At 73.2% G+C, this 57,671-nt stretch carries 36 protein-coding genes and 1 pseudogene (1 of these 37 cut by a window edge); 29 read left to right on the top strand and 8 right to left on the bottom strand.

What is annotated here, in order from left to right; translation table 11 throughout:
- The 12 genes from O7625_RS25645 to O7625_RS25590 form a co-directional block, all read left to right on the top strand.
- On the top strand, positions 1-1,950 hold the 3' end of the coding sequence (locus O7625_RS25645; protein ID WP_282342237.1) for a type I polyketide synthase. It extends 3,492 nt beyond the left edge of the window; only the last 1,950 of its 5,442 coding nucleotides appear in the window; its start codon lies beyond the left edge, outside the window; the stop codon is at positions 1,948-1,950.
- 60 nt (positions 1,951-2,010) lie between these two features.
- Positions 2,011-7,443 (top strand): type I polyketide synthase, encoded by a 5,433-nt coding sequence (locus tag O7625_RS25640; protein ID WP_282342236.1) that lies wholly within the window; start codon positions 2,011-2,013, stop codon positions 7,441-7,443.
- Positions 7,444-7,496: 53 nt separating this feature from the next.
- Positions 7,497-18,023 carry a type I polyketide synthase gene (locus O7625_RS25635; protein WP_282347089.1) on the top strand — a complete coding sequence of 3,509 codons (10,527 nt, stop codon included), beginning with the start codon at positions 7,497-7,499 and terminating at the stop codon, positions 18,021-18,023.
- A 109-nt stretch (positions 18,024-18,132) separates the two neighbouring features.
- The gene (locus O7625_RS25630; protein WP_348774028.1) at positions 18,133-18,813 is read left to right on the top strand and encodes an arylamine N-acetyltransferase; all 681 of its coding nucleotides are present in this window, start codon (positions 18,133-18,135) and stop codon (positions 18,811-18,813) included.
- A 32-nt stretch (positions 18,814-18,845) separates the two neighbouring features.
- Positions 18,846-19,010 (top strand): hypothetical protein, encoded by a 165-nt coding sequence (locus tag O7625_RS25625; protein WP_157517697.1) that lies wholly within the window; start codon positions 18,846-18,848, stop codon positions 19,008-19,010.
- The gene (locus O7625_RS25620; RefSeq protein ID WP_282342232.1) at positions 19,007-20,068 is read left to right on the top strand and encodes a 3-dehydroquinate synthase family protein; all 1,062 of its coding nucleotides are present in this window, start codon (positions 19,007-19,009) and stop codon (positions 20,066-20,068) included. Before O7625_RS25625 ends, O7625_RS25620 begins: the two co-directional genes overlap by 4 nt.
- Positions 20,065-21,336, top strand: coding sequence for a 3-deoxy-7-phosphoheptulonate synthase class II (locus O7625_RS25615; RefSeq protein ID WP_282342231.1), 1,272 nt, complete (start codon positions 20,065-20,067; stop codon positions 21,334-21,336). Before O7625_RS25620 ends, O7625_RS25615 begins: the two co-directional genes overlap by 4 nt.
- Positions 21,330-22,187 carry a shikimate dehydrogenase gene (locus O7625_RS25610; RefSeq protein WP_282342230.1) on the top strand — a complete coding sequence of 286 codons (858 nt, stop codon included), beginning with the start codon at positions 21,330-21,332 and terminating at the stop codon, positions 22,185-22,187. The genes O7625_RS25615 and O7625_RS25610 overlap by 7 nt, the downstream gene beginning before the upstream one ends.
- Positions 22,188-22,277: 90 nt before the next feature.
- On the top strand, positions 22,278-23,444 hold the full coding sequence (gene rifK / locus O7625_RS25605; protein ID WP_282342229.1) for a 3-amino-5-hydroxybenzoate synthase: 1,167 nt from the start codon (positions 22,278-22,280) through the stop codon (positions 23,442-23,444).
- The gene (locus O7625_RS25600; protein WP_282342228.1) at positions 23,441-24,517 is read left to right on the top strand and encodes a Gfo/Idh/MocA family oxidoreductase; all 1,077 of its coding nucleotides are present in this window, start codon (positions 23,441-23,443) and stop codon (positions 24,515-24,517) included. The genes rifK and O7625_RS25600 overlap by 4 nt, the downstream gene beginning before the upstream one ends.
- Before the next feature lie 11 nt (positions 24,518-24,528).
- The gene (locus O7625_RS25595; RefSeq protein ID WP_282342226.1) at positions 24,529-25,227 is read left to right on the top strand and encodes an HAD-IA family hydrolase; all 699 of its coding nucleotides are present in this window, start codon (positions 24,529-24,531) and stop codon (positions 25,225-25,227) included.
- 3 nt (positions 25,228-25,230) lie between these two features.
- The gene (locus O7625_RS25590; RefSeq protein WP_282342225.1) at positions 25,231-26,292 is read left to right on the top strand and encodes an ROK family protein; all 1,062 of its coding nucleotides are present in this window, start codon (positions 25,231-25,233) and stop codon (positions 26,290-26,292) included.
- A 23-nt stretch (positions 26,293-26,315) separates the two neighbouring features.
- On the opposite strand, the gene O7625_RS25585 is transcribed toward O7625_RS25590, so the two are convergent.
- Positions 26,316-26,912: a TetR/AcrR family transcriptional regulator gene (locus O7625_RS25585; RefSeq protein ID WP_282342224.1), complete on the bottom strand. Its 597-nt coding sequence runs from the start codon at positions 26,910-26,912 to the stop codon at positions 26,316-26,318.
- Positions 26,913-27,007: 95 nt separating this feature from the next.
- Between O7625_RS25585 and O7625_RS25580 the strand changes: the two genes are divergently transcribed.
- The 6 genes and pseudogenes from O7625_RS25580 (at position 27,008) to O7625_RS25555 (ending at position 35,949) form a co-directional block, all read left to right on the top strand.
- A complete protein-coding gene (locus tag O7625_RS25580; RefSeq protein WP_067307260.1) occupies positions 27,008-28,480 on the top strand; it encodes an MDR family MFS transporter in 1,473 nt (490 codons plus the stop codon).
- Between the two features lie 482 nt (positions 28,481-28,962).
- Positions 28,963-29,595 carry a nuclear transport factor 2 family protein gene (locus O7625_RS25575; RefSeq protein ID WP_282342221.1) on the top strand — a complete coding sequence of 211 codons (633 nt, stop codon included), beginning with the start codon at positions 28,963-28,965 and terminating at the stop codon, positions 29,593-29,595.
- Between the two features lie 277 nt (positions 29,596-29,872).
- A complete protein-coding gene (locus tag O7625_RS25570) occupies positions 29,873-30,748 on the top strand; it encodes an NAD(P)H-binding protein (protein WP_197700024.1) in 876 nt (291 codons plus the stop codon).
- Between the two features lie 95 nt (positions 30,749-30,843).
- The gene (locus O7625_RS25565) at positions 30,844-32,049 is read left to right on the top strand and encodes a cytochrome P450 (RefSeq protein WP_282342218.1); all 1,206 of its coding nucleotides are present in this window, start codon (positions 30,844-30,846) and stop codon (positions 32,047-32,049) included.
- Positions 32,050-32,097: 48 nt separating this feature from the next.
- A pseudogene (locus O7625_RS25560) lies at positions 32,098-34,029 on the top strand (multicopper oxidase domain-containing protein); the annotation flags it as partial.
- 576 nt (positions 34,030-34,605) lie between these two features.
- Positions 34,606-35,949 (top strand): cytochrome P450, encoded by a 1,344-nt coding sequence (locus O7625_RS25555; protein WP_282342217.1) that lies wholly within the window; start codon positions 34,606-34,608, stop codon positions 35,947-35,949.
- Between the two features lie 276 nt (positions 35,950-36,225).
- Here the strand turns inward: O7625_RS25555 and O7625_RS25550 are convergent, their stop codons facing one another.
- Both O7625_RS25550 and O7625_RS25545 read right to left on the bottom strand, forming a co-directional pair.
- Entirely contained in the window at positions 36,226-36,555 is a 330-nt protein-coding gene (locus O7625_RS25550) for a non-heme iron oxygenase ferredoxin subunit (RefSeq protein WP_282342215.1), read from the bottom strand.
- Positions 36,556-36,827: 272 nt separating this feature from the next.
- Positions 36,828-38,093 (bottom strand): cytochrome P450, encoded by a 1,266-nt coding sequence (locus O7625_RS25545; protein ID WP_067307243.1) that lies wholly within the window; start codon positions 38,091-38,093, stop codon positions 36,828-36,830.
- A gap of 436 nt (positions 38,094-38,529) precedes the next feature.
- Here O7625_RS25545 and O7625_RS25540 point away from each other — a divergent pair, with 436 nt between their 5' ends.
- The gene (locus O7625_RS25540; RefSeq protein WP_348774027.1) at positions 38,530-39,780 is read left to right on the top strand and encodes a cytochrome P450; all 1,251 of its coding nucleotides are present in this window, start codon (positions 38,530-38,532) and stop codon (positions 39,778-39,780) included.
- Positions 39,777-39,971 carry a (4Fe-4S)-binding protein gene (locus tag O7625_RS25535; protein ID WP_282342213.1) on the top strand — a complete coding sequence of 65 codons (195 nt, stop codon included), beginning with the start codon at positions 39,777-39,779 and terminating at the stop codon, positions 39,969-39,971. The genes O7625_RS25540 and O7625_RS25535 overlap by 4 nt, the downstream gene beginning before the upstream one ends.
- A 126-nt stretch (positions 39,972-40,097) precedes the next feature.
- Here the strand turns inward: O7625_RS25535 and rfbH are convergent, their stop codons facing one another.
- Entirely contained in the window at positions 40,098-41,405 is a 1,308-nt protein-coding gene (gene rfbH, locus O7625_RS25530) for a lipopolysaccharide biosynthesis protein RfbH (RefSeq protein ID WP_282342211.1), read from the bottom strand.
- Between the two features lie 315 nt (positions 41,406-41,720).
- Between rfbH and O7625_RS25525 the strand changes: the two genes are divergently transcribed.
- The 3 genes from O7625_RS25525 to O7625_RS25515 all read left to right on the top strand — a co-directional run bounded on the left by O7625_RS25525 (position 41,721) and on the right by O7625_RS25515 (position 44,977).
- A complete protein-coding gene (locus O7625_RS25525) occupies positions 41,721-42,896 on the top strand; it encodes a glycosyltransferase (protein WP_332310879.1) in 1,176 nt (391 codons plus the stop codon).
- 139 nt (positions 42,897-43,035) lie between these two features.
- Positions 43,036-44,262, top strand: coding sequence for an acyltransferase (locus O7625_RS25520; protein ID WP_282342209.1), 1,227 nt, complete (start codon positions 43,036-43,038; stop codon positions 44,260-44,262).
- A gap of 82 nt (positions 44,263-44,344) precedes the next feature.
- Complete coding sequence (locus O7625_RS25515; RefSeq protein WP_067307281.1) at positions 44,345-44,977, top strand: dTDP-4-dehydrorhamnose 3,5-epimerase family protein; 633 nt, start codon at positions 44,345-44,347, stop codon at positions 44,975-44,977.
- Between the two features lie 189 nt (positions 44,978-45,166).
- Here the strand turns inward: O7625_RS25515 and O7625_RS25510 are convergent, their stop codons facing one another.
- Positions 45,167-46,486, bottom strand: a complete 1,320-nt coding sequence (locus tag O7625_RS25510) for an aspartate aminotransferase family protein (protein ID WP_282342206.1) — start codon at positions 46,484-46,486, stop codon at positions 45,167-45,169.
- A gap of 162 nt (positions 46,487-46,648) precedes the next feature.
- Positions 46,649-47,668, bottom strand: coding sequence for a Gfo/Idh/MocA family oxidoreductase (locus O7625_RS25505; protein ID WP_282342203.1), 1,020 nt, complete (start codon positions 47,666-47,668; stop codon positions 46,649-46,651).
- A 408-nt stretch (positions 47,669-48,076) separates the two neighbouring features.
- Between O7625_RS25505 and O7625_RS25500 the strand changes: the two genes are divergently transcribed.
- The gene (locus tag O7625_RS25500; protein WP_282342202.1) at positions 48,077-49,519 is read left to right on the top strand and encodes an NDP-hexose 2,3-dehydratase family protein; all 1,443 of its coding nucleotides are present in this window, start codon (positions 48,077-48,079) and stop codon (positions 49,517-49,519) included.
- 138 nt (positions 49,520-49,657) lie between these two features.
- On the opposite strand, the gene O7625_RS25495 is transcribed toward O7625_RS25500, so the two are convergent.
- Both O7625_RS25495 and O7625_RS25490 read right to left on the bottom strand, forming a co-directional pair.
- Complete coding sequence (locus O7625_RS25495) at positions 49,658-51,250, bottom strand: bifunctional 3-(3-hydroxy-phenyl)propionate/3-hydroxycinnamic acid hydroxylase (RefSeq protein WP_282342200.1); 1,593 nt, start codon at positions 51,248-51,250, stop codon at positions 49,658-49,660.
- Positions 51,251-51,311: 61 nt separating this feature from the next.
- On the bottom strand, positions 51,312-52,082 hold the full coding sequence (locus tag O7625_RS25490; protein ID WP_282342198.1) for an alpha/beta fold hydrolase: 771 nt from the start codon (positions 52,080-52,082) through the stop codon (positions 51,312-51,314).
- 425 nt (positions 52,083-52,507) lie between these two features.
- Here O7625_RS25490 and O7625_RS25485 point away from each other — a divergent pair, with 425 nt between their 5' ends.
- The 5 genes from O7625_RS25485 (at position 52,508) to O7625_RS25465 (ending at position 57,342) form a co-directional block, all read left to right on the top strand.
- Positions 52,508-52,942 carry a type II 3-dehydroquinate dehydratase gene (locus O7625_RS25485; RefSeq protein WP_348773970.1) on the top strand — a complete coding sequence of 145 codons (435 nt, stop codon included), beginning with the start codon at positions 52,508-52,510 and terminating at the stop codon, positions 52,940-52,942.
- Between the two features lie 644 nt (positions 52,943-53,586).
- Positions 53,587-54,738, top strand: a complete 1,152-nt coding sequence (locus O7625_RS25480; RefSeq protein ID WP_348774026.1) for a LuxR C-terminal-related transcriptional regulator — start codon at positions 53,587-53,589, stop codon at positions 54,736-54,738.
- Positions 54,739-54,769: 31 nt separating this feature from the next.
- Positions 54,770-55,594: a methyltransferase domain-containing protein gene (locus O7625_RS25475; RefSeq protein ID WP_282342194.1), complete on the top strand. Its 825-nt coding sequence runs from the start codon at positions 54,770-54,772 to the stop codon at positions 55,592-55,594.
- Between the two features lie 189 nt (positions 55,595-55,783).
- The gene (locus tag O7625_RS25470) at positions 55,784-56,434 is read left to right on the top strand and encodes a thiamine pyrophosphate-dependent enzyme (RefSeq protein ID WP_282342193.1); all 651 of its coding nucleotides are present in this window, start codon (positions 55,784-55,786) and stop codon (positions 56,432-56,434) included.
- Positions 56,431-57,342 (top strand): transketolase C-terminal domain-containing protein, encoded by a 912-nt coding sequence (locus O7625_RS25465; RefSeq protein ID WP_282342191.1) that lies wholly within the window; start codon positions 56,431-56,433, stop codon positions 57,340-57,342. The genes O7625_RS25470 and O7625_RS25465 overlap by 4 nt, the downstream gene beginning before the upstream one ends.
- Positions 57,343-57,671 lie beyond the last annotated feature (329 nt).

Below are 57,671 nucleotides of genomic sequence, written 5' to 3'. Positions count from 1 at the left end.
GCGCTGCGGGTCCGGGTCACCACCGGTGGACCGGACACGATGGTCGTCGAGGCCGCCGACCAGACCGGCGGGCCGGTCCTGACGATGGACTCGCTGGTGTTGCGCGCGGTGGCCACCGGGCAGGTGGATCCGGCCGGGACCGACGCGCTGTTCCAGGTCGACTGGACCGAGCTGCCCCCGGCCGGCGGACGCCCGTCGCCGTCCTGGGTGGCGGTGGACGGCCCCGACGACGTGGCCGCCCTGACCGACCCGCCCGCGGCGGTGGTGTTGACGGCGGTCGGTGCCGGCGACGCGCTGGCCGTGACGTCGCGGGTCCTGGCGGTCGTGCAGGCCTGGCTGGCCGCGGGCGAGCGGGACGAGTCGAGGCTGGTGGTGGCCACCCGGGGCGCGATGCCCGCCGGGGACGGCACGGTGACCGATCCGGCCGCCTCGGCGGTGTGGGGTCTGGTGCGGGCCGCCCAGGTGGAGAACCCGGACCGGATCGTGCTGCTGGACGGCGATCCGGCCGCCGCCGACGGCCCGGAGGCGGTGCTGGGCGCGGTGCTGGCCAGCGGTGAGCCGCAGGTGGCGGTGCGGGGGACCACCCTGTCCGTGCCGCGTCTCGCCCGGGTCACCCCGGACCCGGACGTCGCGTCCGGGTTCGGTCCGGAGTCGACGGTGCTGATCTCGGGGGCCGGCACGTTGGGCGCGCTCGCGGCCCGGCACCTGGTCGGCCGGCACGGGGTACGGCGGCTGGTGCTGGCCAGCCGTCGGGGCCGCGCCGCCGACGGGGTGGCCGAGCTGGTCACCGAGCTGACCGCGCAGGGCGCCGAGGTGTCGGTGTGGGCCGGTGACCTGTCCGACCGGGAGCAGGTCGCCGCCCTGCTGGCGGGGGAGCGGCCGACCGCGATCGTGCACACGGCGGGGGTGTTCGACGCCGGCGTCGTCGGGGCGTTGACCCCGGAGAAGCTGGCCCGGGTGTTCGCCCCGAAGGTCGACGCGGTGCGGCACCTGGACGAGTTGAGCCGTGACCTCGCCCTCGACGCGTTCGTGGCCTACTCGTCCGCCTCGTCGATCTTCATGGGTGCGGGCAGTGGCGGCTACGCGGCGGCCAACGCGTACCTGGACGGCCTGATGACCCAGCGACGGGCGGCGGGCCTGCCCGGCTTGTCGCTGGCCTGGGGGCCGTGGCAGCAGCTCACCGGGATGGCGGACACCATCGACCAGGTCACCCTGGACCGGATGAGCCGGCGGGAGGGGCGCGGTGGGGTCCGTGGCCTCGGGTCCGTGGACGGCATGGAGCTGTTCGACGCCGCCCTGGCCTGCGGTCCGGGCCTGCTGGTGCCGGTCCGGCTGGACCTGCGGGAGGTACGGGCCGACGCCCTCGCCGGTGGCGGCGTGCCGCACCTGCTGCGTGGCCTGGTCCGGACGGGCCGGCAGTCCGCGCGGGCCGCGACCGGCGGGGACGGTGGGCTGGCCCGCCGGCTCGCCGGGCTCACCCCGGCCGAGCAGGAGGCGCTGCTGTTGGACGTGGTACGGACCCAGGTCGCCGTGGTGCTCGGGCACGCCGAGGCGGGCGCGGTGCGGCCGGACGCGGCGTTCAAGGACGCCGGGTTCGACTCGCTGACCTCGGTGGAGCTGCGTAACCGGCTGCGCGAGGCGACCGGGCTGAAGCTGCCGGCGACGCTGGTCTTCGACTACCCGAACGCGCAGGCCCTGGCCCGGCACCTGCGCGGGGAGATCGCCGTCGAGGAGGTGTCGCCGGTCGACTCCGTGCTGGCCGGTCTCGACGGCCTGGCCCCGGCGATCGGTGCCGTCGCCGGGGACGGGCAGGCCCGCGACCGGATCACCGCCCGCCTGCGGGAGCTGCTGAACGCGGCCGAGGCGGCGGCCGATCCCGGCCCCTCCGACGACGACCTCGACACCGCCAGCGACGAGGAGCTCTTCGCGCTCGTCGACCGCTTCGCCTGACCACCGCACCACCGCAGACCGGCAATCGGACACACGGACATCCCGGGGAGCTGACTTTCCATGGCTGACGAGGTACAACTCCGCGACTACCTCAGGAGGGCCATCGGTGACGCCCGCGACGCCCGCAGGCGGCTGCGCGAGGTCGAGGACCAGGCCCGGGAGCCGATCGCGATCGTCGGGATGGCCTGCCGGTATCCGGGCGGGGTGACCTCGCCCGAGGAGCTGTGGCGGGTGGTGGCCGACGGGGTCGACGCGGTCGCCGGCTTCCCCACCGACCGGGGCTGGGACCTCGACGCCCTGTTCGACCCCGATCCGGACCGGCCGGGCACGTCGTACACGAGCCGGGGCGGTTTCCTCGACGGCGCGGGCCGGTTCGACGCCGGGTTCTTCGGGATCTCCCCGCGGGAGGCGCTGGCGATGGACCCCCAGCAGCGGCTGCTGCTGGAGACCTCCTGGGAGGCGATGGAACGGGCGGGCGTCGACCCGTGGTCCTGGCGCGGCAGCGACGTCGGGGTGTTCACCGGGCTGTCCAGTCAGGGCTACGGGGCCGGCTCGGGTCGCCCGGTCGCACCGGAGCTGGAGGGCTTCGCCGGTACGGGTGCCGCGCCGTGCATCGCGACCGGCCGGGTGTCCTACGTGTTCGGGTTCGAGGGGCCCGCGGTCACGGTGGACACCGGCTGCTCGTCGTCGCTGGTGGCGATGCACCTGGCCGTGCAGGCGCTGCGGCAGGGCGAGTGCTCGGCGGCGCTGGCCGGCGGGGCGATGGTGATGGCCCAGCCGGGTTCCTTCCTGTCCTTCTCCCGGCAGCGGGGGTTGGCGGCGGACGGGCGGTGCAAGGCGTTCGCGGAGGGTGCGGACGGGATGGGGTTGGCGGAGGGGGTGGGGGTGGTGTTGTTGGAGCGGTTGTCGGTGGCGCGGGAGCGTGGGCATCGGGTGTTGGCGGTGTTGCGGGGTTCGGCGGTGAATCAGGATGGTGCGTCGAACGGGTTGACGGCGCCGAATGGTCCGTCGCAGCAGCGGGTGATCCGGGCGGCGTTGGCGAGTGCGGGGTTGGCGGCGTCCGAGGTGGACGTGGTGGAGGGTCACGGCACCGGCACGGTGCTGGGTGATCCGATCGAGGCGCAGGCGTTGCTGGCCACCTACGGCCAGGGCCGGGATCCGCAGCAGCCGTTGTGGCTGGGCTCGGTGAAGTCGAACATCGGGCACACCCAGGCGGCGGCCGGGGTGGCCGGCGTGATCAAGATGGTGCAGGCGTTGCGGCACGGCGTGTTGCCGCCCACCCTGCACGTGCAGCAGCCGAGCACCGAGGTCGACTGGTCGGCGGGCGCGGTGGAGCTGCTGACCGAGGCCCGTCCGTGGCCGCGCGGCGACCGGCCGCGCCGCGCCGGGGTGTCGTCCTTCGGGATCAGCGGGACCAACGCCCACCTGATCATCGAGGAGGCGCCGGAGGAGGCCGCCGAGGCGTCCGACGCGGAGCTGCCGGTGTCGGGCGCGGAGACGCCGGCTGCCGTCGCGGAGACGCCGACGATCGTCGCGGCGACGCCCGCGCCCGGCGTGGTGCCGCTGGTGGTGACAGCCCGCACCGCCGGGTCGTTGGCCGGGCAGGCCGCCCGGCTCGGGGCGTACCTGGAGTCGTCCCCGGTGCCGCTGGCGGAGGTGGCCGGCGCGTTGGTCACGGACCGGACCCGGTGGGACGAACGCGCCGTGGTGGTCGCCGGCACGGTCGGGGAGGCCTCGGCCGGGTTGGCCGCGCTGGCCCGGGGCGAGACCGCCGCCGGCGTGCTGACCGGTTCGGGGTCGGCGGGCAAGGTCGTGTGGGTGTTCCCCGGGCAGGGAACCCAGTGGGTCGGGATGGGCCGGGAGCTGCTCGACACGTCCCCCGTCTTCGCCGCCCGGATTGCCGAGGTCGACGCCGCGCTGACGCCGTGGATCGACTGGTCGCTGGTCGACGTGCTGCGTGGTGACGTCGATCCGGGGCTGGCCGACCGGGTCGACGTGCTCCAGCCGGCCAGCTTCGCGGTGATGCTGGGGCTGGCGGCGGTGTGGACCTCGGTGGGCGTGGTGCCCGACGCGGTGGTCGGCCACTCGCAGGGCGAGATCGCGGCGGCCTGCGTGGCGGGGGCGCTGTCCCTCGACGACGCGGCCCGGGTGGTGGCGCTGCGCAGCCAGGCCATCGCCGCGAAGCTGTCCGGCCGGGGTGGGATGGCCTCGGTCGCGCTGGCCGAGGAGGACGCCCTCGACCGGTTGCGGCCCTGGGCGGACCGGGTCGAGGTGGCGGCGGTGAACAGCCCCACGTCGCTGGTGATCGCCGGGGACGCCGAGGCGTTGGACGAGGCGCTGGCGGCGTTGGCCGGGCAGGAGGTCCGGGTACGGCGGGTGGCGGTGGACTACGCCTCGCACAGCCGGCACGTGGAGGACATCCGCGACGCCCTCGCCGACATGCTGGCCCCGATCACCGCCCGGGCCCCGGTGGTGCCGTTCCGCTCGACGGTGACCGGCAGCTGGATCCGCGACGCCGGGGTGGTGGACGGTGGCTACTGGTACGAGAACCTGCGCCGGCAGGTGGGGTTCGGGCCGGCGGTGGCCGACCTGGTGGAGCAGGGGTACCGGGTGTTCGTCGAGGTGAGCGCCCACCCGGTGCTGGTCCAGCCGATCAGCGAGACCGTCGACGACGCCGACGTCGTGGTGACCGGGACGCTGCGTCGTGACGACGGCGGCCCGCGCCGGTTGCTGACCTCCATGGCCGAGGTGTTCGTCCACGGTGTCCCGGTCGACTGGCACGGCATCCTGCCCCCCGCCACCGGGCACCTCGACCTGCCGACCTACGCCTTCGACCACGAGCACTTCTGGCTCCGTTCCGAGGAGGCCGCGACCGACGCGGCGTCGCTCGGCCAGTGGCCGACGGAGCATCCGCTGCTCGGGGCGACCGTCGCGCTGCCCGGGTCCGACGGCCGGGTGTTCACCGCGTGGCTGTCGCTGCGCGCCCACCCCTGGCTCGCCGACCACGGCGTGGACGGGGTGCCGGTGCTGCCCGGCAGCGCGTTGGTGGAGTTCGCGGTGCGGGCCGGCGACGAGGTGGGCTGCCCGACGCTCGACCGGCTGGTGACCGAAGCGCCGCTGGTGCTGCCCGAGGAGGGCGGGGTCCGGGTGCAGGTGACAGTGGGCGGGCCGGCGGACGACGGCACCCGCACGGTCGAGGTGCACGCGCTGCCCGACGGGGTGGACGACGGCTGGACCCGGCACGCCCGGGGCACGCTCTCCGCCGGATCCCCACCGGACCCGGGGTTCGACTTCACCGCGTGGCCGCCGGCCGGTGCCCAGCAGGTCGACCCGGCCGACCGCTACGCCGAGCTGGCCGCCCGGGGGTACGCCTACGGTCCCGCGTTCCAGGGGCTGCGCGCGGTGTGGGAGCGCGGCGACGAGGTGTTCGCCGAGGTCGCCCTGCCGGACGACGTGGGTACGGACGCCGACGGTTTCGGGATCCATCCGGCGCTGCTGGACGCGGCCCTGCACGCGGCCCCGCCCACCCCGGGGGACGGGTCGGACGGGCCGTGGCTGCCGGCGGACTGGACCGGGCTGGCCCTGCACGCGGCCGGTGCCCCGGCACTGCGGGTCCGGCTGGTGCCCGGCGCGGACGGCGACGTCGCGCTGGCGGCGGCCGACGGGACCGGCAGCCCGGTGCTGACGGTCGGGTCGGTGGCGTTCAGGCCGGTCCCCGTCGCGGGGCCGGCCGCCGCGACGCCGACGCGGGACGCGTTGTTCCGGGTGAAGTGGACCCGACTGCCCGCCACGACGGAGCCGGCCGGGCCCCGACCCGACGTCGAGGTGCTGGAGGTGGCCGGCGGTGCCGACGCCCTCGCCGTGACCGCGCAGGCGTTGGCCGCGCTCCAGGACCGGCTCGCCCGCACGGAGCAGCCGCGGCTGCTGGTGGTGGTGCGGGGGGCGGCACCGGTCGGCGACGGGGCGGTGGTCGATCCGACCGCGGCGGCGGTGTGGGGCCTGGTGCGTTCCGCCCAGGCGGAGAACCCGGACCGGATCGTCCTGCTCGACCCGGACGCCGACGGTGCCGTGGACGAGGTGCTGGGCGCGGTGCTGGCCAGCGGGGAGCCGGAGGTCGCCGTCCGCGCGGGGGCGCTCTTCGTCCCGCGCCTGGCCCGGGTCGACGCGCCCGTGCCGGAGACCCCCGCCGGATTCGGTCCGGACGCGACGGTGCTGGTGTCCGGCGCGGGTGTGCTCGGGGTGTTGACGGCCCGGCACCTGGTGTACCGGCACGGCGTCCGACGGCTGGTGCTGGCCAGCCGGCGCGGACCGGACGCCGAGGGCATGGCCGACCTGGTCGCCGAGCTGACCGGGCAGGGCGCCGAGGTGACGGTGGTCGCCGGTGACCTGTCCCGCCGCGACGACGTGGCGGCCCTGCTGGCGCGACACCGCCCGACCGGGGTGGTGCACACGGCGGGGGTGCTGGACGACGGGGTGATCGAGGCGTTGACCCCGCAGCGGCTGGCCCGGGTGTTCGCCCCCAAGGTGGACGCCGTACGGCATCTCGACGAGCTGACCCGGGACCTGGACCTCGACGCGTTCGTGGTCTTCTCCTCCGGTTCGGGGGTGTTCGGCTCCCCCGGCCAGGGCAACTACGCGGCGGCGAACGCCTTCCTGGACGCCGCGATGGCGAACCGCCGGGCCGCCGGCCTGCCCGGGGTGTCGCTGGCGTGGGGCCTGTGGGAGCAGGCCACCGGCATGACCGCGCACCTCGGCGGGGCGGACCAGGCCCGGATGAGCCGGGGCGGCGTACGGCCGATCACCGCGGCGGAGGGCGTCGACCTGTTCGACGCCGCGCTGGCGGCCGGGCCGGCGCTGCTGGTGCCGGTCAAGCTCGACCTGCGGCAGTTGCGCGCCGGCGGGGTGGTGCCCCACCTGCTGCGTGCCCTGGTGAAGCCCGCCCGGCAGCAGGCGCGGCGCGCGGCCGGCGGCGACGGCGGGTGGGCTCAGCGGCTCGCCGGACGCTCCCCGGCGGAGCAGGAGGCGCTGCTGCTCGATCTGGTGCGGGCACAGGTGGCGGTGGTGCTCGGCTACTCCGGTGCGGCGGCCGTCCGGGCGGACGGCGCGTTCAAGGACGCCGGCTTCGACTCGCTGACCTCGGTGGAGCTGCGCAACCGGCTGCGCGAGGCGACCGGCCTGAAGCTGCCGGCCACGATGGCCTTCGACTATCCCACCCCGGCCGCCCTGGCCCGGCACCTGCGCGACGAGCTGGGCACCGGCGGTGACGCGCTGACCCAGGTCACCACCCGGATCGAGGAGGTCGAGTCGCTGATCGGCGACCTGGCGCTCGACGAGTCCGCCCGCTCCGCGCTCACCCTCCGCCTCCAGGGCCTGGTCGCCAGGTTCGCCGGGGTGCGCGAGCAGGGCGGGGCCGCCTCGGTGGCGGAGCAGCTCGAATCCGCCAGCGCCGACGACGTCCTCGACTTCATCGACGCGGAACTCGGACTCACCTGACCTCGGTGCGCGACGCCGGACCCCATCGACACCTTCGTGAGGACATGACGAGAATGGCCACCGACGAGAAACTCCTCCAGTACCTCAAGCGCGTCACGGCCGAGCTGCACACCCTGCGGCAGCGGGGTTCGGGGCACGCCGACGAGCCGTTGGCCGTGGTGGGCATGGCGTGCCGGTTCCCGGGTGGCGTGGCCTCGCCGGAGGACCTGTGGCGGCTGGTCGTCGACGGGGTGGACGCCCTCTCCGACTTCCCCGAGGACCGGGGCTGGCCCCTGGAGGGGCTGTTCGACCCGGATCCGGACGCTCCCGGCACCTCGTACACCAGCCAGGGTGGCTTCCTGACGGGCGCGGGGCAGTTCGACGCGGGCCTGTTCGGGATCTCCCCGCGGGAGGCGCTGGCGATGGATCCGCAGCACCGGCTGCTGCTGGAGACGTCGTGGGAGGCGCTGGAGGACGCCGGGGTCGACCCGACGTCGATGCACGGCACCGACGTCGGGGTGTTCTCCGGGGTGTTCACCCAGGGCTACGGGGCCGGGTCGATCACGCCGGAGCTGGAGGCCTTCGCCGGCACCGGGTCGGCGTCGAGCGTGGCGTCCGGCCGGGTGTCGTACACCTTCGGGTTCGAGGGGCCGGCGGTCACCATCGACACCGCCTGTTCGTCGTCGCTGGTGGCGATCCACCTGGCCGCGCAGTCGCTGCGGCTGGGGGAGTGCTCGATGGCGTTGGCCGGTGGCGCGACGGTGATGCCGACCCCGGGCACGTTCGTGGCGTTCTCCCGGCAGCGGGTGCTCGCCGCCGACGGCCGGAGCAAGGCGTTCGCCGCCGCCGCGGACGGCACCGGCTGGTCCGAGGGCGTCGGCGTGCTGGTGCTGGAGCGGCTGTCGGTGGCCCGGGAGCGCGGGCACCGGGTGCTGGCGGTGCTGCGCGGCAGCGCGGTGAACCAGGACGGCGCGTCCAACGGGTTGACCGCGCCGAACGGGCCGTCGCAGCAGCGGGTGATCCGTAAGGCGCTGGCCGGGGCCGGGCTGACCCCGGCCGAGGTGGACGCCGTGGAGGCGCACGGCACGGGCACCGCGCTGGGTGACCCGATCGAGGCGCAGGCGCTCATCGCGACCTACGGTCAGGGCCGCCGGCCGGGCCGCCCGCTGTGGCTCGGCTCGATCAAGTCCAACATCGGCCACACCCAGGCGGCGGCGGGCGTGGCCGGGGTGATCAAGATGGTGCAGGCGCTGCGGCACGGGGTGCTGCCGCCCACGCTGCACGTGGACGAGCCGACCCCGCAGGTCGACTGGTCGGCGGGCGCCGTCGAGCTGCTGACCGGGGTACGCGAGTGGCCGCGCGACGGCCACCCGCGGCGGGCCGGGGTCTCCGCCTTCGGGATCAGCGGGACCAACGCGCACGTGATCCTCGAAGAGGCTCCGGCCGCCGACCCCGTGCCGGCTCCGGCCACTGACGCCGTGCCGGCTCCGGCCGCCGATGCCGTGCCGGCTCCGGCCACTGACGCCGTGCCGGCGCAGCCCGCCGGGCTGGTGCCGCTGGTGGTGTCGGCCCACAGCGCCGCCTCGCTGGCGGCGCAGGCGGGCCGGCTGGCCTCCTTCCTCACCGGCACCACGCTGCCGCTGGCCCGGGTGGCGGGGGCGGTGCTGACCGAACGGGCGGTGCTGGCCGAACGCGCCGTGGTGGTGGCGGAGACGACCGGGCAGGCGGTGGCCGCGCTGGCTGCGCTGGCCGGCGGCGAGGCCGTTCCCGAGGTGGTCACCGGCTCGGGTCCGGCCGGCCGGGTCGTGCTGGTCTTCCCGGGTCAGGGCTCGCAGCGGGCCGGCATGGGCGGCGAGTTGTACGACCGGTACCCGGTCTTCGCGCAGGCGCTGGACGAGGTCTGCGCGCACCTGGACGCCGAACTGGCCGGCTGGACCGACCACCCGGTGCGCGAGGTGGTGCTGGGCCGGCTGCCGCGCAGCGGTGACCTGCTGAACCAGACGGTGTTCACCCAGGCCGGCCTGTTCGCGGTGGAGAGCGCGCTGTTCCGGCTGGTGGAGTCGTGGGGGGTGCGGCCGGACCTGGTGATCGGGCACTCGATCGGCGAGATCACCGCCGCGTACGCCGCCGGGGTGCTGTCGCTGGCCGACGCGGCCCGGGTGGTCGCGGCGCGCGGCCGGCTCATGCAGGCGCTGCCGCCGGACGGGGCGATGGTCGCGGTGGCCGCGGGAGAGGCCGAGGTCGCCGACCTCCTCGACGGGCGGGTGGAGCTCGCCGCGGTGAACGGCCCGTCCTCCGTGGTGCTCTCCGGCGACCACGACGTCACCCTCGCGGCGGCGGACCGGCTGCGCGAGCGGGGCTACAAGGCGAAGCAGCTGGTGGTCTCGCACGCCTTCCACGCGCACCAGATGGAACCGATGCTGGCCGGGTTCGCCGCGGCGCTGGCCGGGGTGTCGTGGCGTCCGCCGACCATCCCGGTGGTGTCGAACGTGACCGGCCGGCTCGCGGAGCCGGGCGAGCTCGCCGACCCGGGGTACTGGGCGGCGCACGTACGCCGGCCGGTCCGGTTCGCCGACGGGATCGCCGCCGCGGTGGCGCAGGGCGGGGACCTGTTCGTCGAACTCGGGCCGGGCGCGGCGCTGACCGCGATGGTCGCGGAGACCGCCGCCGCGCTGGACGCCGAGGTCAGGTGCGTCCCGGCGCTGCGCGACGGCCGCCCCGAGGACCGGACGCTGCTGACCGCGCTGGCCGAGTTGTTCGTCCGGGGCGTCCCGGTCGACTGGACCCCGCTGCTGCCGCCGGTGGCGGGGCACGTCGACCTGCCGACGTACGCCTTCGACCGGCGGAACTACTGGCTGCCGCCGGGCGGGTCCGGGGCGGACGCGACGTCGCTGGGGCAGTCCGCCGTCGACCATCCGCTGCTGGGCGCGGTGGTGCGCCTGCCGCAGTCCGACGGGCTGGTCTTCACCTCGCTGCTGTCGCTGCGGTCGCATCCCTGGCTGGCCGACCACGCGATCGGCGGCCGGGTGCTGGTGGCCGGGACCGGGCTGGTCGAGTTGGCGGTCCGCGCGGGCGACGAGGTCGGCTGCGGGGTGCTCGACGAACTCGTCATCTCCACGCCGATGCTCGTCCCGGAGCGTGGCGGGGTGCGGGTGCTGGTGGCCGTCGGAGCCGCCGGCGAGAACGGCACCCGCTCGGTGGACGTGTACTCGCTGCGCGACGACGACGAGGACGAGTGGACCCGGCACGCCACCGGCCTGCTGTCGGACGGGCCGGCGGCGCGGAGTTCCGGGTTCGACTTCACCGCCTGGCCGCCGCCGGGCGCGCAGCCGGTCGAGGCGGCCGGTCTCTACGCCGACCTGGCCGAGCGGGGCTACGCGTACGGCCCGTCGTTCCAGGGGCTGCGGTCGGTGTGGCGGCGGGGTGACGAGGTGTTCGCCGAGGTCGCGCTCCCGGTGGAGGCGGGCGCCGTGCCGGCCGGCTTCGGCATCCATCCCGGGCTGCTGGACTCCGCCCTGCACGCCGGCATGCTCGGCACCGCGGCGGCCGAGGAGACCGGCCCGCCGGTGCTGCCGTTCGCCTGGAACGGGATGGTGCTGCACGCCGCCGGTGCGTCGGCGCTGCGGGTGCGGATCGCCCCCGCCGGCCCGGGGGCCATCACGGTGGAGGCGGCGGACCCCACCGGCGCCCCGGTGGTGTCGGTGGACTCACTGGTGTCCCGGCCGGTCGCCGTCGACGAGCGGGACACGACCGGCACCCGCGACGCCCTTTTCCGGGTGGAGTGGACCGGGCTGCCGGTGGTCGCCGGGGAACCCGAGCCGTCCTGGGCGGCGGTGGCGACCGTCGACGACGTGACCGCGCTGACCGACGATCCGCCCGCGGTGGCGGTGTTCGAGGCGGTCGGCGCGGACGACCCGCTGGCGGTGACCGCGCGGGCGCTGGACGTCCTCCAGGTGTGGCTCGACAGCGGCCCGCAGGACGCGCGGCTGGTGGTGGTGACCCGGGGCGCGGTGCCCGCCGGTGACGGCGGGGTGGCCGACGCCGCCGCGGCGGCGGTCTGGGGGCTGGCGCGGTCGGCGCAGGCCGAGAACCCGGACCGGATCGTGCTGCTGGACCTCGACGCCGACGGCGCCGTCGGCCCGGTGCTGGGACCGGTGCTGGCGTCGGGGGAGCCCCAGGTCGCGGTGCGGGGCACCGCGTTCTCGGCGCCCCGGCTGGCCCGGGTCGCGGAGCCCGACACCGCCCCGGCCGGGTTCGGCGGGGCGGGGCCGGTCCTGGTCACCGGCGGCACCGGGTCGTTGGGCGCGCTGGTCGCGCGGCATCTGGTGGCCCGGCACGACGTGCGGCGGCTGGTCCTGGTCAGCCGGCGGGGTCCGGCCGCCGACGGTGCCGGGGAGTTGGTCGCCGAGCTGACCGGGCAGGGCGCCCAGGTGGCGGTCGTGGCCGGCGACGTGTCCGACCGCGACCAGGTGGCGGCGCTGCTGGCCGCGCACCGGCCCACGGCGGTGGTGCACACCGCGGGCGTGCTGGACGACGGCGTGCTTCAGGCACTGACCGCCGAACGGTTGGCCACCGTGTTCGCCCCCAAGGTGGACGCGGTCCGGCACCTCGACGAGCTGACCCGGGACCTCGACCTCGACGCGTTCGTGGTGTTCTCGTCCGCGTCCGGGGTGTTCGGCTCCGCCGGGCAGGGCAACTACGCGGCGGCGAACGCCTTCCTGGACGCGGCGGTCGCCCGGCGTCGGGCCGCCGGCCTGCCGGGGGTGTCGCTGGCGTGGGGCCTGTGGGAGCAGACCGACGGGATGACCGCCCACCTGGGCGACGCCGACCAGGCCCGGGCCAGCCGGGGCGGGGTCCTGGCGATCACGCCCGCCGAGGGCATGGCCCTGTTCGACGCCGCCGTCCGCGCCGACCTGGCGCTGCTGGTGCCGGTCAAGCTGGACCTGCGGGCGAGCCGGGCGAAGGTGCCGTACCTGCTGCGTGGCCTGGTCCGGCCGAGCCGCCAGCAGGCGCGTGCGGCGTCGGCCGGGGACCAGGACCTGGTGGGCCGGCTGGCCGGTCTCGACCCGGCGGCGCAGGAGGCGCTGCTGCTGCACCTGGTACGCGGCCAGGTCGCGTTCGTGCTCGGGCACGCCGGCGCGGACGCGGTACGCCCGGACACCGCGTTCAAGGACGCCGGCTTCGACTCGTTGACCTCGGTGGAGCTGCGTAACCGGCTGCGCGAGGCGACCGGGCTGAAGCTGCCGGCGACCCTGGTGTTCGACTACCCGAACCCGGTCGCCCTCGCCCGCTACCTGCACGAGGTGCTGGGCGAGCGGGTGGCTGTCGCCCCCACCCGGGTCGCCACCGTGGCGGACCCGGACGAGCCGATCGCGATCGTGGGCATGGCCTGCCGGCTGCCGGGCGGGGTGTCCAACCCGGACGACCTGTGGCGGCTGGTGCGCGACGGCCGGGAGGGGGTGTCGCCCTTCCCCACCGACCGGGGCTGGGACCTGACGGACCTGTTCCACCCGGATCCCGACAACCGGGGCACCTCCACCACCAGCCGGGGCGGTTTCCTCGCCGACGCCGGCCTGTTCGACGCCGGGTTCTTCGGGATCTCGCCGCGGGAGGCGCTGGCCATGGATCCGCAGCAGCGGCTGCTGCTGGAGGTGTCGTGGGAGGCGCTGGAGGGCGTGGGTGTCGATCCGACCTCGTTGCGGGGCGGCGACGTCGGTGTCTTCACCGGCATCTCCGCCCAGGGCTACGGGATGGGGGTGTCCGCGCCCGAGCTGGAGGGCTTCGCGAGCACGGCGGGGGCGGCCAGTGTGGCGTCCGGCCGGGTGTCGTACGTGTTCGGGTTCGAGGGGCCGGCGGTCACCATCGACACGGCGTGCTCGTCCTCGCTGGTGGCCATGCACCTCGGCGCGCAGGCGCTGCGCCAGGGCGAGTGTTCGATGGCGCTGGCCGGTGGGGCGACGGTGATGGCGACGCCGGGCACCTTCGTGGCGTTCTCCCGCCAGCGTGGCCTGGCCGGGGACGGCCGGTGCAAGTCGTACGCGGACGGCGCGGACGGCACCGGGTGGGCCGAGGGCGCCGGTGTGGTGGTGCTGGAGCGGCTGTCGGTGGCCCGGGAGCGGGGGCACCGGGTGCTGGCGGTGCTGCGGGGCAGTGCGGTCAACCAGGACGGGGCGTCCAACGGGCTGACCGCGCCGAACGGGCCGTCGCAGCAGCGGGTGATCCGCCGGGCGCTGGCCAGTGCGGGTCTCGAACCGGCGGACGTGGACGTCGTGGAGGGGCACGGGACCGGGACGCCGCTGGGGGATCCGATCGAGGTGCAGGCTCTGCTGACCACGTACGGGCGGGACCGGTCGCCGGACCGGCCGCTGTGGCTGGGGTCGATCAAGTCGAACATCGGTCACGCGCAGTCGGCGGCGGGCGTCGCCGGGGTGATCAAGATGGTGCAGGCGCTGCGGCACGGGGTGATCCCGCCGACGTTGCACGTGGACGCCCCCACCTCGCAGGTGGACTGGTCCGGGGGCGGGGTGGAGCTGCTGACCCGGCCCCGGGAGTGGCCGCGTGAGGGGCGTCCGCGCCGGGCGGGGGTGTCGTCGTTCGGGATCAGCGGGACGAACGCGCACCTGATCATCGAGGAGGCGCCGGTCGAGCCGGTCGAACCGTCCGCGCCGGCCGAGCCGGCCGCCCCGGTGGCCGCGGCGACGCCGGACGGCCCGCTGCCGTTGGTGCTGTCGGCGCGCAGCGCCGGCTCGCTGGCCGGGCAGGCCCGCCGGTTGGCCGCCACGGTCGAGGACGCCGCCGGTGTCCCGTTGGCGGCGGTGGCGCGGGCGTTGGTGTCCGGGCGGGCCGTGTTCGGGGAGCGGGCCGTGGTGGTGGCGGGGTCCACCGAGGAGGCCCTCGCCGGTCTGCGGGCGCTGGCGGACGGCGGCAGCGCCCCCGACGTGGTGGTGGGCCGGGTGCCGGCCTCGGGTGTTCCGGGGAAGCTGGTCTGGGTCTTCCCCGGCCAGGGCGCGCAGTGGATGGGCATGGGGCGGGAGCTGCTGGACTCGTCGCCGGTGTTCGCCGAGCGGATCGCCGAGTGTGCGTCGGCGTTGCGGCGGTGGGTCGACTGGTCGCTGCCGGAGGTGTTGCGGGGGGAGTGTGACCCGGCGCTGATGGAGCGGGTGGACGTGCTCCAGCCGGTGAGTTTCGCGGTGATGGTGGGGTTGGCGGCGGTGTGGTCGTCGGTGGGTGTGGTGCCGGATGCGGTGGTGGGTCACTCGCAGGGTGAGATCGCGGCGGCCTGTGTGGCGGGCGCGTTGACCCTGGAGGACGCGGCCCGGGTGGTGGCGCTGCGCAGCCAGGCCATCGCCACGGGCCTCTCCGGTCGCGGCGGCATGGCCTCGGTCTCCCTGGGGGCGGACGAGCTGACCGCCCGGCTCGCGCCGTGGGACGGCCGGGTCGAGGTGGCCGCGGTCAACGGCCCGGGCTCGGTGGTGGTCGCCGGTGAGGCCGGGGCGCTCGACGAGGCGCTCGACGCGTTCGCCGCCGACGGCGTGCGGGTGCGCCGGATCGCGGTGGACTACGCCTCGCACAGCCGCCAGGTGGAACGCATCCGGGACACCCTCGCCGAGGCGTTGGCGGGGATCCGCGCGCAGGCGCCGGTGGTGCCGTTCCTGTCCACGGTGACCGGTGAGTGGGTCTCCGGGGCCGGGGTCGTCGACGGCGGCTACTGGTTCCGCAACCTGCGCCACCAGGTGGGTTTCGGTGCCGCGGTGACCGAGCTGGTCGACCGGGGGCACCGGGTCTTCGTGGAGGTCAGCGCGCACCCGGTGCTGGTCCAGCCGATCGCCGAGAGCACCGACGACGTCGATGCGGTGGTGGTCGGGTCGTTGCGGCGTGGCGAGGGCGGGCAGCGGCGGCTGCTCACCTCGATGGCGGAGTTGTCCGTCCGTGGCGTCCCGGTGGACTGGAGCGCCGTGCTGCCCGTCCCGGCCGCCCGGGTCGACCTGCCGACCTACGCCTTCGACCACCAGCACTACTGGCTGCACGCCAGCGGGGCCGCCACCGACGCCACCTCCCTGGGGCTGGCCGGTGCCGACCATCCGATGCTCGGCGCGGTCGTCCGGCTGCCGCAGTCCGACGGCCTGGTGGTCACCGCACGCCTCTCGCTGGGTTCGCACCCCTGGCTGGCCGACCACGCCGTCCGGGACGTGGTGGTGGTTCCCGGGGCCGGGCTGGTCGAGCTGGCGGTCCGTGCCGGGGACGAGGCCGGCTGTTCGGTGCTCGACGAGTTGGTGATCGAGGCGCCGCTCGTGGTGCCCCGGCAGGGCGCGGTCCGCGTGCAGGTCGCCCTGGGCGGGCCGGGCACTGACGGTGCCCGTACCGTCGAGGTGTTCTCCCAGCGTGAGGACGCCGACGCGGACGGCTGGACGCGGCACGCCAGCGGCGTGCTCGCGGTGGCCGCGCCGCAGGGGCCCGCTGGTGGCTTCGACTTCACCGCCTGGCCGCCCCCCGGTGCGGAGCCGTTGGACATCGCCGACGGCTACCGCCGGCTCGCCGAGGTGGGCTACGGGTACGGCGCGACGTTCCGGGCCGTGCGGGCGGTGTGGCGGCGGGCGGACGAGGTCTTCGCCGAGGTCGCGCTCCCCGAGGAGCACCGTGCGGAGGCGGGCCGGTTCGGAATCCACCCCGCGTTGCTGGACGCGGCCCTGCACTCGACCCTCGTCGGTGCGGCGGTCGCCGCCGACGCGCCGGGTGGCCAGGAGCTGTCGCTGCCGTTCGCGTGGAACGGGCTGCGCCTGCACGCGGCCGGCGCGGCGGTGCTGCGGGTGCGGGTGACCAGCCCCGGGCCGGACGCGATGGCGCTGGAAGCCGCCGACGAGGCCGGTGGCCTGGTGGTGACGATGGAGTCGCTGGTGGGCCGGCCGGTGTCCACGGCCCAGTTGGCGGCGGCGGCGGGCACCGCGCTCGCCGACTCGATGTTCCGGCTGGAGTGGGTCGGGCTGCCGTCACCGCGGGTCGGCTCGACGCCGTCCCGGCTGCCCGTCGCGGACGCGGAGGAGGTGGCCACCCTGGCCGACGAGGTGCTGTCGGGGCGTACGGAAGCTCCGGCGGCGGCGGTCCTGGAGGTGGTCGGCGGCGACGACGTGCTGGGGGCGACCACCCGGGTGCTCGACGCGGTCCAGTGCTGGCTCGACGGTGGCGGGTTCGAGGAGTCGCGGTTGGTGGTCGCCACCCGGGGCGCGGTGCCCGCCGGGGACGGCGCGGTGACCGACCCGACGGGAGCGGCGGTGTGGGGTCTGGTGCGGGCCGCCCAGGCAGAGAACCCCGACCGGATCGTCCTGGTCGACCTCGACCCGGCCGCCGGGGAGCCGACGGATGCGCTGTGGGGTGCGGTGCTGGCCTCCGGCGAGCCCCAGGTCGCGGTGCGCGGCGCGGCGCTGTCGGTGCCGCGCCTCACCCGGGCCGCCGGGGAGGTGCCGGCCGCCGGGGAGGTGTTCGGCCCGGATCCGACGGTGCTGGTCACCGGGGGCACCGGGTCGCTGGGCGCGCTGGCGGCCCGGCACCTGGTCACCCGGCACGGGGTGCGGCGGCTGGTGCTGGCCAGCCGGCGGGGTCCGGCCGCCGAGGGCGCGGCGGAGCTGGTCGCCGAGCTGACCGGGCAGGGTGCCGAGGTGGTGGTGGTGGCCGCGGACCTCGCCGACCGGGACCAGGTGGCCGCCCTGCTGGCGGAGCACCCGCCGACGGCGGTGGTGCACACGGCCGGGGTCGCGGACGCCGGGGTGATCGGGACGATCACGCCGGAGCGGCTGGCGGAGGTGTTCGCGCCGAAGGTGGACGCGGTGCGGCACCTGGACGCGTTGACGCGGGGGCTGCCGTTGACGGCGTTCGTCGTGTACTCGTCGGTGTCGGCGGTGTTCATGGGTGCGGGTAGTGGCAGTTATGCGGCGGCGAACGCGTTCCTGGACGGGTTGATGGCGCAGCGGCGGTCGGTGGGTCTGCCGGGGTTGTCGCTGGCCTGGGGCCTGTGGGAGCAGACCACCGGCGGGATGGCGGCCGGCACCGACGAGCTCGCCAGGTCCCGGATGACCCGGCGCGGCGGGCTGCTGGCGCTGACCCCGCAGGAGGGGATGGAGCTCTTCGACGCCGCCCTCGGGTCGGGGCAGCCGTCGCTGGTGCCCGCGAAGCTGGACCTGCGCGGCGTCCGCGCCGACGCGGCGGCCGGTGGCGCGGTGCCGCACCTGCTGCGTGGGCTGGTGCGGGCGGGCCGGCAGCAGGCGCGGGTCGCGGCCGGCGACGAGGCCGGGCAGCTCTCCGAGCGGCTGGCCGGGCTGCCGGCCGGCGAGCGGGCCGGGGTCCTGCTCGATCTGGTACGGACGCAGGTGGCCGCGGTCCTGGGCTACCGGGCGGGCCACCACGTCGAGGCGGACCAGGGGCTGTTCGAGGTCGGTTTCGACTCGCTCACCGCCATCGAGCTGCGGAACAGGCTGCGCGACCTGACCCACCACCGGATCGCCGCCAATCTCGTCTTCACCCACCCGACACCGGAGCGGATCGCCGCCCACCTGAACGAGCTGATGTACGGCGACCGGGCGGACGCCCCGGCGGCGATCTCCGTCTGAGAGAGGTGACGACGTGTTCGACGTGGACGGCTATCTGCGGCGGATCGGCTGCCCGGGAGCGACCGGGGTGGACCTGGAGACGCTGCGGCTGCTGCAGAAGAGGCACCTGATGGCGATCCCGTACAGCAGTCTCGCCTACGACCTGGCCGACGGGGTGGCCGTGGTCGACCTCGACGAGGACGAGGTGTTCGACCGGAGCATCGCCGACGGGCGGGGCGGCGCGTGCTACCACCTGAACCGCCTGTTCTACCGGCTCCTCGGCGAGCTGGGCTACCGGACGACGCTGCTGGCGGGGAGCACCGCCGAGGGCCGGGCGGCGTTCGGCAGCGACGTCGAGCACATGTTCGTCCGGGTCGCCCTGGACGGTGCCGACTGGCTGGTGGACGTCGGCTACCCGGGGCCGACCTACGTGGAGCCGTTGCGGGTGGGCGGCCCGGTGCAGACCCAGTACGGCAGCCAGTTCCGGCTGGTCGACCAGGAGTCCGGGACCGCGCTGCAACGCCGGGGGGTGGCCACCCGGTGGAGCACCGTCTACACGTTCACCCGGCAACCCCGGCAGTGGAGCGACTGGAAGGAGATGGAGAGCAACTTCCGGGAGATCCTGGCCGATCCGGGGCGGGACGACACCCGGGAGGTGCTGTGCGGCCGGGCCGTGGACGACGGCCAGGTGTTCCTGCGGCAGCGCCGGTACCTGACCGTCCGCAACGGCCGTGAGCAGGTCCGCACGATCACCGACGACGACGAGCACCGGGTGCTGCTGTCCCGCATCCTCGCCGGCGACCTCGACTGAGCCCGAGCCGGTCGTTACCAGAAAGGGAGACCATGGAGAACCTGGATCATCCGTCCGTCCGGTTCGTCGCGTTCGTCCGGGCCTGCTACGCGGAGTACTCCCGGTTCGTGTGGGCCTTCTGCGGCGGTGCACCCGTGCCGGGGGCCGCCCGTCCCACCGGCCGGCCCACCCCGGCGAGCAGGGAGAAGACGCCGTGAACGGCAGCACGGTTCCGGTACGGCTCGGCGACCGCTCCTACGAGGTGTCGGTCGGTGCGGGGGTCCGGTCGTCGTTGGCCGCGGTGGTGGGCCGGCTGGGCGCGAGGCGGGCCGTCGTGGTGTCGGCCCGGCCACCGCACTGGGTGCCCGACCCGGGGGTGGAGACGCTGCTGCTGCCGGCCCGCGACGGTGAGCACGGTAAGACCCTCGCCACCGTGGAGGCGCTGTGCGGCGAGTTCGTGCGGTTCGGCCTGACCAGGAACGACGTCGTCGTCTCGTGCGGCGGTGGGACGACCACCGACGTCGTCGGGCTGGCCGCCGCGCTCTACCACCGGGGGGTGGACGTGATCCACCTGCCCACCACGCTGCTCGCCCAGGTGGACGCCAGCGTCGGCGGGAAGACGGCGGTGAACCTGCCCGAGGGCAAGAACCTGGTGGGCGCGTTCTGGCAGCCCCGGGCGGTGCTCTGCGACACGGACTACCTGTCGACCCTGCCGGCCCGGGAGATGGCGAGCGGGTTCGGGGAGATCGCCCGCTGCCACTTCATCGGCGCCGGCGACCTGCGTGGGCTGTCCCTGCCGGAACAGATCGCCGCCAGCGTGGCCCTGAAGGCCGGCATCGTGGAGGTCGACGAGCGTGACGCCGGCCGCCGGCACCTGCTCAACTACGGCCACACCCTGGGCCACGCGCTGGAGGTGGCGACCGGCTTCGCGCTGCGCCACGGTGAGGCGGTCGCCGTCGGCACCGTCTTCGCGGGGCGGCTGGCCTTCGTGCTGGGCCGGATCGACCGGGCCAGGGCCGACGAGCACCTGGCCGTGGTCCGGCACTACGGTCTGCCCACCGCGTTGCCCGCCGAGGTCGATTCCGCTCGTCTGGTCGGTCAGATGCGCCGGGACAAGAAGGCGGTCGACGGCCTCGGGTTCGTCCTGGACGGACCCGGGGGTGCGGAACTGGTCACCGACGTGCCGGTGGACGCGGTCCGGCGCGTCCTCGACGAGATGCCGCGGCTGCCGCTGGCCACGCTGGTCGGGGCCGCCTCCGATGCGGTCCTGACATGAGACGGTTCCCGCACCCGCCGGGCGGGGTCGACGACCCGGCACCTGCCCGCTGCCCGGCGGACCAGCGGCTCTCCGGCCGGCTGGAGGAGGCGGTGTCCCGTCCCGCCGCGCAGCAACCGCACTGGCCGGACCCGGACCGGGTGGACGCCGTCGTCGCCGAGTTGCGGCGGGTGGATCCGATCGTGACCCCGGCGGAGACGGCCGGGTTGGCCGCCCGGCTCGCGTCGGTCGCCCGGGGCGAGGCGTTCCTGCTCCAGGGCGGCGACTGCGCCGAGACCTTCGCCGACAACACGGAGGCGCACCTGCTGGCCAACCTGGGGGTGCTGTCCCGGATGTCGGCCGTGCTGACCGGGGCCGGCGGCCTGCCGGTGGTCAGCATCGCCCGGATGGCCGGGCAGTACGCCAAGCCCCGGTCCAACGCCGTGGACGCGGCGGGCCTGCCGGTGTACCGCGGTGACATCGTCAACTCCGCCGAGCCCACCCTGGCCGCCCGTACCCCCGACCCGTCCCGGATGTTGCGCGCCCACGCGCACGCGACGGACGCGATGGAGGTGGTCCGCCGGGTCGGCGCGGGCGGGGTCTACGTCAGTCACGAGATGCTCCTGCTGGACTACGAGCGGGCCGTGCTCTGGGCGGACGGCTGCGGCCCCGACAGCCGGCTGACCAGCGGTCTCGCGCACTTCCTGTGGATCGGTGAGCGGACCCGGCAGCTCGGTGGGGCGCACATCGCGCTCGCGGAGCTGATGGCCAACCCGATCGGTGTCAAGATCGGCCCGACGGTGACCCCGGAGCTGGCCGTCGAGTACGTGGAGCGTCTCGACCCGGACGCCGTGCCCGGCCGGTTGACGCTGGTGAGCCGGATGGGCCACGGTCTGGTCCGGGACGTGCTGCCGCCGATCGTGGAGAAGGTCAACGCCTCCGGGCATCAGGTGGTCTGGCAGTGCGACCCGATGCACGGCAACACCAGGCTGTCGGGCAACGGGTTCAAGACCCGGCACTTCGACCGGGTGGTCGACGAACTGGCCGGCTTCTTCGAGGTGCACCGGGGACTCGGCACCCATCCGGGCGGCATCCACGTCGAGGTGACCGGCGAGGACGTGACGGAGTGCCTCGGCGGGGCCTGCGGCGTCACCGAGTCCGACCTGCCCGCCCGGTACCTGACCGCCTGCGACCCGCGGCTCAACGCCGAGCAGTCGGTCGAGCTCGCGGTGGTGGTCGCGGAGCTGCTGACCGGGCGGGGCACGGCCGGGCGGGCCGGGTCGTGCTGAGCGCGCCCGCACCCGTCAGCGGCACCACCCGGCTGTACGCGGTCCTGGGCGATCCCGTCGTCCAGGTGCGCTCACCCCTGCTGGTCAATCCGATCTTCGCCCGGCTGGGCCTCGACGCGGTGCTGGTCCCGGTGCACACCCGGCCGGAGCACCTCGCCCGGGTCGTCGACGGGTTGCGCTGCGGGGGCAACGTCGACGGCATCTTCGTCACGGTGCCGCACAAGGCGGCGGTCGTCGCGCTCGCCGACCGGCACAGCCCCATGGTGGGGATCGCCGGGAGCGCCAACGCGCTGCGCCGGGACGACGACGGCAGCTGGTACGCGGAGAACTTCGACGGCCTGGGCTTCGTGGCCGGCCTGGTGGCGGCCGGCCACGAACCGGCGGGCCGGCGGGTCTCCCTGGTCGGCGCGGGCGGCGCGGGCAGCGCCATCGCGGCGGCGCTGCTGTCGGCGGGGGTCGACCGGCTGGCGGTGTGCGACCCGGACGCCGGCCGGCTGGCCGGGCTTCGTTCCCGGCTGGACCGGCACTGGCCCGGCCGGACCACGACCTCGGCCGGGCCGGACCTCGACGACGCCGACCTGGTGGTGAACGCCACGCCGCTCGGGCTGGATCCGGGCGACCCGTTGCCGGTGCGGCCGGAGCTGCTGCCGCCGGGCAGCGTGGTCGCCGACATCATCATGCATCCCCGCCAGACGCGGCTGCTGCGGGCCGCCGCGGCGCTCGGGCACCCGGTCCACCACGGCATCCACATGCTCGACGGGCAGCTCGACCTGTACCGCGAGTTCTTCCGGTGGCAGGACAGGGCGACGACTACCAGACCGAGGGATGTTGGCTACCGATCGTGCTCATAGCATGACGCGAGAGGCTGAAATCGGTCTTTCCCTGTCACACGGCCATTCACGCTTTCTCCCAATGGGATCGATCACGAGAATCGGAGAGCCATGGACGCGCGACCGGCACCAGAATTCCCCGCGTGGCCTCAGTACGACGATGCCGAGCGGGACGGCCTGATCCGTGCGCTCGAACAGGGCCAGTGGTGGCGCATGGGCGGGTCCGAGGTGGACTCGTTCGAGCGCGAGTTCGCCGACCACCACGGGGCCGAGCACGCACTGGCGGTCACCAACGGCACCCACGCGCTGGAGCTCGCCCTACAGGTGATGGGCGTCGGACCGGGCACCGAGGTCATCGTCCCGGGCTTCACGTTCATCTCGTCCTCCCAGGCGGCCCAGCGGCTCGGCGCGGTCACCGTGCCGGTCGACGTCGACCCGGACACCTACAACATCGACCCGGGAGCGGTCGCCGCCGCCATCACGCCGCGCACCAAGGTGATCATGCCGGTGCACATGGCCGGTCTGATGGCCGACATGGACACGCTGGCGAAGATCTCCGCCGAGAACGGTGTGCCGCTGCTCCAGGACGCCGCCCACGCGCACGGCGCGCAGTGGCAGGGCCGGCGCGTCGGTGAACTCGGCAGCATCGCCACCTTCAGCTTCCAGAACGGCAAGCTGATGACCGCGGGCGAGGGCGGCGTCGTGGTGTTCCCGGAGGGCGAGAGCGAGAAGTACGAGCTGGCGTTCCTGCGGCACAGCTGTGGCCGCCCCCGTAACGACCGCCGGTACCTGCACCGGATCTCCGGCTCCAACATGCGCCTCAACGAGTTCTCCGCGGCCGTCCTGCGGGCGCAGCTGCGCCGCCTCGACGGGCAGATCGCGCTGCGGGACCAGCGCTGGGAACTGCTGTCGCGGTTGCTCGGGGCGATCGACGGGGTGGTGCCGCAGGGCGGCGACGTGCGCGCCGACCGCAACTCCCACTACATGGCCATGTTCCGCGTCCCCGGCATCAGCGAGGAGGGTCGCAACGCCCTGGTCGACCGGCTGGTGGCGGCGGGCCTGCCGGCGTTCGCCGGGTTCCGGGCGATCTACCGCACGGAGGCCTTCTGGGAGTTCGGCGCACCGGAGGAGAGCCTGGACGCCATCGCGGAGCGCTGCCCGAACACCGACGCCATCAGTGAGGATTGCGTCTGGTTGCACCACCGGGTCCTGCTCGCCGGAGAGCAGGAGATGCACGCGACGGCCGAGATCGTCGCCGCCGCCGTGGCCGGCGCATGAGTATCCGAGTGGCGGTGGTCGGGCTCGGCTGGGCCGGGCGGGAGCTGTGGCTTCCGCTGCTGCGCGAGCACGCCGAGTTCGAGGTCGTCGCGGTGGTCGACGCCGACCCGGCGTCGCGGGCGGCGTTCCGTGAGGAGACCGGCCTCGCCGTGTACCCCACCGTCGACGCGTTCACCGCGCGCGAGGTCGACCTGGCCGTCGTCGCGGTGCCCAACCACCTGCACGTCGAGGTGGCCGGCGCGCTGCTCGCCACCGGGATCTCGGTGTTCGTCGAGAAGCCGGTCTGCCTGACCTCGGCCGAGGCCGACGTCCTCGCGATGGCCGAACGCCGGGGCGGGATGCTGCTGGCGGGCAGCGCCGCCCGCTACCGGGGCGACGTCGCGGCGTTGCGGGGGACCCTGGCGGAGCTGGGCGACATCCGGCACGTCGACCTCGGCTGGACCCGGTCCCGGGGGGTGCCCCGCGCCGGCGGCTGGTTCACCCAGCGCGGCAAGGCCGGTGGGGGAGCGCTGTTCGACCTCGGCTGGCACCTGGTCGACACGCTGGCGTTCCTCCTCGGGCCGGCTTCCTTCACCCAGGTTATCGGCGTGACGTCGGACGACTTCGTCAACGTCGGCGCGTGGCGGGCGGCGTGGCGGCAGGACGAGCCCGGCGCGGAGGCCGCCGACGTGGAGGACACCGCCCGCGGTTTCCTGGTACGCGACGACGGCGTCTCGGTCTCCCTGCGGGCCAGCTGGGCGTCGCACGAGGCGCGGGACGTGTCGTCGATCCGCGTCGAGGGCCGGGCCGGGGTGGCGGAGTTGAGGTGCACCTTCGGCTTCAGCCCCAACCGGGATCCCGAGCCCGTGCTGACGGTGACCCGGGAGGGCACCACCACCCGGCTGCCGGTGCCGACCGAGCGGATCGGCATCGAGTACACCCGGCAGCTGGACGATCTCGCCGCGATGCTCGCCGATCCCGGCACCCGGGGCCGCGCCATCGCCGAGACCCGGCCGATCGTGCAGATGATCGAGAACTTCTACGCGTCGGCGGGATCGGCGCGTGCCCGGCGGACGGTGCCCGCGTACCAGTGAAGGGGTGCTCCATGGCGTTTCCGATCGTCGACCGTCCGGCGACCGTGACCGATCCCTCGACACCGGTCCGGCACGCGGTCATCTTCGACCTCGACGGGGTCGTCGTCGACAGCTTCGCGGTGATGAGCGAGGCCTTCGCCGTCGCGTACGCAGAGGTCGTCGGCGACGGTCCGGCCCCCTTCGGGGAGTACCGCCGGCACCTGGGTCGCTACTTCCCCGACATCATGCGGATCATGAACCTACCGCTGGCGATGGAGGAGCCGTTCGTCCGGGAGAGCTACCGCCTCGCCGACCAGGTGCAGGTCTTCGACGGCATCCTCGAACTGCTGCTGACCCTGCGGGTGCGCGGTCTGCGGCTGGCGATCGCCACCGGCAAGAGCGGGCCGCGGGCCCGCTCGCTGCTCGACCGGCTCGGCCTGCTCCCGTTCTTCGCCCACGTGATCGGCTCCGACGAGGTGGCCCGCCCCAAGCCGGCCCCCGACATCGTGCGACGCGCCCTGGACCTGCTGGACGTCCCACCCGAACGGGCCGTCATGATCGGGGACGCGCCGACCGACCTGGCCAGCGCCAAGGGGGCCGGCGTCGCCTCGGCGGCGGCCCTGTGGGCGCCACCGGAGGACGTCGAGGAACTGCTCGCCGGCGGCCCCGACCTGGTGCTGCACCACCCCACCGACCTGCTCGCCCACTGCCCGGCCGTCCGGGCCCGCTGACCGGTGGAGCCGGCCCACTACCTCGGCCTCGACGTCGGCGGCACCAAGGTCGCGATCCGGGTTGAGGCCGACGACGGGTCCGTCTGGGAGTCCACCCTGGCCTGGCAGCCCCGGCACAGCGTGGACCGGGATCTCGCCCGGCTCACCGGGGAGCTGACCCGGCTGCGGGCGCGCGTCGGCGTCCCGCTGCGCGCGGTGGGGGTCGCGATGCCCGCGACGGTCGACCCGCGGGGCCGGGTCACCGCCTGGCCCAGCCGACCGGAGTGGACCGGCCTGGACCTGGCGGCGGCGCTGCGGGCGCTGTTCCCCGGTACGACAGTGGCCTGGGCCGACGACGGCGACCTCGGCGCGCTCGCCGAGGCGCGGGCGGCGGGCTGCGACGATCTGCTCTACGTGGGGGTGGGTACCGGGGTCGGCGGTGGCCTGGTCCTGGGGGGCGTCCCCTGTCCCGGACCCGACCGGGGCTCGTTCGAGATCGGGCACGTCATCGTCGAGTCGGGCGGTGCGAGCTGCGTCTGCGGCCGGCACGGCTGCCTCCAGGCGGTCGCCTCCGGACCGGCCACCCTGCGCCGCGCCGGTCGGCTGCGGGGATCCGAGGTCGGCCCCGACGAGCTGGGGCCGGCGCTGCGCGCCGGACAGCCCTGGGCCGTCGCCGCCGTCGACCGGACGTGCCGCGCGCTGGCCGCCGCCGTGACCAGCGTGCGAGAACTGGTCCATCCGCAGCGCGCCCTGATCGGCGGCGGGTTCGCGGCCGGCGTCCCCGAACTCGTCGACCTGCTGGCCGCCCGGCTGGCCGAGCTGACGCGGGCCGGGCAGGATCCGTTGCCGGTGGGACCGGCGGTGCTGGGCGGCCTGTCGTCGTTGCACGGCGCGGTGTCGCTCGCCCGCCTCGTCGCGTCGCCCCCGGCGCGGGCGTCGCCGCTTTCCGGCACGTCGCCGCTTTCCCGAACATCGCCGCTTTCCGGCACGTCGGCGGCTTCCGGCGCGTCGCCGTGGACGGCCGCCGGCACGCTGACGTCGCCGCCGGCCGGCACGCCGGTGCCACCACCCGCCGGTGGCGGGTGAGCGGCGGCCCGGCCGTTGCCGGGTCAGCCCTCGCCGGTGGGCCGGAGCAGCGGCAGCACGATCGTGTCGACGATGTCCGCCAGGGTCTCGTCGGGAACGGGCTGCAGGGTGGTGAGCAGTTCCAGCCGCAACAGGGTGAACGGCAGTTCGCGGACCCGTGGGGAGAGCCGGTCCAGGTCGATCTCGCCCCGCTCCGCCGCCCGTCGGTAGACGATGTCCAGGGCGTGCGGGCGGCCGTAGCGGATGACGTCGCGCAGGTCGGCCGGACCGGTGCCGGTCTCCTCGAAGTACCCGGCGAGGTGGACGCTCAGCACGGTGACGAACTCGGTGCGGGTGCGGCTGATCTCCTGCATGAGGGCCAGCAGGTCGCCACGGAGCGAGCCGGTGTCCTCGGGCGCCGGGACACGGTTGCGTTCGAGGACGTGCACGATCGTGGCACGCAGCAGTTCGAGCCGGTCACCCCAGCGCCGGTACAGCACGGGACGGCTGGTCCCGGCGCGGGTGGCGACCGCGTCCATGGTGAAGCGCGCGTAACCGGCCTCCTCCAACTCCTGCCAGGACGCGTCCAGCAGGGCCTGTTCCAGGGCGGTGCCCCGACGCCGCTTGCCCGTCTCACTCACCTCGACTCACCCGCGCAGCATACTTGCGGGCCTGCTGCGTCCGACCTACAGTGACGTCTCGATAAGAAACAGAGCTGTATCTTAGGATGTGCCCCATGTCTGCGTCCGGCAACTCCGCGCCCGCCGCCGCACCCACCGACTCCGACCGCATCGATCCGGTGGTACGCCGCCTGGCGCTCACCGTCATCGTCGGCGCCCTGGCGGCGGTCTTCGACACCACGATCGTCAGCGTCGCCATCAACGACCTGGCCCGCGACCTGGACGCGCCGCTGAGCACCATCCAGTGGGTGAGCACGGGCTACCTGCTGGCCATGTTCGTCACCATCCCCATCGTCGGCTGGGCCCAGGCGGCGGCCGGCGGCAAGCGGCTGTGGCTGGGCTCGCTCGGGTTCTTCCTGCTCGGATCGGTGCTCTGCGCGGCGGCCTGGGACGCCCCCAGCCTGATCGTCTTCCGGATCGTCCAGGGTGTCGCCGCCGGCATCATGATGCCGCTGATGAGCACGCTCATCATGCAGGCCGTCCGGGGTCGCAACATCGGCCGGGTCATGGCGACGATCAGCCTGCCGGTGGCGCTCGGCCCGATCCTCGGCCCCGTCCTGGGTGGCCTCCTGCTGGCCACCGGGAACTGGCGGCTGCTCTTCGGGGTCAACATCCTGTTCTGCGCCGTCGGGGGCTGGCTCGCCTTCCGGAACCTGCCCGACGACCGCCCCGACGGTGAGCGGGGCCGGCTCGACGCCGTCGGCCTGCTCCTGCTGTCGCCCGGGGCCGCCGCTCTCATCTACGGCCTCTCCCAGATCCCGGTCACCTCCGGTCTCGGCAGCCGCCGGGTCCTGGTGCCCCTGGTGGCCGGTCTCGTCCTGGTCGCCGGTTTCATCGGCTGGGCGTTGCGCCGGGGGTCCGGGGCGCTGGTGAACGTCCGGCTGTTGCGTCACCGGTCGCTCGCCGCGTCTTCGGCCCTGCTCTTCCTGGTCGGCGTGACCCTGTACGGCGCGATGCTGCTGCTGCCGCTCTACTGGCAGCAGGCCCGGGGTGAGGACGCGCTCGGCGCCGGGCTGCTGCTCATCCCGCAGGGCATCGGTTCGCTGCTGTCCCGGCCGCTCGCCGGCCGGTGGACCGACCGGGTCGGACCACGGTGGATCGCGTTCGCCGGCTTCTGCGTCGTCGGCCTGGCCACCGTGCCCTTCGCCGTCGCCCCCGACTCGCCGTACCCGCTGCTGATGGCGGTCCTGGTGGTGCGCGGCCTGGGGCTGGGCATCGCCACCATCCCGCTGGCCAGCGCGGCGTACCTCGGCATGGACCACCGCGACATCCCCAACGCCAGCATCATCGTCCTGGTCACCCAGCAGATCGGTGGCTCGCTCGGCACCGCGGTGCTGGCCATGATCCTCCAGCACGCCGGGTCCGGTGCCCGGACGCCGGAGGCCCTCACCCGGGCGTTCGGCACGACCTTCTGGTGGTCGGTCGGCTTCACCGCCGTCGCCGTGCCACTCTGTCTGCTGCTCCCCGGCCGACCCAAGCCCCTTCCCGATTCCGAGCAATCCCCATCCGAAGTCCCCGCCCGCGCCTGATCAGCACCGTACACCTTTATGCAATCGACATCGGCGAGTCGATGTGTGCGCTCGTCGTCGTCTCTTCCCGTGTCGGGGGAGTCGCATCCGGATGAGTGGGCGGTCAGGGTACTCGGGGGATGCGGCGATCATCCCGGCGGGCTGTCCCGGTGTCCCGAACATATCTGCAGAGTGACCGTGAGGTCACGTTGTTTCTCCTCTTCAGAACAAAGTGGACAGACCTCGGAGGTTGCCCAAATTAGACACCCGAGTAGGTGATCCACAACCCGGTTCGCAAATGTCTCCCTGAGGTATGGTCAGTCGCGCGAGCCTGCCCTACCCTACGATGGCTCGCACGGATCGCCGGTGATCGCACGGCAATCATGTGGATGGCGGGGCGACCCAGGTCGACTGTCGGCAATCCACTTCTGTGGCTCGGGAAGCCGCAGTTCATGGTCACCGGTGTTGCGGGTCGCGGCGGTGCTGTTCCTGTTCATCACCCGGTGAAGAATGTCGGTGCCTGCCCGCGTGCTTACCAAGACTGCGACTGCGACAGGGTAGGGGAGAACCAGAACATGGATCGTCCAGGGGGAATCGTTCGGTCACGGCGCGGGTCCGTCCGCGTCGTCGGCCTGTTGGCGGCTCTCGCCGTCGCCGTCCCCACCGCGGGATGTGCCGCCGACAAGGTCGAATACCGCGACGATCGCGGCGACATCACCCAGCTCATCTACCGTTTCTACGCCGACACGACGGAGGGGAAGTTCGACGATCTCAACAAGGTGCTGACCGAAGGGGTGGTCGTCACCAATCCCGGTGGGGGGCTCACCGAGGGCCGGGAGAAGGTCATCGCCGGTGCGTCGGAGGGGTTCAAGACCGAGGACCGGGTGCAGGAGCTGGTCAGCAATGTCCTCATCGACCTCGACGGCGACAAGGCCAAGGTCCGGGCGGACGTGGTGCAGCTCTTCGGTAGCAGCGTCACGCCGAAGGGGAAGATCGCCCCGGAGCCGGCGCTGACCCTCAACTCGCGGATGCGCTTCGAGGCGACGCGCGACTCGCAGGGGTGGCGCCTGTCGCGCATCGAGGGCGACGTCCTGTGGGCGGTCGACAAGCCCGCGGCCGCGCCTCCGGCGAAGTGACCACCGGCCGGCGGTAGCCGGCGGGTCGGGGAGGGGCGGTGTGACCCACCGTCCCGAACCGGCGGCCCGCGTACCCGGGGGCGATTGACCCGCGGGTGCCCGGCCGGGCCGCCGGGTCGCCGACAGGGGCTCCGCCCCCTGGTCGGCGGCGTCTGCCTGCCCCACGGCTATCAAGGCGAGGTATGCCCAGCCGCGTCCTCCTGTCCTAGCCTACGAAGGCCCTTACGGATCACCGATGGGGCGGAACAGGCTTGCGGGGGGAATGATGACGATCCTGGTGACGGGTGCGACCGGCAACGTCGGTCGGAACGTCGTCGACCTGCTACTGCGGGCGGGAGTGGAGGTACGGGCGACGTCCCGTGATCCGGCCGCGCTCGACCTGCCGGCGGAGGTCGACGTCCGCCGGGCCGACCTGACCGAACCGGAGACGTTCGCGCAGGCGTTCCAGGGCGTCGAGAAGATCTTCCTGTACAACCAGCCGGCCGGCATCGACGGAGTCCTGTCGGCGGCCAAGGCCGCCGGCGTCCGGTACGTCGTGCTGCTGTCCTCACTGGCCGCCGCCGGCCGCGACCCGGATCACTGGATCGCCCGGTGGCACCTGGCGGTCGAGCACGCGATCGAGCGCTCGGGTCTGCAGTGGACGTTCGTCAGGCCGGGAGCCTTCGCGGTGAACTCACTGCTCTGGGCGCCGGACATCAAGCAGGGCCGGCCGGTACGGCTGCACTACGCGCAGTCCTACCTCTCGTCGATCCACGAGCGGGACATCGCCGAGGTGAGCACCTGCGCGCTGCTCCAGGAGGGGCACGCCGGGGCGAGGTACCACCTCAGCGGTGGTGACAGCATCACCCAGGCCGAGCAGGTCGCCCTCATCGGCAAGGCGATCGGGCGTGAGCTGGAGATCGAGGACGTCACCGGCGACGACGTCCGCGCGGAGCTGCGCGAGCGGTTCGCCCCCCGACTCCGGGAGCTGATCCGGGAGGGGGTGATCTCCCCGTCCGACCCGCCGGGGATCATCGAGACCAGGGTCCGCTACTACCTGGAGGCCCTCGACGGCCCTGCCGAGATCGACGGCACCGTCGAGCGGGTCCTCGGTAAGCCGGCGCGGACCTTCGCCGAGTGGGCGGTGGACCACAGGGCGGATTTCACGAACTAGGCGTCTGGAGCGCGGCGACCCTCGGCCGCCGCGGATCCGCGCACCCGCACGGTTAAACCGCACATCGCCGTACCGGCCGATCGAAGGGTTCGCGTATGACCGACACCGTGGTGTTCCCCCAGGACCGCACCTGTCCCTACCAGCCCGCTCCCGCCTATCCGTCGCTGGTCGACCAGCGACCCCTCGCCCAGGTCGCCCTCTACGACGGCCGGCACGTCTGGGCGATCACCAGTCGTGAGCTGACCCGTCGGCTCCTCGTCGACCCGCGCATCTCCAGCGACCGCACCAACCCCGCGTGGCCGATGATGTTCCCGAGCATCGCCGCCGCCGTCGGCGACGCCCAGCAGAAGGTCATGAAGATCGTCACCGCGCTGGTGGGGGTCGACGGGCCGGTGCACCAGGCCCGGCGCAAGATGCTGATCCCCAGCTTCACGATCAGGCGGATCAACTCGCTGCGGCCGATGATCCAGGAGGTCGTCGACGAGCGGCTGAACCAGATGATCGCCGACGGTGCCCCGGCCGACCTGATCCCGGCGTTCGCGGCACCCGTCCCGCTGACCGTGCTGTACCGCGTGATGGGCATCCCGGAGGCCGATCACGAGGCGTTCCACCGGATGTCCCACCAGCTCGCCGCCGGCCCGAACGCCAACCAGGCGTACGACGACCTGATGGCCTACATGGGCGAGCTGATCGCGCAGAAGCGGCGCAACCCCGGGACGGGGGTGCTCGACGAGCTGCTCGCGAAGCCCGGTCCCGCCGGCGACCTGGACCACGAGGAGCTGGTCTCGACGCTGGTCCTGCAGGTGGCGGGCGGGCACGGCACCACCGGCACGATGATCTCGCTCGGCCTGTTCACCCTGCTCCAGCACCCCGACCAGCTGGCTGAGCTGCGGGCCGATCCGGCGCTGCTACCCACCGCCGTCGACGAGCTGCTGCGCTTCGTGTCCATTCCGGACGGTGTGACGCGGCTCGCCATCGACGACATCGACATCGAGGGGACCACCATCCACAAGGGAGACGGTGTGTTCTTCATCACCTCCCTCATCAACCGGGACGCCGACGTCCACGACGCGCCGGACTCCCTGGGCCTGCGCCGCAGCTCCGCCCGGGACCACGTCACGTTCGGGTTCGGCACCCACCAGTGTCTCGGCCAGAGCCTCGCCCGCATCACCATGGAGATCGCCCTGGGTACTCTGCTCCAACGGCTACCGGACTTGCGCCTCGCTGTCCCGGCGGAGGAGATTCCGTTCAACCCGACCGCGGGCTTCGAGGTGCTGACCGCACTGCCGGTCACCTGGTAGCACCCTCCCGGCGTCGGTACGCCCCCACCTCTCGCAGGAGAAGATCCGATGGATGCCCCCGTTGAGCGTCGCGCGTTCCTGTTCTCCACCGTGCTCGGCACCGCAGGTGTCGTCGCGGGTGCGCAGACGCTCGGCCCGGATGCCACGGGAAAGGCGGCATCGGCGGCGACCGTCGGCGGGCCACGAGCGGCACTCGTGGCACCACAGTTCGGTCTCACCAAGTTCCTCGACCCGCTGCGGATTCCGCCGACGGTCCGACCGTCCCCGGGGCGTTCCCGGGACGAACTCACCGTCACGATGACCACCGTGCAGCGGCGGCTGCACTCGCAGCTGCCCGAGACCACCCTGTGGACGTACGACGGGCACTTCCCCGGCCCGACCATCGAGGTACGCCGTGACCGGCGGCTGCGGGTCGCCTGGGTCAACGAGCTGCGCGGCACGGTGCCGGTGGTGGCGGTCCGGGCGCCCTACGCGGTACCGACGCCGGCGAACACCCCCGGCTACCGCAGCCCCGACGGCGGCCTGCCCGCCGGAGTGGAGCTGATCGACGGGGTCGCCGAGCTGCCGCCGTGGAACGTGGTGCACCTGCACGGCGCGCATACCAACGGCGGCAACGACGGCTGGGCGCACAACGGCATCTCCCCCGGGGACGTGCAGCTCACCGAATACCCGAACCGGCAGGCGGCGTGCACCCTGTGGTACCACGACCACGCGATGGCGGTGACCCGGTTCAACGTCCACGCCGGGCTCGCCGGTCTCTACCTGATCCGCGACGAGGAGGAGGACCGGCTGCGGCTGCCCCGTGGTGACCACGAGGTCCCGCTGGTCCTCGCCGACCGCAACCTCGACACCGACCCGGCGACCGGAGCACTCACCGGCCGGTTGCTGTTCAAGTTCCAGTACCAGCTCGCGACCGGCACGTCGGCCCCGGTCACCGGCCCCTTCACCACCGTCAACGGGGTCATCTGGCCGCACCTGGACGTCGACGCGCGCTGGTACCGCTTCCGGGTGCTCAACGCGGCGAACGGCCGGTTCTTCCGGCTCGACCTGGTCGACGAGGCGGGGGTGGTGCACAACGACGCGGTCCGGATCGTCGGCACGGACGCCGGCCTGCTGCCGGCCCCGGCGGCGGTGCCGGCGGGTGGGCTGACCATCACCCCGGCCGAGCGCGTCGACCTGCTGATCGACTTCAGCCGGTTCCAGGGACAGCGGCTGCGTCTGGTCAACACCGGCGCGTCGATCGAACCGGACATCATGCAGTTCCGGGTCGAGAGCCGCGGCCGCAGCGACTTCTTCACGCCGCCGGCCCGGTTGTCCGGGTCGTACGTCCGGTTGCGGCAGGGCGGGACGGTGCCGGAGGACCACGACGAGGTGTTCGTGGCGACGACCCTGCCGGGGGTGGGCGGTCGTCCGCACCCGGAGATGTGGGAGCTGCAGGAGATCACCGACCCGGCGGAGCTGCCCACGCAGTTCCCGCAGGAGGGGGTGATCCAGCTCACCGACCCGGCGGCGGGGCGGGTGCGGACCTTCCGGAAGGCCGCGCGCCTGTTCGACGAGACCACGACGGTCTTCATCAACCGTGGCCGGTGGACGGTGTGGAACCTGATCCAGCTCGGCGGTGCCCCGCACCCGATGCACATCCACATGGCGAGGTTCCAGCTGTTGACCCGGTGGAAGATCGCCGACCTGACGGCCTTCGACCTCGCGGCCGGCGGCACCAGCAGGCCGTTGCCCACCCCGGTCGACGGGCCGCCGATCGAGAAGCACGAAGAGGGTTGGAAGGACACCTTCAACCTGTGGGCGGGGGAGTGGATCCGGGTCGCCGGCCGGTTCGAGGGCGCCACCGGCCAGTTCATGTACCACTGCCACATCCTCGACCACGAGGACGAGGGGATGATGCGGCCCTTCGTCGTGCACCCGGCCGAGGTCGCCCGGTTCCACATGCACCCGGCCGGTTCGACCCACCACGCGGGCGGCGCGGACCACCGTGCCGGGAGCGCGGCACACCACCCGGCCGGGGGGCAGTCAGGTGGACGCTGACCGGCGGCGGCGCCTCGCGGCCCGACGGGCCCGACGCTCCCCGACGCGCCGTGGACCGCGGGGCGGGGAACCGCCGCAGGGTCTCCGGTGCCGGCCGGCCCGGGGCGGCGGACCTCCGCCCCGGGCCGGCGACCACCTCCCGGCCGGCGCGACCAGCGTCGGCCAGGATCCGGCGGGAGCGCCGCCCCGGGCCGGCGTCGCTCGGCGTCCGTGCCGTTTCGTTCTGCCCGATTGTTGCCTCGGGCGACCGAGAGGCCTGGTCACCGCCCCGGGCTGCCACGGCCCGGACCCACCGCACAGAACGGAGGTACCGGATTCACCACCCGGATCGAGGGGACCAGACCCACCTCACTGATCGAGGTGGCCCCGCACCTGTCGGACAGCACACCGCCCCGGAGCGTCCCGACCCCCAGGCCACGGTCGCGCCGATCCGACCCACGCACCAGCGGTGGGGTGCGCCCTCGCCGCCTGTAAACCCGGCCGACCGGCGGGTCCGGCCGACCGCGTACCGATCACGTGACCATTCTGGAGGGCGACATGGACACCATCAGCGGGACCTGTCCCGTAGCCACCGGCAACGGCGCCGCCGCACTGGACATGACGGACGCCGACCTGCTCCGCGACCCGTTCCGGGGATACTCGCTGCTCCGCGAGCGGGACCGGATCGTCCGGGCCGTCTACCCCACCTCACCCACGCCGCTGTGGCTGATCACCCGGTACGACGACGTCAAGATGGTGCTGGGCGACCAGCGCTTCGCCAACAACCCGGGGAGCGTGCCCGGCGCGAACGTCGACGACCTGCACGACGAGCTGGCCAAGGCGCTCGGGCTCGAGGAGAAGTACATCAAGATCTTCACCAGCAGCCTGCTGGACGCCGACGGCGAGGACCACGTCCGGCTGCGGCGGCTCGTCTCGCGTACCTTCACCGCCCGGCGCGTCGCGGCCCTGCGGCCCCGGGTGGAGGAGATCGCGGCACGACTGCTGGACCAGCTCGCCCGGCGGGCGGAGGCGGACGACGCCGACGGGGTGGGCGTCGTCGACCTCATCGAGAACTTCGCCTACCTGTTGCCGATCAACGTGATCTGCGAGTTGATCGGCATCCCCGAGGCCGACTGGCCCCGGTGGCGGCAGTGGGGCCGGGCGGCGTTCTCCCTGGAGCCGGGGGCGCAGAACGAGCCGATGCGGGGCATGGTCGACCACATCACCGAGCTGGTCGAGCAGCGTCGCGCCGTGCCGACCGGCGACCTGCTGTCCGGGCTGATCGAGGCGCACGACGAGGAAGGCGACCGGCTCACCGGGGATGAGCTGATCACGATGGTGCTGACCCTGGTGCTGGCCGGCACCGAGAACACCGCGCACATGATCGGCAACGGCACCCTGGCCCTGCTCACCCATCCCGACCAGTTGGGCACCCTGCAGGCCGACCCGGCGTTGATGCCGGCGGCGGTCCAGGAGCTGATGCGTTGGTGCGGCCCGCTGCACGGCACCCAGTTCCGGCACGCGGTGGAGGACGTCGAGATCGGCGGCGTCACGATCAGGCAGGGCGACCGGCTGATGTGCATGCTCGTCGCGGCCAACTACGACCCGCGTTACTTCTCCGACCCGGACCGCCTGGACCTGCGCCGCCAGCCCGACAGTCTCCGCGAGACGCACGTCGGATTCGGCGCCGGTCTGCACTACTGTCTGGGCGCGCACCTGGCCAAGCAGGAGTTCGAGGTGGCGTTCAGTGGACTGCTGACCCGCTTCCCGAACATGGAGCTGGCCGTTCCCGCCGAGGAGCTGGAGCGGCAGAACATGCCCGGCTCCTGGCGTCTGCGGCGGCTGCCCCTGCGCCTGCACGGCACGCCGCGGCTCGGGTGACCCACCCGGGCGTCCGGGTCGTGGCCGTCGGCGTCGCGCCGGCCCACGGAGGCGGAGGCGGCCACGACCCGGTCCCCACCCGGCACGGTGGTCGGTGACCACCGTCCCACCCACCGTCCGCCGGTGTCCCGCCGCTCACCGCGACCGGGACACCGGCGGACGCGTGTGACCGGGCGCCGGCGGATGCGTGCGATCCGGGCGCCGGCGCCGCCGCACGACCGGAGCACGTCTCCGGTCGTGGCGCGTCCGGTGGCCGGGGTCTGCGGGCCGGGACGGTCAGTTGACGGTGGTGCCGGGGTCGACGAAGACCTCCCCGTCCTCGACCCGGACCAGATAGACGTCCACCGGCTCGACGGCGGGCGGCGCGGTCGGCACCCCGGTGCGCAGGTCGAAGCAGGCACCGTGCATCCAGCACTCGATGCCCTTGCTGGTGACCTCGCCGTCGGACAGTGCCATCCGGGCGTGCGTGCACTGGTCCCGCAGCGCGTGCACCTCGTCGCCGATGCGGACCACCACGACGGGGACGTCACCGATCTGGACGGCAAGCGGTGCCTTGTCGTCCAGCTCGGACAGGGCACACAGTCGGATCCCTTGCGGCGTGGGCATGCGGGCGGGTCTCCCTCTCGACGCGGAACGTGCTGGCCGGCCCGGGTCGGGCCAGGGTCGTCCTGGCGACGGACGCCGTGCAGGTCTGGGCGGTCCGGAGACCGGACCGCCCAGAGCTGCGTCGCCTGGTGTAGGTATACAGCCGACCTGCCGCCGCGTCCACAGGGGAGCGCGGCGGGCAGGCGACGGTGGTACGGGTCACTTCAGGACCGACGGTGACCGGGCACGGTGCCCGGCTCACCGACGGAAGGGCCGGTGTGGCCCCGGAACGCTCAGGCGAGCTTCAGCGGGAGGGTCCTGGTCCGGGTGAACCCGGGCCGCAGGATCCACGGGATCTCCTCGCGCGGCACGGCGAGGGAGAGGTCCGGGAACCGGGTGAACAGCCCCTGCAACGCCACCTCCGCCTCCTGGTAGGCCAGGTGCTGGCCGAGGCAGCGGTGGATGCCCTTGCCGAATCCGAGGTGGCTCTCGCTGCCGACGGCCAACCGGTCGATGATCAGCTGGTTGGGGTCGGGGAACTTGCGCGGGTCGGTGTTCGCCGCCAGCAGCAGCGGCGCCACCGGCGCTCCCCGGGGGATCGTCACGCCGCCCAGCTCCACGTCCTCCACGGGGAAGCGCGGCTGCGCGAACTGGATCGGACCCAGGCGCTGCAACTCGCGCACCGCCTGCGGCCACATCGACGGGTTCTCCTTCAACCGCGCGAGCTGGTCGGGGTTCTCGAGCAGGATGATGACCGAGTTGCCGATCAGGTACGTCGTGGTCTGGTGCCCGGCGGTCACCAGGCTGAAGAGGATGCCGATGATCTCGTCGTCGGAGACCCGGGTCGGGTCCTCGGCCTGCGCCTGGACCAGCGCGGTGACCAGGTCGTCCTGCGGCTCGGCCCGCCGCTTCTCGATCAGCTCACGGGCCAGCTCGATGCACTTGAGCAGCGTGGTCGGGATCCGCTCGCCGTTCATCGTGGCCATCGAGTCGCCCCAGGCCCGCCAGTGCGGCCGGTCGGGCTCGTCGATGCCGACCAGCTCGCAGATGACGGTGACCGGCAGCGGGTAGCAGTACTCCTCGACGAGGTCGACCGGCGAGCCGTCCCTGCTGTCCTCGGCCAGCTTGTCGAGCAGGTCCGCGGTGATCTTCTCGACCCGGGGACGCAGCTTGCCGATCCGGTGGGCGGTCAGCGCGTACGAGACGAGCTTGCGCAGCCGGGTGTGGTCCTCGCCGTCGGAGACGTTGAGGAGGTTGGCCATCCACGGGATGAGGTCCGGCGGGAAGTCCAGTCGCTTGAACACGCCGTCGCGGATGTCCGCGATGGTCGAGTCGGCCGGCGGGTTGGTGACGAACCGCGGGTCGGTGAGGACCTGGCGGACATCGTCGTAGCGGGTGACGAGCCACATCTCGGGCCCGCCCATCATGGTGCCGATGTTCAGCGTCCCGGTGTGCGGGCCAGTCTCCTCGCGCAACCGCGCGTACCAGCCGAACGGGTCGGCGACCACTTCTGGTGAGAACAGGTCGACCGTCTCGGCCGACGTCTCGGCAGTGGTCATGAGCCCCTCCCTTTCGTGTCGAATAGCTAGCGATCCGTTGGCGTGGGGCGGGCGCGTTTCGGCGCCTTTTCGGCAACGATAGGGAGCCGGCGACGGGCTGAGCATCCCTCAACCTGATAGGCGTTCCGGTGCCGCTGACGGGGTGGTCGAGCCGGTGGGATTCCGCGCCGTGGGACACTTCCTCCGGCGCGACCGCCGCGAATCCGACCCGTCGGTGCTATCAGCGCGAGGGATGTGCGGGACGTGGGAGCTGGCCTAGGCTTCGACAGTGGAGTATGGGTCGCTGTCGATCTACCGGACGTGGCTGGTGACACCGGTACCGGCACCCCCGGCCGCACTCCGCGAGCCTTGCCGAGTCGACCACGGACACCCTTGGCGTAATCGGTTCGCTGTCTGCTGAAGCAATTGGGAGGACACTGCGGTGACGACCGAGACGATGAAATCCCCACCCGCCGACGAATCGCTGCAGGCACCGCTCTCCCGGGAATTCCTCCAACGCGACGATCCGTTCCTGCTGCCCTCCGGTCTGGCGGCGCTGGCCGCCGAGGCCCCGGTGGCCAGGTCGACGCTCCCCGGCGGCGATCCGTGCTGGATGGTGACCGGGTACGACGAGGCCCGCGCGGTGCTGTCGGACCCGCGTTTCTCGGCCGACCGGTTCCGCTACCACCCCCGGTTCAAGAACCTCTCCAAGGAGCTGGGGGAGCAGCTCCGCAACGACAAGGCCCGGGCCGGATCGTTCATCAACATGGATCCGCCGGAGCACACCCGGTACCGCAAGCTGCTCACCGGGCAGTTCACCGTGCGTCGGATGCGCGACCTGACCACCCGGATCGAGGAGATCGTCACCGAACGGCTGGACGCGATGCTGGCCGCCGGCACCAGCGCCGACCTGGTGCCGGCGTTCGCCGTCCCGGTGCCCGCCCTGGTTATCTGCGAGCTGCTCGGCGTGCGGTACCAGGACCGGGCGGAGTTCCAGCAGCGTGCGGCGGACCTGTTGCAGACGAACGTGCCGGTCAAGGAGGCGGTCGCGAACGCCGAGGCCCAGCGCGCGTTCATGCAGCGGCTGGTGGCGGACAAGCGGGCGAACCCCACCGACGACCTGATCTCCGGGTTGGCCCACCACCCCGGTGCGGATCCCGCGCTGACCGACGACGAGCTGGTGGGGATCGCCAACCTTCTGCTCTTCGCCGGCCTCGACACCACCGCGAGCATGCTCGGGCTGGGCATGTTCGTGCTGCTGCAGCGCCCCGAACAGCTCGCCGCGCTGCGCGCCGACCCGTCCCGGGTCGGTGACGCCGTCGAGGAGCTGCTGCGCTTCCTGACCATCGTCAGCACCGGTCTGTTCCGGTTCGCCAAGGAGGACCTGGAGCTGAACGGGGAGCACATCCCGGCCGGTGCGACGGTGGTGGTCTCCCTGCTGGCGGCGAACCGGGACGGGCGGCACTGGCCGCAGCCGGACACCCTGGACGTGACCCGGGAGCGCAGTTCGCACCTGGCGTTCGGCCACGGGGTGCACCAGTGCCTCGGCCAGCAGCTGGCCAGGATCGAGATGACGGTCGGCTACACCGAGCTGCTGCGTCGGCTGCCCGACGTCCGGCTCGCCGTGGCGCCGGGGGAGGTCCCCCTGCGGAACAACATGATCACCTACGGGGTGCACGCCCTGCCGATCAGCTGGGACGCCCGATGAGGGTGCGGGTCGACTCCGGCGTCTGCGTCGGCGCGGGGCTGTGCGTGCTCCGGGTGCCCGGGATGTTCGACCAGGACGACACCGACGGCACGGTGGTGCTGCTGCGGGCCGATCCGGACCCCGGCGAGGAGGACGCCCTGCTCAAGACGGTCACCTCCTGCCCGTCCGGGGCGCTGCAGCTCGACCGCTGAGACCCGCCGGGGTCGTCGGCCCGCTCGCCCGGGGCCGACGATCCCGGCGGCTCGTCCGCCGGCCCGGGGCGGTCACGACCGACGCACCGCCCGCGACAGCGGACGGTGCGTCGGTGCAGGGTCCGGTCAGTGGGTGGCGACGAACTCCTTGAGCGTGCCGATGACGTACTCGATCATCTCGGTGGTGATGCCGGGGTAGACACCGATCCAGAACGTCCGCTCGGTCACCGTGTCGCTGTTGGCCAGCGAACCGACGATGCGCTGCGGCCGGCCGATGTAGGCGGGGTGCCGGGTGAGGTTGCCGGCGAACAACCGCCGGGTGCGGATGTTGTGCCGCTCCAGGTGGCCGACGATCTGCGGAACGTCGAAGCCCGCGTCCGGCAGGACCGTGATGATGAAACCGAACCAGCTCGGGTCGCTGCCCGGCGTCGCCTCGGGCAGCAGCAGGCCGGGCAGGCCGTCCAGACCCTCCCGTAGCTGACGCCAGTTGCGCTTGCGGGCCTCGATGAAGCCGGGCAGCTTGGCCAGCTGGCTCAGCCCGAGCGCGGCCTGGATGTCGGTGCTCTTGAGGTTGTAGCCGACCTCGGAGAAGACGTACTTGTGGTCGTAGCCCTCCGGGAGGGTACCGGCCTGGAGGTCGAACCGCTTGAGGCAGCGGTCGTCCTCGCCCGGCTCGCACCAGCAGTCGCGGCCCCAGTCGCGGAACGACTTCGCCAGCTTGGCCAGCTTGATGTCCGACGACAGGAGCATGCCACCCTCACCCATGGTCAGGTGGTGGGCGGGGTAGAAGGAGATGGTGGAGAACGCGCCGAACGTGCCGGTGAGCCTGCCCTGGTAGGTCGAGCCCACCGCGTCGCAGTTGTCCTCGACCAGGTGGCAGCCGTGCCGGGCGGCGATCTCGGCGATCTCGGCCACCGGGAACGGGTTGCCCAGCGTGTGCGCGATCATGATCGCCCGGGTGCGGGGGGAGATCGCCTGCTCGACCAGTTCGGCGGTGGTGTTGTAGGTGCCGAGTTCGATGTCGACGAACACCGGCACGAGGCCGTTCTGCAGGATCGGGTTCACCGTGGTCGGGAAGCCGGCGGCGACGGTGATCACCTCGTCGCCCGGCTTGAGCCGCTGGTCGCCCAGCTCCGGCGAGGTCAGCGTGCTCAGCGCGAGCAGGTTCGCCGACGAGCCGGAGTTCGTCAGCACCGCCTTGCGCCGCTTGAGCGTCCGGGCGAGGGACGACTCGAACTTCGCCGTGATCTGACCGGAGGCGATCCGCATGTCGAGCGCGGCGGCCACCAGGGCCTCGCGGTCGTCGGCGTCCAGCACCGCCCCGGAGGACAGGATCGGAGTCTGCCCCGGGATGAACGGCGCAGCTTCGGGGGTCTGGGCGTCGTGATAGTCACGGACCAGTTCCAGCAGGTGCGATCGGGCTGGGTCGACCATGTCGTATCCCCTACGGTCGAGAGTGGGAGGTGTGCCGGACATGCGCCGGAGCCGGAGCGGCGGCCAGGCGTCCACCCGATCCCGGCGCACGGCAGAGCCGTCGTACCTTTCGGAATCTCTCCGGAAGAGACTAGGAGCGCCGGTCCGGCCCGGCATCCCTCACCGTGGTAGATCCATTTTCGATAGTCGATTGCTACTATCCACTTTGGTGATGGACCCGGCCCGCGTCGTCGGCAAGCCTGATCCGGCAAGAGCCGGTCCGCGGGCGAGTGACACCCGCGCCGGGTTCGGCGCCGCAGCCAGATCCATGACCGCTTGGAGGACAACTTGCGGGTCCTAATTCTCGCCGGGATCGCCCCGTCCACGATATTCAGTCACGTCCCGCTCGGGACGGCCCTGCATAACGCGGGACACCAGGTCATGATGACCGCCTCGCTCGATGATCTGGTGCCGACCATCGCCGGGGTAGGGCTCTCCGCCGTGCGGGTCACCGACCCCGGGGTGTCCCCGCGCGAGATCATCGCCCGGGACAAGCGGCTGCTGCGCGTCCCGGAGGACCCGATCGAGCGGGAGCAGCAGTCGGGCCACTGGTACGCGCGCATCGAGGCGTCCACCCTGGACGCCCTGGTGGCGTTCACCGACGACTGGCGGCCGGACGTCATCATCGGCGGGATGGCCTCCTACGCCGCGCCGCTGCTGGCCAAGCGGCTCGGCGTGCCCTACGTGCGCCACGCGTGGGACATCCACGACCCGCGGCTGCTGGACCTCGGCGCGACGGAGGAGCTGCAGGCCGAGCTGGCCGAGCTGGGCCTGGACGCGCTGCCCGAGCCGGATCTGATGATCGACATCACGCCACCGAGCCTGCGCCCGCCGATCGCCCAGGCGGTGCAGATGATGCGGTGGATTCCGGGCAACACGCAACGCTGCCTGGAGCCGTGGATGTACACCCGCGGCGCGGACACCCGCATCGGGGTGACCATCGGCACCGGGGTGGCGACCTACAACCAGTACGACTTCCTCCAGGGCATCGTCGAGAACGTCAGTGCCCTGGACGCCGAAGTGGTGGTGCCGGTGGCCGACGACGCCCTGCCCGTGCTGCAGGAGCGGCTCAAGAACGTCCGGGCCGGCTGGGTGCCGCTGGACGTCGTGGCGCCCACCTGTGACGTCCTCGTGCACCAGTCCGGCGGCAGCACCATGATGACGGCGCTGAGCTGCGGGGTGCCCCAGGTGCTGATCCCGGACCCCAACCTGTTCCGGGCGAACGAGATGGCCCGGCGCATCGTCGAGGCCGGCGCGGGGCTCGTGCTCACGCCGGAGGAGGCCACCAGCGACGTCATCGCGAAGACCTGCCAGGAGATCGTCGCCAATCCGGGTTACGCCGCGGCGGCGCGCGGGCTCGCCCGCGAGATCGCCGCCCTGCCGTTGCCGTCCGAGGTGGTCCGCCGGGTCGAGTGGCTGGTCCACGAGGCGTCCGCTGGAAGCTCCGCCTAGGCCCGGCGCACCGACCGGGCCGCCGGGACCGTCCGACCACCCCGGTGGCGGGGACGGTCCCGGGCCGCGCCGGGGGACGAACCTGATCAGGCTTGAGTCGCGGGTCACCCGATCCTGCGCGCTGACTGGAGGCCGATTCGTGACACCAGCGGGAACATGGCGCGCACTGGCACCCAGCGAGCAGGTCCACGCCGCCCGGGAGGCCCACATCGGGTACACCGTGCGCGCCGAGGGCCGGCTGGACCTCGACGCGCTGGCCACCGCCTTCGCCGCGGTGTGCCGTGCCTACCCCCAGCTGTCCGCACGGCTCGCCGACGGCGACGACGGGCCGGTCTTCGTGGCGTCCGACAGCCGGCCGGAGCTGCGCACCGGTGCCGGGGACGTCGACCGGCCGCTGGCCGGGGTGACGGTGGACCAGCGCCGGACGCTGAGCGCGCTGCACGTCGTCCGCGACGGTGACGTGGCGAGCGTCTGCCTGCTGACCCACCACAGCATCGCCGACGCCGACCACGCCGTCGCCCTGCTCACCGAGATCTGGTCCAGCTACACCGACGTGGTCCGGGGGGTGCCGGTCGCGCTGCCCCGCCAGCCGTACCCCCGGCCGCTGGAGGACCTGCTCGCCGAGCGCGGCATCGGTCCGACCGTGCCGGTCGACGGCCCCCCGCCCCGGCCGATGCCGATGGCCGCGCCGTTGACCGACGCCGAGCGGAGCGTCTTCGCCCGCAACGGCGCCCGGCACCGCCTGACGGCCGCGCAGACCACCGCGCTGGCGGAGCTCGGCCACCGGGAGCACGTGACGCTCAACGGGCTGCTGGCCGGTGCCCTGCTGCTGGCCGAGGCGGAGCTGCGCGGTCTGCCCCTGACCGAGCTGGTGTACCGGTTCACGGTCAACCTGCGCCGGCACCTCACCCCGGCGGTCGGGGCCACCGAGGGCACGAACGTGCTGGGCGGGGCCGGCTTCGGCGCCACCGACGACATCGCGCCCGACGCGGTGACGCTCGGCCGGGCGATCGGCGAACGGCTCCGGTCGGAGCTGGCCGACGGGTCGGTCCAGCGCAGCCTGCTGGACATGTTCAGCAGGTCCGCGCCAGCGGCGAAGCCGTGGGATCCGAGCGCCGCGCCCGTCGTGGTCAGCATGATGAACTGGGGCCGGGTGCCGTCGCTACGCACCCCGGACGGGCTGCGTCTGACGGACTTCCGCGCCACGTCCCACATCAGGGATCCCTCGGGTCTGGGAGGATACGTCGTGCACACCTTCGACGGCCGTGTCGGCGTCGACCTGCTCTGGCCGGAGGGGGACGCGGAACTGCCGAAGCGTCTCGACGTCCTGCGGGAGCAGCTGAGCCGATTGACGTCGCGGCGATGAGGGCCGCCGCGTCCACCGGTGCCCGCCGCCCCCGCGAGCGGGGCGGTCGGCGATGACGTCACCGGGCCTGACCAACCGCAGCATGACGGTGCGTCCGCTGGACATCGACGGTGCCTTCCTGATCTCCTCCCGGTCGTTCGTCGACGACCGGGGGGTGTTCTTCGAGGCGTACCGCGAGGACGTGCTGGCCGAGGTGCTCGGGTACCCGCCGAAGCTCGTCCAGACCAACTACTCGGTCTCCCACCGCAACGTGCTGCGCGGCGTGCACGGGGCGTCCGTCCCCCCGGGCCTGGCGAAGTTCGTCACCTGCGTCCGGGGCTCGATGCTCGACTTCGTCGTCGACCTGAGGACCGGCTCACCCACCTTCGGCACCTGGGACATGATCGTCCTGGACGGGCGCGGGTCCACCTCGGTCTACGTGGAGGAGGGGCTCGGGCACGCCTTCGTCGCGCTCGACGACGACACCTGCGTCCAGTACCACCTCTCCGAGCTGTACCGGCCGCAGGAGGTGGTCACGGTGCACCCGCTGGATCCCGAGATCGGCCTGCCGCTGCGGCTGCCCGGCCCGCCGGTGCTGTCCGACCGGGACGCCGCGGCCCCCTCGCTGCGGGAGTCCGTCGAACAGGGCCTGTTGCCGAGCTACGACGCGTGCCTGGCGCTGCGCAAGGCCCGCATCCACGCCGCCCCCGTCCCCGGGCTGCCCGTCGGGTCGTGACCTGCGGCCGGGCCGGTCGGGTCGTGACCTGCGGTCGGGCCGGGCCGACCGGGCCGGGGCACGGCCGTGCCGTCCCGCCCCGACCAGCCGGGGCAGGGCCACCCCGCCGTCGCCGCGCGAGCCGGTCCCGGATCCGACGCCGTGGCGGGTGGCCGGAGAGCCACCCGCCACGTTCCGTCACGCGAGCGGTCAGCCCACGCTCTCGTTGAGCCGGACCAGCGACGTCCGCAGCGCCTGGCCGAGGTGGTCCAGGTCGGCCTCGGTGGCGTTCAGCGGCGGGGCCACCAGCAGACCCTCGCCGCTGCCGTCGCGGCGGTACCCGACGAACGGGTACAGCAACAGCCCGTTGCTCCGGGTGATCCGCAGGGCCTCGCCGACGGTGCCCCGGGCCAACTCGATGCCGTGGAAGAAGCCGACCCCCCGGACGTCGGTCACCACCGGCAGATCCCGCGTCACCTCGGTCACGATCCGGGTCACGGCCGCGCCGCGGACCTGGTCGCGGTCGAGGGCGCCGATCTCGTCGAGCACCGACAGCACCGCGAGCCCGACCCGGGCCTGCAGCGGCGTCGCCGACATCGTACCCATCAGCGGCAGCCACGCGCCGCTGGACAGGATGCTCTCGGCCAGGTCCGGCGAGATCATCGTGGCGGCCAGCGGGACGAAGCCCGCCCCGAGCCCCTTGGACAGGGTGACGATGTCCGCCTGCGCCTGCTCCGCCTGCTGCGCGTGGTGCGAGGCCAGGGGGAGACCGGTACGTCCCAGCCCGGTGAGCACCTCGTCGTGGATGAGCAGGACGCCGTACTCGTCGCAGACCTCGCGGAGCGCCCGCAGGTATCCCGGCGGCGGGGTGTAGCCGCCCCCGGTCGTGCCGTTGACGGGTTCCAACAGCACCGCCGCGACGGTGTCCGGGCCGGCGTCGACGATGGCGTCACGCACGGCCCGTACGCACTCGGTCCGGCAGGTCGGGAACGGGCAGCCGAGGTGCTGTCCGGGGTACGGCGGGTCGAACGCCGGCCCGATGCCGAAGCTGTCGTCCTCGTGCGGTCGCCGGGAACGGTGACCGGACAACGCGAGCACGAACGCGCTGTTGCCGTGGTAGCCGAGCGACGCGGTCAGCACCTTGTGGCGGTTCTTCTCACCCCGCGACCGTTGGGCCAGCCTGGCCAGCGCGATGGCGGACTCCGACGCGTGGGTGCCGGTGGGGGTGAACATGACGCGGTCGTGGGGCCGGTGCACCGCCCGTGCCGTGGCGACCGCCAGCTGCTCCATGCCGCTGGCCAACAGCGACCCCGGGCTGGCGTACGTGCAGATGCCCACCTGGTCCCGCATCGCCTCGACCACCGTGGGATGGGCGTGGCCGATGTTGACGTTGATGATCCCGCTGGACGCGTCGAGGTAACGCTCCCCGTTCGAGGCGAAGATCCAGGATCCAGCGGCGTGGCTGTACGAGATGGGGGGGATCTGCAACCGCGCGGCCAGCAGCTGCGGCGCGTGCGCAGTGTCACTCATCGTTCCCCACCTCGACCACACTGTCACGGACGCTGACCAGCTGCATGCAGAACTCCTGCCGTGTCGGTGCGGGCCGGCCCCGCGATCGGGACAGAGCTGTTGCGGTACGGGCCACCCGGGACGGTGCCGGCGCCGTCCCGGTCCGCCGTGGTCAGCGGCGGCTCATGACGACCTCTCCAGCGGGCCGGTGGCCGCCGGGTCGGGGGTGTGGTCGACGTGGCGTCTCGCCCGGGTGCCGATCTCCTCGACGAGGACCGCCTGGCGCAGCACGTCGCGGTCGTCGGGAAGCTGCCCGGACCGGACGGCCGTGGCGAACGCGCGCACCGCGTTGGTCACCTGGTCGTCGGGCTCCAGGCGGAACTCCTGCACCCCGGAGTGCCGCTCCAGGCGCAGCACCGGGACGTGGTCGGCGGGCGGACTGTAGGCGTGCTCGACGACGATCCGCCCCTCGCTGCCCCAGAGCTGGTAACTGGAGCGGTAGAGGTTGTCGAGGCCGAAGGCGAGCTGTGCCCCCACCCCGTCGTCGGTGTCCAGCAGCGCCTGCCCGCAGGAGTCGACGAGCTGGCCGTGGCGGGAGGTCAGCACCGCCGAGAGGACGTCGAGTCGGCGGTCGCCCAGGAAGGACAGGGCCGCGCGTACCGGATAGACCCCGGTGTCCAGCAGCGCGCCGCCGCCGAGTTCGGGCTGGTGGCGGACGTCGTCGGCGGGACGCCTCGGCACCCCGAACGCGGCGTGGAAGGACCGCAGCGAGCCGATCGCCCCGTCGGCGACGTACTGCCGGACCACCGCGTGCTGGCTGTGGTGGAGGAACATCATGTTCTCCATCAGCACCAGCCGCCGGGCCCGGGCCAGGGCGAGCAGCTCACCGGTGCGGGCCGCGCTGGTGGTCAGCGGCTTCTCGGCGAGCACGTGCCGGCCGGTGGCCAGGGCGGCCTCGATCCAGGGGGCGTGCAGGGCGTTGGGCAACGGGACGTAGACGGCCTCGACCTCGTCGAGGTCCAGCAGCGACCGGTAGCCGGCGACCGCCCGACAGCCGTAGCTCCGGGCCAGCTCGGCCGCCTGGCCCGGATCCCGGCTGGCGATCGCCGTGATCTCGACGGCGGGAAGGGCGGCCATGGCGGGCAGCACCCGGCGACGGGCGATGCTCGCGCACCCCATGATCCCGATCCGTACGGGCGTCACCAGCTCTCCTTCCCCGGTGGTGCGGCAGGTCGGCAGCGCTCGCGGCGGGCCGTCGACCCCGACGGCCCGCCGGGCCGTCGCGGGACGCCCGGCACCGGACCGGCGCGGCGGGCTACGGGTCGTCCTCCCGGCGCGGTCCTCTGGGAGAGTAGGGCCGCCGTGCCACCGCGGGCATCCCCCGGTCTGATAGCCGGCGCGGGGCGCGACCACGGCGGCGCCATCAGACCGAGGGATGCCCCGCCGGTCATGTCTGTCCTAGCGTCGTGCACAGCCACGCGCGCACCCCGTCGGCCCGCCGCGCCCGGTACCTGAGGACAGGCCGGAACCGTCGTGGGGTGGGCCTCACCGCCAGTCGCCGGTTCCGGGTCGGCCGACCCCGGCGTACGGGCACGACCTCAGGGGGAACCGGTGATTGACAGCTCTGGTGCGAGGCAGGCGGTCCTGGAGGCGGAGCGGGTCGAGCGGGCCACCGCCTCGGCGGAGGACGCGGTCATGTCCATGGCGGACTTCCACTCCTGGTTCAACGCGCGTACCCGGGCGAACACCTTCCAGGTGGACCGGATCCCGTTCGCGGAGCTGTCCGGGTGGGACTTCGATCCGGACACCGGCAACCTCGTCCACGCCAGCGGGCGGTTCTTCTCGATCGAGGGGCTGCGGGTCCGGACCAACCGGCCCTGGATGGGCGAGTGGTCGCAGCCGATCATCGTGCAGCCGGAGATCGGGGTGCTCGGCATCCTCGTCAAGCGCTTCGACGGCGTCCTGCACTGCCTCATGCAGGCGAAGATGGAGCCGGGCAACATCAACGGGCTGCAGCTCTCGCCGACCGTGCAGGCCACCCGCAGCAACTACATGAAGGTCCACGGCGGCGCGGACACGAAGTACCTGGAGTACTTCCGGCCGGAGTCCCGGGGTCGGGTGCTCTTCGACGGGTTGCAGTCCGAGCAGGGGTCCTGGTTCCTGCACAAGCGCAACCGCAACATCGTCGTCGAGACCGAGGACGACGTCCCGCTGGACGAGAACTTCTGCTGGCTCACCCTCGGCCAGATCCGCCGCCTGCTGCTCCTGGACCACATGATCAACATGGATTCCCGGACCGTCCTGGCCTGCATCCCGCCCGCGTTGACCGGGCCGCAGGGTCAGGAGGCCGGCGACGACCCGTTCACCCGCGCGTTCCTGCGTTCGTTGTCCGACCACGGCAGCGCCGTGCACGGCTCGGGGCGGATCCTCAGCTGGCTGACCGAGCTGCGGTCCCGGCAGGAGCTGGTGCAACGGCGGGTCTCCCTGCGGCAGGTCACCGCGGACGGCTGGCGGCTGGGCAGCGACGTCATCGACCACCGCGACGGCAAGTACTTCGACGTCGTGGCGGTGGCCGTGCAGGCGAGCAACCGCGAGGTCGCCGCGTGGACCCAGCCGCTGGTGGCGCCCAAGCAGGCCGGTCTGCTCGCCCTGTTGGTCAAGCGGATCGGCGGTACGCTGCACGCGCTGGTCCAGGCGCGCAGCGACGCCGGCATGCTCAACGTCGCCGAGCTGACCGCCACCGTGCACTGCCAGCCGGGCAACTACGTGGACGTGCCGGCGGAGCACCGCCCCCGCTACCTGGACTACGTGCTGGCCGCGCCCACCTCCCGGGTCCGGCTGGACGTGCTGCACTCCGAGGAGGGTGGCCGCTTCTACCACGCGCAGAACCGCTACCTGGTGATCGAGGTCGAGCCCGACCTGGCCGAGCCCGACGACCGGTACCTGTGGGTCACGCTGCACCAGCTCACCTCGCTGCTGCCGCACAGCAACTACCTGACGGTGGAGCTGCGCAGCCTGATGGCGAGCATGCGCTGTCTCGCGCAGCGGCTGTGAACGCCGCCGCCGACGCCGGGTGACCGGCTGCCGGTGGACGTTCGGCACCGTCGTGTCGGCTCGGGCGGTGGCCGCCGGCACCGTCGTGTCGGCGGCTCGGCCGGGCTCCGTTCGGTCGGGGGCGGCCAGTGCGGCGGGTCAGCCGGTGCGCAGCGGCGCACCGGCCGCCGCGGTCGCGGACAGCTGGTGGCGCAGGTCGTCCACCAGGTCCCGGACGCCGGCCGGGTCCTTCGCCGCCCCGAAGACGTGGTAGTCGGGCCGGACCAGCAGGTACGACGCCCCGAAGCCGGCCAGGTATGGCCGGTAGACGTCGTCCACGTCCACCACCCCGTCCTGCGGTGCGCCCTCGGGAGGCAGCAGCCGGACCAGGTGGGTGTCGAGTCCGGCGAGGAAGGCCAGCCGGTCCCCGTCGAGCGCGGCCCGGGGATCCGCGGTGGCCAGCAGCACGAAGCCCCGGCCGACGACGTCGTCGAACAGGCCGGTGGCGTCGCCGTGCGTGACCCGTCCCTGCGGCACGACCGCGCCCGCCGGTGGCTCGGCCCCGTCCGCTCCGGGCCGCCGGTGCAGCAGTCCGGCGGTGAGGGGCTTCGCGGGTTCCGGTCGGCCCGCCGGGCGGCCACGACGGTTCGCCAGCACGGTGGCGTCCCGCTCGGCGGCGGCCGCCGGGTCGGTCACGCAGATCACCCGGCCCAGCTGGACCGACGCCAGGATCGCGTCCCTGACCTGCGTACGCCGCTCCTCGGTGTAACTGTCCAGCAGGGACTCGGCCGCCACGCCCCGGAGGACGAGGTCGAGTTTCCAGGTCAGATTGACCACGTCCCGGATGCCGGAGCACATGCCCTGCCCGGCGAAGGGCGGCATCAGGTGGGCCGCGTCGCCGGCCAGCAGGACGTGACCCACCCGCCACTGCTCGGCCCACCGGGCCTGGAAGATGTACGTGGTGCTCCGCAGCAGGTCGGCGTTGCCGGGGTCGACGCCGTACGGCGCCAGCAGCCGCCAGGCCGTCTCGGTCTCGTTCAGCTCGGCCGCGCTCTCACCGGGCAGCCGCATGAACTCCCAGCGCCGTCGCCCGGGGCCGCTGCCCACCTGGGTGGTGGGCCGGGCCGGATCGCAGATCTGCACGTTGGTGGGGACGAACTCCCGGGGCTCGCGGAGCTGGACGTCGCAGAGCAGCCACTCGTACGAGAAGCCCAGGTCGGTGACGGCGACGTCGAGATGGTGGCGGACGAAGCTGTTGGCGCCGTCGCAGCCCACCACCCAGCGGGCGGAGAGCACCGAGGTCGCCCCGTCGTCGTCGGTGGTGCGTACCTGCACCTGCCGGTCGCCGTCGGTGATGCCCACGACCTCGTGTCCCCGCAGCACCGTCACGCCGGGCAGCGACGCCACCCGGGCGGCGACGAGTTCCTCGAGTGCGGGCTGGTGCATGGTGTTCGCGTCCGGCCAGCCGTACGGGCCGGACGTGGTGAACACGATGTCCAGCAGCGTCTCGCCGGTGGCGGTGCGCCACTGGTAGCCGCTGGCCGGCGCCGTGATCCGGCCGAGTTCCGGGCCGATCCCGGTGCCGGCGAGCAGCCGGGCGGTTTCGCCGTCGAAGCTGGTCGCCCGGGGGAGCCGGTACGGCCGGGGTCGGCGTTCGAGCACCGTCACCCGCCAGCCGCGCTGCGCCAGCAGCACCGACAGGGCGGCGCCGATCGGCCCGTTGCCCACGATGACGACATCCGCGTCGGTCAAGGAAACCTCACAGGTCGGCGCTGTACGCATGGTCGGGGGAGACGCACGGTCGGGGGGCTCGTCACGCGACGGTGGGGCTGCTGCCCAGCAGCTCGCGGCGTAGCACCGCCAGCACGTCCGCGCTGCGGTCGACGAGGAAGAAGTGGCCCCCCGGGAAGACCTTGAGCTCCGTCGGCCCGGTGGTGTGCTCCGCCCAGGCACCCGCCTCGTCGAGGGACACCCGGGGGTCGCGGTCGCCGGTGAGCACGGTCACCGGGCAGTCGAGCCTTTGGCCCGGATCGTGCCGGTACGTCTCGACGGCCTGGTAGTCGCTGCGGATGGCCGGCAGGATCATCGCCAGCACCTCCGGGTCGGCGAGCATGGTCGCGTCGGTGCCGCTCAGGGTCCGCAGCTCGGACACGATCCGGTCGTCCGGCAGGTGGTGCACCCCCTCGTCCCGGTAGCGGGACGGTGCCCGTCGACCGGAGGCGAACAGGTGCGTCGGCGCCGGCAGGCCGGCGTCGCGCATCCGCAGCGCCACCTCGTAGCCGAGGATCGCGCCCATGCTGTGTCCGAACAGCGCCAGGGGACGGTCGTCCAGGTGGCGTAGGGCGTCGAGGATCCGGTCCGCCAGCTCGGCGATGCTGCCGAGGGCGGCCTCGTGGCGGCGGTCCTGACGGCCCGGGTACTGGATCGCCAGGACCTCCACCGTGGGAGCGAGCGCCCTGGACACCGGGTGGAAGAAGCTCGCCGAGCCGCCGGCGTGGGGCAGGCACACCAACCGGGCGGCACACTCCGGTGCCGGATGGAACCGACGCACCCACTTCTCGACCTGCTCCGCAGACTGAGGCACTGCCGTGGTCCTTTCCGAGGGTCGCGGCCACTGCCGGTGAGGACCGGCGGGCCGGCACGTCGGCGGTGGCGGCCGGTGCTCCGTCCGCCGGATCCCGGCACCGGTGCGGCCCTTCGGAGGGTACGACCGGCGCGCGGCGGTGGGCATCCCCAGATCTGATAGGGCGGTGCGCGGCCGTACCGACAGCTGTGCTATCAGGTCGAGGGATGCCGGTCGATCGGTTCTGTTCTAGCGTGGAATTGCCACGTGGGTAGCGGCGGATCGAGAGGTGGTCGGGGTGCGGGGCAGTGTTCCGTCGCGGCGGCCACCACCACGGTCCGCCGGGGTGCCGGGTGGCAGGACGACAGCGCAGGCGCTGCGGGGCAGGGATGCCGCGTCTGCCGGAGGCAGGTTTGCCGGTCCGGTCCCGAACTGAGAGGTGCTCCTTGAGTGTCATGCTTCTCCTCAACGGTCCCAACCTGGGTGCGTTGGGCCACCGGGAGCCGGAGATCTACGGCACCGACACCCTCGCCGACATCGAGAAGGCGGTCGCCGAGGAGGTGGGTTCCCGTGGCTGGGAGGTCGTCTCGGTCCAGCGTGACGGGGAGGGCGACCTGGTCGGGGCGATCCACCAGTACCGCGACTCGACGGTCGGAGCCATCGTCAACCCGGGGGCGTTGATGATCGCCGGATGGAGCCTGCGGGACGCCCTGGTCAGCTATGCCAAGCCGTGGATCGAGGTGCATCTGAGCAACGTGTGGGCACGCGAGCGGTTCCGGCACGAGTCGGTGATCGCGCCGCTGGCCAGCGGGGTGGTGGTGGGACTCGGGGCCTACGGTTACCGGCTGGCCGCCCGGGCGTTGTTGCACCTCGCCGCGTGACCGTGGCGGGGGGTCGACCGGGTAGCCGCGCTGCCGTCGCGACGACCGTCGTCCGGTGACGGTGTGTGCGTTCCGGGGCGGGCCGGCGGGACGCCGCCCGGTGGTGTCGAACGCCGGTGGAGTGCGGATACCGGGGCGCTTTTCCGGACCATGACGCGGCTCACCTGGGGTACACAGGCGTATACCTTCACGCCAAGCTCGGCAGTCTTTGCCGGCGGGTGTACTTCAATCGACACGAGCCTATATCCAGATCGTAATTATGTCGATGCGTCAGACCAATTGATCAGTGTGCGGAGCGGTGGCCAGAGGAAATGTCCGTCTTTGGCGAACTGGCAATCTGCCCTGGACGCGGGGCCTCGGCGGTAGTACTGTCGGTGACGGGTTAGCTGCCCGTGGTAATTGTCAAGAGGGCAACTATCTGAGAATCAAGAACCACTGGGGAGGGTTCCTTGTCGTCTTTGCTGACGTCGGTGCCTGCCGGCGTGGAGATTCCCGGTGACCGCAACCGCTACGCAGCGCGGGCGCCATTTCCCCAAAATCCTTTCGTGGGATTCCGGGATGAGCTCGTGTCCCCGTCCTGTGCGACCGCCCGCCTTTTCCGTCGTTCCGCGTTGTGGTGGTATGGCGGTCGGCTCGACGCGGGATTGCACTATGCCACGGAAGCTGTCGACGTCGAGTGTGAAGAAGGTCACGAGTTCTGTCGGCTGGCCCCCTATTGGCGCGTCGCGTTGTTGACGAAGTCCAGGGATCTCGATGCCGGCTGGCGGGTGGTCAACGCGCTCGACGGGCGTCGCGAGGAATCGGACTCACCGCTCGTCACCGCGACGTCCCTCGTCATCCGGGGCGAGCTGCTGTTCGCCATGGGGTGCGTCGACGACGGTCTCGCCGACGTGACCGAGGGGCTGCGCATCGCGGAGCAGTGCGAGGCCCGCTCCCTGCTGCCCACCGGTTACGTGGTGCTGGCGCTGGCCGCGCTCCGCCGGGCGGACATGCGAACGTGTCTCACCTATGTCGACAAACTGACCGGCGAGGCCCTGCTGGGCTATTTCGGGCAGGCGGCGGGAGCGTGGGTGACCGCCCAGGCGGCCGAGGCCCGGGGCGGGGTGGACCGGGCCTCCGGTCTCATCGCCGGAATAGTCACCAGCCATCTCGTTCTCCGTCAGCTCCTGGTCTCCGAGCCGGCGGCGGCGTCCTGGCTGGTTCGCGCCTCCCGCAAGTTGGGCGCCGACGACCTCGCCGAAGCCGCCGCGGCGGCGGCCTCCGCCGCGTCCGCCGCGCATCCGGGCTTCGACGTCATCCGCGCGGCGGCGTTGCACTCCGCCGGTCTGCTGGAGGAGGACTCCGGCAAGCTGCTCGAGGCGGCGAACCTCTATCCCGACCGGTGGTGCGGGGCGTCCGCCCGGGAGGACCTGGCCGGGCTGCTGGCCAAGCGGCGGTCCGAACGGAGCAACACGATCCGCATCTTCGAGGCGGCGCTGGTCGCGTACACCGCGGTCGGTGCCGCCCGTGATGCCTCACGGGTCGCCAACAAACTCCGCGATTTCGGTGTGCGGCGTGGTGTGAGCCGAACCGTGGAGTGTGCGGGGGAACTGCCGCACGGACTCACCAACACCGAGTTCGCCGTCGCCGAACTCGTCAGCCAGGGGCACACCAACAACGAAGTCGGCCGGCAGTTGTTCATCTCTCGGCACACGGTGGCTTTTCATCTCAAGAAGGTCTACCAGAAGATGAGCCTGACCTCGCGTGTCGAATTGGCGGCCAGCTGGAAGGCAATGCAGTTGCGGCACGGATCGTAAGATTGGGGAATACGATGGTTGAGGGGAACTGGTGAAGAAGCCGACGCCGGACGAGATTGGCCATGGCTACGACGCGTTCGCGGATCTGCTCGACCGGCTCTGGGGCGAGAATCTGCACCACGGATACTGGAACGACGCGTCCGAGGACGTATCGGTGGACGAAGCCGCCGACCGGCTGACCGACCGGCTGGCCGGTCTGCTGACCATCGAACCGGGTGATCGCCTGCTCGATCTCGGTTGTGGGATCGGCGAGCCGGCGATGAGGCTGGCCGCGGCCCACAAGATCGAGGTCGTCGGCGTGTCGATCAGCCGGCGGCAGGTGGAGCGGGCGAACGACCGCGCGGTGGCCGCCGGGCTGGCCGACCGGCTGTCCTTCCAGCTGGCCGACGCGATGGACCTGCCGTTCCCGGACAGCTCCTTCGACCTCGTCTGGGCGCTGGAGTCGCTGCACCACATGCCGGACCGGGGGCACGTCCTGGCGCAGGCGGCCCGGGTGCTGCGGCCCGGCGGACGGGTGGCGATCGGTGACTTCATCCTGCTGCCGAGCGCCGACGGCTACGAGGCGGGCGCCGCCCGCGTCGCCGAGGCCAGCAAGGGCGTGCTGTCGGTCATCAGCATCGACGACTACCGGTCCCTCATCCGGGCCGCCGGGCTCGAACCCGGCCCCACCGAGGACGTCAGCCGGTACACCCGGCCCTCCTGGGACAAGGCGGCCGAGCGGTTCGCCGCCCTGCGGGAACAGGCGGTGCCACACATCGGGGCGGAGCAGTTCGATCTCACGCTTTCCCGGTTCCACGCCTTCAGCGCGGAGCCGTCGCTGGGGTACGCCCTCCTCACCGCCCGCAAACCCGCCTGACGTCCCGACCGGCTGGTGGTGCGTGCCGCCGGTCGCGGACCGGCGGGTGACGACCAGCCCGCACACCAGGTGAACACCGCATTGACCAGGCAGTAGGGAAAGCATGGCGCTTTCCTTCGGAATCGACATCGTGCAGGTGGGAGCATGCAACTTACCGAAGAAGCGACATTACGCAGCCTGTTCGGCAGGATGGTGGGAGACGAGAAGCACGGATGGGCGGCGGCGTCGACGCTGCACACCATCTGGGTCCTCTACGACCGGGTGCTCAACGTCTCGCCCGAGAACATCGACGACCCGGACCGGGACCGGTTCTACCTCTCCAAGGGCCACGGACCGATGGCCCTCTACGCGATGCTCGCCGCGAAGGGCTTCATCGCCCCGGAGACCCTGGACACCTGGGCGCAGCTCGGTTCGCCGCTCGGCCTGCACCCGGACCGGACGCTGGTACCCGGCGTGGAGATCAGCAGCGGCTCACTCGGGCACGGGCTTCCGCTGGCCGTGGGCACCGCCCTCGCGCTGCGCGCCGAGGGTCGGCAGGCCCGCGTGGTGGTGCTGATGGGCGACGGCGAGTTCGACGAGGGCAGCAACCACGAGGCGATCGCGATCGCGAGCCGTCTCGGGCTGGACCGCATCACCGCCATCGTGATCGACAACCGGTCGGCGAGCCTCGGCTGGCCGGACGGCATCGCCCGGCGCTTCGAGGTGGAGGGCTGGCGGGCGGCCACCGTGGACGGACGTGACAACGACGAGTTGTACCGGGCGCTGACCCAGGAACCCGACGGACGGCCGCAGGCCGTGGTCGCGGAGATCCGCCCGAACCGGGAAGGGAGCGCGGCATGACCATCCAGGTGGACCGGAAGTTGATGCGGTCCGTCTTCGTCGACACCGTGATCGAGTCGCTGGCGACCGATCCCAAGCTGGTCCTGCTGACCGCGGACATCTCGTCCTGGTCGTTCGACGAGGCCCGGGTCACCTACCCCGACCGGGTGATCAACGTGGGCATCCGCGAGCAGGCGATGATCGGAATGGCCGGCGGCCTGGCGCTCAACGGCTTCCGGCCGGTGGCGCACACCTACACGCCGTTCCTGGTGGAGCGGCCGTTCGAGCAGATCAAGCTCGACCTCGGGCACCAGGACGTCGGCGCGGTGCTGGTCAGCATCGGCGGCTCCTACGACGACCTGCCGCGCGGCCGGACCCACCAGGCCCCGGGCGACGTCGCGCTGTTCGACACGTTGCCCGGCTGGACCGTGCACGTGCCGGGGCACGAGGACGAGGCCGAGAAGCTGATCCGGGACGCGATCACCGGCGACGGGCGGGTCTACGTGCGGCTGTCCGACAAGGCCAACGCCGAGGCCGCGCCGGTGCTGGACGGCTTCACCGTCCTGCGGCAGGGCAGCGCCGGTGTGGTGGTCGCCGTCGGGCCGGTCTGCGACGACGTGCTCGCCGCGACCGCCACGGCGGACGTGACGGTGCTGTACGCCTCCACCATCCGGCCGTTCGACCACGCCGGCCTGCGGGCCGCGGTGGCCGGCGCCCAGCCCAACGTGGTGGTGGTCGAGCCGTACCTGCGGGGGACCTCCGCGCACGAGGTGGCCGAGGCGCTCGGCGACGTACCCCACCGGTTGCGGTCGCACGGGGTGCGGCGGGACGAGGAGGTCCGCGCCTACGGCCGGGCGACGGACCACGACCGGCTGCACGGCCTCGATGCCGCGAGCCTGGCCGAGTCGATCGGCGAGTTCCTCCGCTAGGCCGGACGTCGCCCACGGCGGACGCCGGCTCCCGGGCCGGCGTCCCCGCCGGGCGCTGTGTGCCCCGGGCCGGCGTCCCCGCCGGGCGCTGTGTGCCCCGGGCCGGCGTCCCCGCCGGGCGCTGTGTGCCCCGGGCCGGCGTCCCCGCCGGGCGCTGTGTGCCCCGGGCCGGCGTTCGCGTCGGGCGCTGTGTGCCCCGGGCCGGCGTCCGCGTCGGGCGCTGCGTGCCGGGCCGGCCGGGGCGCGTCCGTCGCGCCCGGGCCGACACGACGTCGACGAGACACGCGCCGTGGTGGTGGCGCCACCGGGTCCGACCCGGAGGCGATGGC

It is taken from the genome of Micromonospora sp. WMMD714 (assembly GCF_029581315.1).
In the GTDB taxonomy this organism is placed as follows: Bacteria; Actinomycetota; Actinomycetes; order Mycobacteriales; family Micromonosporaceae; genus Micromonospora; species Micromonospora rifamycinica.
Note: the sequence above shows the minus strand (reverse complement) of the source record. Positions and strands in the feature narration are given on the sequence as shown.

Coding starts and splice junctions, on each gene's coding strand:
- O7625_RS25640 (WP_282342236.1), top strand. CDS start 2,011: ATGGCTGACGAGGTACAACTCCGCGACTACCTCAGGAGGGCCATCGGT.
- O7625_RS25635 (WP_282347089.1), top strand. CDS start 7,497: ATGGCCACCGACGAGAAACTCCTCCAGTACCTCAAGCGCGTCACGGCC.
- O7625_RS25630 (WP_348774028.1), top strand. CDS start 18,133: ATGGCGATCCCGTACAGCAGTCTCGCCTACGACCTGGCCGACGGGGTG.
- O7625_RS25625 (WP_157517697.1), top strand. CDS start 18,846: ATGGAGAACCTGGATCATCCGTCCGTCCGGTTCGTCGCGTTCGTCCGG.
- O7625_RS25615 (WP_282342231.1), top strand. CDS start 20,065: ATGAGACGGTTCCCGCACCCGCCGGGCGGGGTCGACGACCCGGCACCT.
- rifK (WP_282342229.1), top strand. CDS start 22,278: ATGGACGCGCGACCGGCACCAGAATTCCCCGCGTGGCCTCAGTACGAC.
- O7625_RS25600 (WP_282342228.1), top strand. CDS start 23,441: ATGAGTATCCGAGTGGCGGTGGTCGGGCTCGGCTGGGCCGGGCGGGAG.
- O7625_RS25595 (WP_282342226.1), top strand. CDS start 24,529: ATGGCGTTTCCGATCGTCGACCGTCCGGCGACCGTGACCGATCCCTCG.
- O7625_RS25580 (WP_067307260.1), top strand. CDS start 27,008: ATGTCTGCGTCCGGCAACTCCGCGCCCGCCGCCGCACCCACCGACTCC.
- O7625_RS25565 (WP_282342218.1), top strand. CDS start 30,844: ATGACCGACACCGTGGTGTTCCCCCAGGACCGCACCTGTCCCTACCAG.
- O7625_RS25550 (WP_282342215.1), bottom strand. CDS start 36,555: ATGCCCACGCCGCAAGGGATCCGACTGTGTGCCCTGTCCGAGCTGGAC.
- O7625_RS25545 (WP_067307243.1), bottom strand. CDS start 38,093: ATGACCACTGCCGAGACGTCGGCCGAGACGGTCGACCTGTTCTCACCA.
- O7625_RS25540 (WP_348774027.1), top strand. CDS start 38,530: ATGAAATCCCCACCCGCCGACGAATCGCTGCAGGCACCGCTCTCCCGG.
- O7625_RS25535 (WP_282342213.1), top strand. CDS start 39,777: ATGAGGGTGCGGGTCGACTCCGGCGTCTGCGTCGGCGCGGGGCTGTGC.
- rfbH (WP_282342211.1), bottom strand. CDS start 41,405: ATGGTCGACCCAGCCCGATCGCACCTGCTGGAACTGGTCCGTGACTAT.
- O7625_RS25515 (WP_067307281.1), top strand. CDS start 44,345: ATGACGGTGCGTCCGCTGGACATCGACGGTGCCTTCCTGATCTCCTCC.
- O7625_RS25510 (WP_282342206.1), bottom strand. CDS start 46,486: ATGAGTGACACTGCGCACGCGCCGCAGCTGCTGGCCGCGCGGTTGCAG.
- O7625_RS25470 (WP_282342193.1), top strand. CDS start 55,784: ATGGTGGGAGACGAGAAGCACGGATGGGCGGCGGCGTCGACGCTGCAC.
- O7625_RS25465 (WP_282342191.1), top strand. CDS start 56,431: ATGACCATCCAGGTGGACCGGAAGTTGATGCGGTCCGTCTTCGTCGAC.